This is a genomic window from Subtercola boreus, from assembly GCF_003399625.1.
GTDB lineage: Bacteria > Actinomycetota > Actinomycetes > Actinomycetales > Microbacteriaceae > Subtercola > Subtercola boreus_C.
Genome location: NZ_NBXA01000006.1, coordinates 1 through 56,021, shown reverse-complemented (window position 1 = coordinate 56,021; position 56,021 = coordinate 1). Strand labels below are relative to the sequence as shown.

Sequence of the window (56,021 nt, the reverse complement as noted above, 5' to 3'; positions counted from 1 at the left end):
GCCGAGGTACGGCAGGTCGGCGCGGCCGGACGAACGTCTGCCGAGGCGAGCGTCCGGGTGCCGTTGGCGATGACCTGCACCGAGGCCGTGGGCGCCTTGTCGGCATCGTTCTGCTTCAGGTGCAGCGAGAAGTCTGCGGCGTCCCCCGCCGAGAGGTGCGTGTTCGTGTAGGTCAGGGTGTGTGCCACGTCGTCCTTCGCGCGCTTCCACCCGGTCGGCACGCTGGCCTCGCTGACGAGGTCGAGGTGGTCGAATCCGAGAACGACGACCGCGCTGCCGGCTGACTTCGCTGTGACGCTCAGTCCGTAGACCACGCCGGAAGCCCCGCTGCCCAGAGCGGAGGGCGCCAGGAAGCTGCTGGCCGAGGTGAGCGCCGGCTGCTCGCTCAGGATCGGGAGCGCCGAGTGACGCGTCTCGTAGTCGACACGGTCGGTGGGGTGCTGGCTGAGAGCCGCGCGGGTGGCCGGCGGCACGGCGAGCCGGATGTCGAAGGCGTTCGTGTTGCTGAGGAACATGCGCACGCGCGGCTCCGAGCTTCCCGGGTAGCCTCCGTCGAGGTAGTGGGGCACCGTGAGGAGGGAGGCGTTGTGCGCCTCGGTCTCGTGGGGATCAGGCGCCTTCTGGGGCAGGAAACCCATGTCGCCAGCGATCACCCATCGCGTGGAGTCCCAACCGCGGAGGTTGTCGGCGAGCGAACCGTAGACGACGATGCGTCCGTCCGCCGTCATCGGCGTTGTGCCGTCGGCGATGGAGTCACCCTCCCCCGTGTTCGACAGCACGACGGTCTGCATGTTGCGGGCATCCGTCGTGCCGTCCTGGGTGTTTCGACGCACTGAGACCGGCTGCATGTCGTCGGGGTGGCCGTCGTCTGACAGCGACACCCGGTAGAGGTCGAGCGCGTCATTGTCGTCGACGAACTTCTGGCAGCTGTAGCACTCGCCCGAGATCCAGACGAGGGGACTGATCGAGGTGAGCAGCGCGCTGTGGCCGTCAGCCGAGACGGCGATCCCGGATGCCCCGCCGACCGCCTCGCGCCAGTACCGCGTCCGCATGGTGGAGGGCATGACGCCCGTCGAGTCCTTGTGGTCGGGTGCGGCCACGTCGTTCAGCATCAGCGACACGCGATGGGTCTGCCCTGTGGAGAAGTCGCGCACGTACGCATCCGGCAGGTGAGTGGTCTTCGGCACATCTCCGCTCGGCACCAGGTTTGTGGCGTCGGAGATGAAGCCCACGACGGTGCCGTCAGCCGAGATGGACGGGGAGTGGGAGTGGCCGTCGGTCTTCGTGAGATCGGCAACGGTGTCTGAGGCCGAGACGCTGACCAGCTTCTTCGTACCGGTGGTGCGGTCGAGCCGGTAGACGTGGTTCAGGCGCGCGCCCGGCGTCGCCGCCGGTGCGGGCGTCGTCGCCGCGACACCGAGGTTGTCGGCGTCGGAGGTGAAGACGACGAAGCGGCCATCGGCCGACAGGGCCGGCTGTCCGCTCGATCCGTGGGCCGCCACGACAGCACCGGCGTCTGTGACCCCGGATGTCACGTTGGTGACGTCTCCGGTCGCGGCATCGAAGATCTCCACGTTGCCGACCCCGGTCGTCGGTCCGCCCACGGTGTTCACCCCGGGCATGCTCGAGACGAACGCGACGTGCTGCCCGTCGGCCGAGATGACGGGGGACGAGTTTCCGGCATCCCGCACGGCGAGGGCGTCGGCAGCGGCCGTGCTGCGATGCGACGACACCCAGGTGATCTTTCCCGTGTCCATGTCCTTCAGCACGATCTGCCTCGCGCCGCCCGGGTCGGTGGGGAGCACCTTGCGATCAGTGGTGGTGAAGACGACGAAGCGGCCGTCGGCCGAGATCGAGGCCCCGAACGACGCCCCGTCGTCCCCGTCGGTGCGCGAATGCGTCGAGACCAACTGCAGCGAGCCGTCGGAGGTACTGCGGCGGTACACGTGCTTCTGGTCACCGACCGCATCGGTCGTCAGTCTGTCGACGGAGTCGAAGACCGTGTAGCGGCCATCCCCCGAGATCGACACAGACGTGCCCGCTCCGGCCAGAGTCGGCCCGGCGTACTCGAGCACATCGTGATAGGTGCGGTCCGGCGGCAGCGGCAGGGCAGCGGAGGCCTGGAACACGGCCGGTGCGGCGAGAAGCAGGGTGGCGCAGGCCGCAGTGGCGAGCCAGGGAATTCGATTACGAAGCACGAGCATCCTCATTCATGGTGGGCGACATGCCCTCGAGAAGAAGAGAGTCAGAAGCCCCGGAATCATTACGCCGGTCGGCACCCCCCAGAACGGGTGACGACCGGCACAGCCTGACCGCCCTCCGAGCGGTGAGGCTCAGTATGTCCGGAGCGCCTGCTTCAGGCACACGTCGAAGGTTTCGGCGCCAGCAGGCGTTGAGCCGCTCCCCGGACTCCCGGGCATCCGGCGACTATTGGGGTGCTGCCGCGGCATCGACGCCCACCTTCGTGCATGCGTCGGCCCCGTTGTTGACTGCTGGTGGCTGATCTCCGCTCCACCGTCCCCGGTTCAGGTCATCGGGGGTGGGACCCACCGCCGACATCACTTGGAGGTCCCGGGACGGTCCGAGATGCCCGAAACCATACACGTGGAGAATCTCATGTATCACAGTCCACGACGAGAGGGATCCTGGCTTGTCCCTGAACTCGACATTCCCGTTGACCCAGCGGGACAACCCGTCCCGGCCGTTGTCGTTCCGAACCGCCAACGCCTGGGCCACGCGATCGGGGTCATCGAACCCACCTGGGGCATTGGTGAACGTGATCACCGGCGGGTTGAGATCGCCACTCTCCCACTCGACCAGCCGGGGCTGCCTGCTCCCGTCGATCATGTTTGCGAAGTCAACCAGTCCCCTTGCGATGACAGCGCGCTGCTCAGCTGTCAGGGTCGTGGAGAGGCTGTAGGTGTACGTGCCCGTCCTGCCGTCCGGACGGGGGCTCGGAGGGAGCATGGCGTAGCTGTTCCAGTCTTTGATCTCGTTGTCTGACCACAGCATCGGGACGACCTGGCAGATGTCACCGGTCGTCACCCCCCGCCGCTGTTCGAGCGCGCGAGCCTTCGGAGTCAGGGACATCTGCGCATACTCCATCGCGACACGGGCGTGCGCGTCGTCGGAAGTGTCGGGGAACAGTTCGTTCGCTTTGCGGAAGCTGTAGCCGACGCCCGTGAAGGGGTTCAGCTGGCTGAAAGCCGAGTAGTCGAACTGCTGGGTCCTCGGCTCGAAAATGACCGTCTTCTCTTTGTCCCAGTAGTACGACGCCTCCGCCGGCCACTCCGGGTGCAGCGCACAGTCCTCCAGCGGAGCCCGCGGTGAACCCGGCGTCGTCGGCTGGACATCGAAGTCGTACCAGATGCACTTCCCCGTTGCGGTCGCAGATGCAGAAAGCGGAAGGGGGCAGAGGCCGACGACCGACGCCGCGATCAGGCCGCCCACGAGCATCCGGCGGCGGAGGGTTCTACGTGACATCGATCGTCACTGTTCCTGTCGTCGAGACGCCCACATCGTGGGACTGGCCGTCTACCCCGGAAATGGAGGAGACAACGACCACCTGCTGACCGTCGTCGGAGGTGCGATCCGTCGGCAGCGCCTGAACGAGCGACGTGGAGAAGGCGACAGGCGCGACGACGAGCAGTGTTGCGCACACGGCGGTCGCGATCAGGGGAATCCGGGAAGGGAGCAAGACGGTCCTCGTTCGTGGCGGGCACAGTATTCGTGGCGGGCACGGTGCCCTCGATGTGAAGAGAGACAGAAGGACCCGATTCATTACGCCGGTCGGCACCCCCCAGAACGGGTGCCGACTACGAGACGTGCGGAAGATTCGCTCTTCTTCTGATCAACGCAAGAAGCACCGATCTTGCGGGGATGGCGGCGCTCCGGCCATACCGCGTGCGCGACAGGATGAACGCATGCTCGATTCCCTGATCGTCGGCCGCCGCATCCGCCAGCTCCGCACCGACCGCGGACTCACCCTCGACGCGCTCGGCACGGCCATCGGCCGGGCTGCCTCGCAGGTCTCCGTCGTCGAGAACGGCAAGCGTGAACTCAAGCTCGGCGAGATGCAGCGTTTCGCCACAGCGCTCGACGTGACGGTCGACGAGCTGCTCAGCGAGGAGGCCCCGAGCCAGCGCGCCGCCCTCGAGATCGCGCTGGAGCGCATCCAGCGCGGAAAGCTCTACGCCTCCCTCGGCCTGCCCACTGTCGCCGTGCGGAAGGCGCTCAGCGACGAGGCGATCGAGACCATCCTCGGCCTGCACGGCGAACTCGAGCGTCTGCACCGCGAGCGGGCCGCCACTCCCGAGGAGGCCCGGCGGGCGAACGCCGAGCTCCGCCGGGAGATGCGGGCCCGCCACAACTACTTCAGCGGCCTCGAGGCCACAGCCCAGGGGCTCCTCGAGGCGGTGGGCCGCGAGGGCGGTCCGCTCTCCCAGCGCGTCGCGGCCGACCTCGCGTCGCACCTCGGGTTCTCCCTGCACCACGTGCCCGACCTGCCCGGATCCACCCGATCCATCACCGACCTCGAGAATGGCCGCATCTACATCCCCCGCGGCCAGAACCCCGATGCCGATCCCCGCACCGTGTTGTTGCAGGCGCTGGCCAGCCATGTGCTCGGCCACGAGGAGCCCGCGGACTACAGCGACTTCCTCCGCCAACGGGTCGAGACGAACTACCTCACGGGCGCGCTTCTCGTTCCCGAGTCGGTGGCCGTCGACTTCCTGCAGCGGGCAAAGGCCCAGCGCGAACTCTCGGTCGAGGATCTGCGCGACCAGTTCGGTGTGACCTACGAGACGGCGGCCCACCGGTTCACAAACCTGGCCACGGAGCACCTCGGCCTGCCGGTGCACTTCCTGAAGGTGCACGAGAGCGGAACCGTCGTGAAGGCGTATGCGAACGACGACGTCGTGCTGCCGACCGATGTGCTCGGAGCCGTGGAGGGCCAGACCGTCTGTCGTTTCTGGAGCGCGCGCCAGGTCTTCGACGCCGAGGACAGGTTCAGCCCGTACCACCAGTACACCGACAAGGCGACGGGTACGTTCTGGTGCACCTCGCGCATCCAGTCGACCTCCCGCGGGCACTTCTCGGTGAGCGTCGGCACCCCGTTCGCCGACGCGCGCTGGTTCCGCGGCAGAGACACGGTGAACCGCCACGCCTCCAGCTGCCCGGATCCCTCGTGCTGCCGGAGACCCCCGGCCGGCCTCACCGCGAAGTGGGCCCAGAAGTCCTGGCCGAGCGCGCGCCTGAACACCTCGTTGCTCGCCGTGATGCCGACAGGAGCGTTCCCGGGCGTCGACAGCACCGAGGTGTACGAGTTCCTCGAACGTCACGCACCCGCCGGGTTTGTTAGCACCGAGGTGACACCCTCGTAACATCTCTGTATCAATCGGACGCCACACTGGGACAGGGGCCCCGAGCTGGGGGCTGAACGGCCTTTCGATACCTCGCGATCACCAGCGAAGGTGATTCTCACCGCAAAGGAGAGCTTCCGATGACGCAGCACATGACCGGAGTGAGTGACTTGTCCAATCCGCGAGCCGACGTGCAGCTGCCCGAGAACAGACCGACGAGTATGCGCGCTGCCGTGATCGAGGAGACCGGATGCCCGGACGTGCTGCACGTCAGCGAGGTCGACCTGCCGATCCGCATCAACGCGGAGGTGCTCGTGCGGGTTGCAGGCGCGGGCGTCAATCCGCTCGACGTCAAGACGCGTGCGGGCCGGGGCGTGTCGGCAGCGATCGCCTCGTACCCGTACATCCTCGGCCAGGACTTCAGCGGAATCGTGGCCGAGTCGCCCTACGAGGGGCATCCGTTGAAGGTCGGCGACGAGGTCTACGGCATGCTGAGCGCCCCGCGCGGCCAGGGCTCCTACGCCGAGTACGCCGCCGTTCCCGCGATGCAGCTCTGCAAGAAGCCCGGCAGGCTCTCGTTGATCGAGGCCGCGGGGGTTCCTGTCGCCGCGCTGACGGCGTGGGGCATGGTCGTGGATGTCGCCAAGGCGCATCAGGGACAGCGCATCCTGATCCATGCCGGTGCCGGCGGGGTCGGCCATTTCGCGGTGCAGTTCGCGGCCTACTTCGGCGCCTCTGTGATCGCCACCTCGTCGGCCCGGAACGCCAGCTGGTTGCGCGAACTCGGCGCCGCAGAGGTCATCGACTACACGACGACCCGCTTCGAGGATGCCGTCTCCGGGGTGGATGTGGTCATCGATCTGATCGGCAACGTGCACGACGACACGGGAACCCGCTCCCTGCAGACCCTCCGCCCCGGCGGGCTGATCATCAACGCTCCCACCGGCAGCTGGCCGAGTGTGATCGAGGACGCCCATGCGCTGGGCCTTCGCGCGACGACCTACAAGGTCTCCCCCGACGCTGCCACGCTCACCATCATCACGCGCCTCATCAACTCGGGGGACGTGCACGTACACATCGACGAGGTCTTCGAGCTGTCGGATGCCGCGGAAGCACATCGCCGCCTCGAGGAGGGCCACACCCGGGGCAAGCTCGTGATCAACGTGGCCGAGCACCTGTAGCGCTCAACGGGAGTCAGAGAGTGCGCTCCCGCACGAAGTCGTCCTCCTGCTCGCCGCCCACGAAGAACGACTTCGTGCCGACGACCGCGAAGCCGCTCTTCTCGTAGAACCGGTTGGCCCGTACGTTCTCGTTGTTGACTCCGAGCCACATTCCGGATGCCCCCCGGGCCCGTGCCGCCTCGACGGAGAGTCGCATCAGTTCGGCTGCGATGCCCTGGCCGTGGTGGCCTGCCACGACGTAGCACTTGCTGAGTTCCGCGGTCGGGCTGAGCGTGAGGGCGGCCCGCACGTCGGAGTCGGTCGCCGGACCCAGAATGACCATGGTGTAGCCGACCGGGAGCCCCTCCGATTCGGCGAGGAAGAGCATCCGGCCCTCGTCTGCCAGGTGCTCGGCGAACCGTTCCTCCGTGAGGGTGGCTGCGAGGTGCTGTTGGATGCCGCCGGCTGTCGTGTGCGGCGGGCAGGCCAGAACAAAGGTGGCGGTGGCGACGAGGGAGAGGCGGGCGGCGTCTGCCGGGCCGGCCTGGCGGTAGGTGACGGGCATCCCTCCACCTTAAACGACGAAAGGGCCCGCCGAAGCGGACCCTTTCTTTTGTACTAACGGCTACGCCAGAGCGTTCACGTCGACGGGGATGCCCGGACCGAAGGTGGTCGAGACGGTGCCCTTGGTGATGTAGCGGCCCTTCGAGGAGGACGGCTTCTGGCGCACGATCTCGTCGAGCGCAGCGCCGACGTTCTCGCGCAGCTGGTCGGGCGTGAAGCTGACCTTGCCGGCGACGAAGTGCACGTTGGAGTGCTTGTCGACACGGAACTCGATCTTTCCACCCTTGATCTCGGTGACAGCCTTCGCCACGTCGGGGGTGACCGTGCCGGTCTTTGGGTTCGGCATGAGGCCACGCGGGCCGAGCACCTTTCCGAGACGGCCGACCTTGCCCATGAGCTCCGGGGTCGAGACGGCGGAGTCGAACGAGGTGTAGCCGGCGGCCACCTTCTCGATCAGCTCGTCGCCACCGACCTCGTCGGCGCCGGCAGCGATTGCTGCGTCGGCCGCGGGGCCCGTTGCGAAGACGATGACGCGGGCGGTCTTGCCCGTGCCGTGCGGCAGGATGACGGTGCCGCGCACCATCTGGTCTGCCTTGCGGGGGTCAACGCCGAGCTTGAGGGCGACCTCAACGGTGCTGTCGAACTTGGCCGAGCCGGTCTCTTTTGCAAGAACGACGGCCTCGGCGGCGGTGTAGAGCTTGCCTTCTTCGACTTTCGCGGCAGATGCGCGGTAGGCCTTTGATTTCTGTGCCATGAGAGCCCCCTTATGCCTCTACCGTGATGCCCATGGAACGGGCGGTGCCGGCGATGATCTTTGCAGCCTGGTCGATGTCGTTCGCGTTGAGGTCGACGAACTTCGCCTGGGCGATCTCGCGGACCTGCTCCTTGGTGAGCTTCGCGACCTTGACGGTGTGCGGGGTGCCGGAGCCCTTGGCCACGCCAGCGGCCTTCTTGATGAGCTCTGCTGCCGGCGGGGTCTTCAGGATGAACGTGAACGAACGGTCTTCGTACACGGTGATCTCGACCGGGATGACGTTGCCGCGCTGGTCTTCCGTCGCCGCGTTGTACGCCTTGCAGAACTCCATGATGTTCACGCCGTGCTGTCCGAGCGCCGGCCCGATGGGCGGTGCGGGGTTGGCGGCGCCGGCCTTGATCTGAAGCTTGATCAGACCTGTGACCTTCTTTTTCGGTGCCATTATCTTCTCTTCTCATTCGTGCCGCTCGGATGAACGGCGCTCCCGAAACCCGGATCTCTCCGGAATCGGTGGTTTGTGGGGGTAGGAAGAACCTACAGCTTGGTGACCTGGTCGAAGCTGAGCTCGACCGGGGTCTCACGCTCGAAGAGCGAGACGAGAACCGTGAGCTTGCCGCTCTCGGGCTTGATCTCGCTGATCGACCCGGGCAGGCCCGCGAACGAGCCCTCCTTGATCGTGATGGTCTCGCCGATCTCGAAGTCGATCTCAGCGGGGATGGAACGCGAGACGGCCTTGCCGCCCTTGGCTCCGCCGGTCTTGGCCGCGGGGGCCTCGACGATCTCGACGAGGCTCTTCAGCATGTTGAAGGCCTCCTCGAAACGGAGCGGCGTCGGGTTGTGGGAGTTGCCCACGAAGCCCGTCACACCGGGGGTGTGGCGAACGACCGACCAGCTGTCCTCGTTGAGGTCCATGCGCACCAGGACGTAGCCGGGGATGCGCACGCGGGTGACCAGCTTGCGCTGGCCGTTCTTGATCTCGACGACGTCTTCCATCGGAACCTCGACCTGGTAGACGTAGTCCTCCATGCCCATCGACGACTTGCGGCTCTCGATGTTCTGCTTGACGCGCTTCTCGAAGCCGGCATAGGAGTGGATGACGTACCACTTGCCGGGCAGGAATCGGAGTTCCGCGCGGAAGGCGTCGTAAGGGTCGACCTCTTCGGGCTCGGCTTTTTCGGCGTCGGCGTCGTCAGTCGCGTCGGCGCCGGGAGCAACCTCGGCGTCAGCATCCAACTCGGCGTCGAGCTCGCGGTCGCCCTCGCTGTCGGCAGAGACCACGGAGTCGGACACGAAGTCGTCGTCCTCGGCGTCGGTGAGGGCCCCGTCGATCTCTTCTTCGTCTTCGATGGCCTCGAGGGCCGCCTCGGTGTCGTCGGCGTCGTCGGAGGCGAGCGCCTCATTCACTTCGGCGTCTGCCTCAGCGTCATCCACGTCGACCGTCTCGCCGTCACCGTTCGTGTCGATCACGTGCTCATCTTCTGATCCACCGTCGATGGCGCGCAGCAGTGCATCGAGGTCGCTGGGCGACTCGAGCTCGATGTGGTCGCCCTCTTGAGCCTCTTCGACCTCACTCGACTGCTCTTCAGCAGCTCCGAGGTCGAGGTCGTCGCGGTGTGACTTTGGCACTGGAATACGTTCCGTTTCTTTTGCGTGATCGGTGCGAAGGGGCGAACTGCAGACCCAGGGGAACTACAGACTCAGGGGAACTACAGACTCAGGGGAACTACAGACCCAGGGGGCTGGTTCCCGCGTCGCCGAACACAAAGACAGCCGCCCAGCTGAACAGGAAGTCGAGGCCCGAGACGAGCGCCATCATGATGACGACGAAGACGAGCACGACGAGTGTGTAGCTGATCAGTTCTTTGCGGGTCGGGGTGACGACCTTCTTCAGTTCTGCAATGACCTGCCTGATGAAAAGCACGATCCGGGAGAACGGGTTGCGCTTGGCAGCCCTGTCGCTCTTGGCGCGCTCGACGACGGCCTCGCTGGGTTCGTCGACTATCTTTCGTGCCACCGTCAGTACCTTTCACAAGCGATCGGAGCAGGCAACCGCCGACTCCGATTTGCAGGGCGGACAGGACTCGAACCTGCAACCTGCGGTTTTGGAGACCGCTGCTCTACCAATTGAGCCACCACCCTATGAGCGAAATCTTCGCACTTTCTTTCCCAGCTCCGCTTCGTGGAGACAGCAAAAATGGGCATGAAAAAGTATGGCAGATTTCAACTACCTCAACCCAGTGTAGGTCAGATCCAGAAGGACCGCAAAGAGCGGTCTAGGTTGGTGAGCATGATGGGTTCGAAAGCATGAAGGCCGTGATCATCCGTGAGCCGGGAGGGGCATCCGTGCTGGAGCTCGCCGACGTCGACGAGCCTGTCGCGCAGGCCGGCGAGGTTCTGGTGGGAGTCGTGGCGGCGGGGGTGAACCGGGCAGACGTGAGCCAGCGCGAGGGCCACTACACTCCTCCCGCAGGCGCACCCGAATGGCCGGGCCTGGAAGTCTCCGGCCTCGTTCTGCAGCTCGGCGAGGGAGTGACGGGCTTCCGGGTCGGGGATCGCGTCGCCGCTCTGCTCTCCGGCGGCGGCTATGCCGAACGGGTGAGCGTGCCGGTCGGGCAGGTTCTGGCCCTGCCTCCGAACATCGACCTGGTCGACGGTGCGGCGCTCGTCGAAGTCGCCGCGACGGTCTGGTCGAACGTCTTCCTCCTCGGCGACCTCCGGGCGGGCGAGACCCTCCTCGTGCACGGCGGTTCCAGCGGAATCGGCACGATGGCCATCCAACTCGCGAAGGCGCGAGGCGCCCGCGTCGTGGTGACGGCAGGGTCGGCAGACAAACTCGCCGCCTGCGAGGCGCTCGGCGCAGACATCCTCATCAACTACCGGGAGGAGGACTTCGCCGAGCGGATGAAGGCGGAGGGCATCACCGCGCACGTGATCCTCGACTCGATCGGCGGTTCCTACCTCGGGAAGAACATCAGCGTGCTGGCGATGGACGGCCACATCGTGAACATCGGAAACCTCAGCCAGGAGACCGGATCGCTCGACTTCGGCCGGCTGATGATGAAGCGCGGCGCCATCCATGCCACCAGCCTCCGTGGTCGATCGGCCGCCGGAAAGGCAGCCATCGTCGACAGCGTGCGGGAGAACGTCTGGCCCCTGGTCGCCGACGGCCGGGTGAAGCCCGTGGTGGCCGAGCGGTTCCCGCTCTCCGAAGCCGGAGCGGCGCATCGACTGATGGAGGGCTCCACCCACATCGGCAAGATCCTGCTCGTCGTCTGACGGGGATGACCTTCTGTGACGCCCGGGGCGTTCGTGCCTCAGGGGCGGACGTAGGCTTTCTCTGTGACCGATCCGCAAGAACCGACTGACTCGCAGGAAACCTCCGAACACGCGGTACTGCACGAGAACAACATCGTGGCGCACCCGAGCTCGGGCACGGTCACGCCCGACCAGTTCAAGGCCGCTTTCCGCAACCACCCGGCCGGCGTCGCAGTGATCACCGCCGATGCAGGCGACGGCCCGGTCGCCCTGACCGCGACCTCGGTGTTCTCGGTGAGCGTCGCGCCTCCCCTGCTGGTGTTCTCGATCTCCGAGCTCTCATCGAGCACCCCGACCATCCGCCGTGCCGACACCGTCGTGGTGCACCTCCTCGGAGCCGACCAGCTCGACATCGCCAAGCTCGGCGCCACCAGCGGCATCGACCGGTTCGCCGACACCAGCATCTGGAAACGGCTGCCGACCGGCGAGCCGTATTTTCCGGCGGCGCACGCCTGGATCCGCGGGCGGATCGTCAACAGGATGGAGGCCGGTGGTTCGACCGTCGTCGCCGTGCAGGCTCTCGAGACGTTCGCACCCGATCCCGGCGCCGCCGAAGCCGATGCCGCCCAGGCGCATCCGCTGGTGTACCACAACCGCACGTGGCACCGGCTGGACGAAGGCTCCAAGATCCAGTGACGCGAGGCTCAGATCGGTAGGCTTGTCGGGTGACCGAACGTACCCGCATCTCGCACCGCATCTCGTCCATCGCCGAATCTGCGACCCTCAAGGTCGACGCCAAGGCCAAGGCCCTGCAGGCAGCGGGCCGGCCGGTCATCAGCTTCGCGGCTGGCGAGCCCGACTTCGCGACGCCGGACTTCATTGTGGAAGCGGCGGTCGCCGCCGCCCGCGACCCGAAGAACCACCGCTACACGCCCGCGGTCGGCCTGCCGGAACTCCGTGAGGCCATCGCCGCCAAGACGCTCCGCGACAGCGGTCTCGAGGTCTCGCCGTCGCAGATCATCGTGACCAACGGCGGCAAGCAGGCGGTCTACCAGTCGTTCGCCACCCTGCTCGACCCGGGCGACGAGGTACTGGTGCCGACCCCCTACTGGACCACGTACCCCGAGGCCATCGCGCTCGCCGGCGGCGTGACCGTCGAGGTCTTCGCGGGCAGCGACCAGGGCTACCTCGTCACCGTCGACCAGCTCGAAGCCGCCCGCACCGAGCGCACGAAGGTGCTGCTCTTCGTCTCGCCGTCGAACCCGACCGGAGCGGTGTACTCCCCCGCCCAGACCCGCGAGATCGGCGAATGGGCCGAGGCGAACGGCCTCTGGGTGATCTCCGACGAGATCTACCAGAACCTCACCTACGACGGCGTCGTCGCCCAGTCGATCGTCGAAGCGGTTCCCGCTCTCGCAGACCGCACCATCCTGGTGAACGGTGTGGCAAAGACATACGCGATGACCGGATGGCGGGTCGGCTGGATGGTCGGGCCGGCCGATGCCATCAAGGCCGCCGCGAACCTGCAGTCGCACCTCTCGTCGAACGTGTCGAACATCTCGCAGCGGGCGGCGATCGCGGCCCTCACCGGCCCGCAGGACGCGGTTGCCGCGATGCGCGAGGCCTTCGACCGCCGACGGAAGGCCATCGTCAGCGGGCTGAACCAGATCCCGGGCCTCCACGCACCCACACCCGAGGGCGCCTTCTACGTCTATCCCGATGTGAGCGGGCTGCTGAACCGCACGTGGGGCGGCGTCACGCCGACGACCTCGCTCGAGCTGGCCGACCTCATCCTCGAGCAGGCCGAAGTGGCCGTCATCCCGGGCGAGGCCTTCGGTCCGAGTGGCTACATCCGCATGTCGTACGCGCTCGGCGACGACGCACTGGCGGAGGGCGTGGCGCGCATGCAGCGCCTCTTCTCGGCCTAGCCGGGCGGCAGGGTCCGCGCCGTCTGGGCCTGCGGGAGCCCCCCGTCCATCAGGTGGAACATCACGTCGTTGTCATTCGTGGCCTGGAAGTGGAACGCCGCGTGCATGGCGACGGAGTGAGCTCGGGTCTCCTTCAGGAAACCTGCCGTGTCGATCGGATACCCGGCCTGCTCCTCCAACTGTGCGGCGTACTGCCAGAGGGCCCTCAGGTTGCCGTCCCGAAAGGGGTGGACGACGTTGAGTTCGCCCCCGTGCTCGGCGACGAGGTCGAAGAACCGATTGCGCCCGAGGTCTGAGCGGGACGCGAGATGGCTGAGCTGAGCGCACTGAACCGACGCGGCCTCGGCGATCTCGGGGCCACTGAAGTAGCTGTACTTCGTCATCGGCGCGGCAGGATCGCCCGGCGCGTGGTTGGCGGCATCGGGCGCGAACCTGATCATCGCAGTCTCCGGGCCGACACGCTCCTCACCGGCCCAGAAGAAGATGTCGCCGAACATACGGCGGTGCACCTGCTTGAGATGCTCGTAGTCGAAGTGCCCGCGCACCGGCCGGATCTCGAGCTCGACGATACGCAACCGGGAGATCTGCCGTTCGAGCAGGGACAGCAGCTCCGCATCGTCGATTCCGTCGGGGTGAAGCTCATCGACCAATCGATTGCGAAGAACGAACGTGCCGGGGATCAGGTAGTCATCGAAGGAGCGGACGGCGGGAGCCCGGCGGGAGTCGATGCGCAGACCGTGCTGGTCGACCGTGTACAGCACGGCCTGCTCCGTCGACAGTCTCTCGGCGGCGACGCCTTCGACAAGGGATCGATGTCGCGCGTCGCCCGGGCCGACGTTGACGAACGCCAGCGCGGCATCGGCCGCATCCAGCCGGCGCTTCAGTTCTGATCGCATCGGATCCCTTCGCTCAGCGGGTCGTGACGCGGGCCGGCTGGTGGCCGTCACCCTGGCTCAGCGCGTCGTCGAGGGTGCCCTCGTAGCCGTCGAGCAGCGTCGTGGCCTGGTTCTGGTAGCGAGCGTGCACGATGCGGTCGCGAAGCGGGTTGCCGACGAGGAAGTTGGCGGGATCGGTCGGGTAGCCGACGGTGTCGAAGAATCTCATCGCGTAGACCCACAGCGTGCGGCTGTGGCCGTCGCGGAACGCGTGGATCGTGTTCATCTCACCGCCGTGCTCGCCCATGCGACTGATCATCTCCTCGCGGGGCATGTCACGGCGTTCGGCGAGGTCGACCAGCAGTGTGAACTGCATCTCGATCGCCTCGGCGATGTCGGGGCCGGCGAAGTACTGGTACTTCACAGCAGGAGCGGCAGGATCGCCCGGAGCGAAGTTCACGGCATCCGGAGCGAAGCGAACCATCGCCGTCTCGGGGCCGACGCGCTGCTCGCCCGCCCAGGTGTAGACGTCCTGGAACAGCCGGCGGTGCACCGCCTTGAAGAACGTGTAGTCGAGCGGACCCGGCACGGGGTCGATGGTCGTCGCGACGAGCCGGAACCGCGAGATCTGCTGCTCGACGGTGCGGAAGAGTTCGGGATCCTCGATGCCGAGCGGGTGATCGTCGTCGACGATGCGACTGCGGAGCGCTGTCGAACCGGGGATGAGGTAGTCCTCCCACTTCTGGATCACGGGCCCGGCATCGTCGCTGAGCCCCACCCCGTGGCGCTCGCAGGTCAGCGCCACCGCCTCGGCCGGTGACAGGTGCTCGGACGCGACGGCCTGCACCAGGTCCTGGTGTTCGTCGTCGCCCGGATCGCCGTGGGCGAGCGCCAGGCCGGCATTCGCGAAATTCATGCGGTAGCGGACAATTTCCTCAGGGACTGGCAGCAGCATCTCTCCACCTCAGTTCGTTCGTCATCCGATTACTGACAAATTCTTACAGAATGAAGTCAGTGTAGGCCAGAGACACAAAGAGCTCCCGCTTTCGTGCCCGGCATCCTCCATTTGGGGGATACCCGGGTCGGCAGGGTGGAGACTGTCGCTCGGCGTGCGGGCACGCCACGATGGGTACATGACTTCAGCAGACACCGCCGTGAGCGTCGAAGGGCTCACGAAGAGCTACGGCGCCTTTCGAGCCCTCAAAGGCGTCACCTTCGACATCGCGCGCGGCGAGACGTTCGCCCTGCTCGGCCCGAACGGCGCCGGCAAGAGCACCACGATCGAGATCCTCGAGGGCTACCGCGACCGCACAGGCGGCGAGGCGAGGGTGCTCGGCGTCGATCCGCAGCACGGCGGGCTGGAGTGGAAGGCGAAGCTCGGGATCGTGCTGCAGTCCTCCGGCGAGAGCGGAAACGTCACCGTGCGGGAGCAGCTCACCCAGTTCGCGAACCTCTACCCCGACCCGCGGAGTGTCGACGAGGTGATCGCCGCCGTCGGCCTCGAGCAGAAGGCCGGCACCCGCATCAAGAACCTCTCCGGCGGGCAACGGAGGCGGGTGGATGTCGCGCTCGGGGTCGTGGGCCGGCCCGAGTTGCTCTTCCTGGACGAACCGACCACCGGCTTCGACCCGGAGGCCCGCCGGGCGTTCTGGGAGCTCATCCGCGGCCTGAAGCGCGACGGAACGACCATCCTGCTCACCACCCACTACCTCGATGAGGCAGCCCAGCTCAGCGACAGGGCTGCGGTGGTGGCCGGCGGTGAGCTCGTGGACATCGGCCCGGTGCACACCCTGGGGCCGGATGAAGCGCGGGTACCCATCGTGCGCTGGAGTGAGAACGGCGTGGTGCGGGAGCACCGCACACCTGACCCCGGACGCGTCGTCGCCGACCTGTTCGCCCGCCTCGGCGAACCCCGAGCGCTCGAAATCGTGAGGCCGAGCCTCGAGGACATCTACCTCGAACTCGTCAGCAGCTATGAGTCAGAACAGGAACAGGTGCCCGCATGACCGCCCTCAACCGCACAAGCCCCGGCCCCGGCAACCCCGGCAGCCCCTCCGCCGGATTCGGCGTCGGTCGCACCCTCCGGCTCGGCGCCAGCCGCATCGCCTACGAGACGCGCGTCTACTTCCGCCAGACCGACACGCTCTTCTTCACCTTCCTCTTTCCCGTCATCATGCTCACGATCTTCTCCGTCGCCTTCCAGGGCATGGGGAACGTCGGCGCCAATCCCGACGGCACCGGGGGCATCAGCCAGGCTGCGGCGTACCTGCCGGGGATGATCGCCGCGGGCATCCTGCTCTCCGGCGTGCAGAACCTCGGCGTGGACATCGCGAACGAACGCAGCGACGGCACCCTCAAACGCCTCGGCGGCACCCCCCTGCCCGTGCTCTCCTACTTCTTCGGCAAGATGGGGCAGGTCTTCGTGACCAGCGTGCTGCAGATCGGTCTGCTGCTTCTGGTGGCGAGTGTGGTCTTCGGCGTGGCCCTGCCCACCGACGGCGGAAGCTGGATGACGTTCGCCTGGGTCTACGTTCTCGGCATCGCCACCTCGGCAGTGCTCGGCATCGCGATCTCACGCCTGCCCCGCAGCGGCAAGAGCGCCACCGCGGTGATCATTCCGCCGATCCTGATCCTGCAGTTCATCTCCGGGGTGTACCTGCAGTTCTCGCTGCTGCCCGACTGGCTGCAGAACGTGGCCGGTATCTTCCCGCTGAAGTGGATGGGCCAGGGGATGCGGGCGGTGTTCCTGCCCGAGTCGTTCGCCGCGGTCGAACCCGGCGGCGTCTGGGATCTGGGTTCGGTCGCGATCGCCCTTCTCGTGTGGCTGGTGGCCGGCCTGGTGGTGTGCCGGCTGACGTTCCGCTGGATCCGAAAGGACAGCTGACGTGACGCGGTTCAGCTGGTGGCACCTCGCGGTGGGGGTGACGGTGCTCATGCTGGCCCTGATCGTGCTCGCGGACGCCGCGGAGTCACCGGGGGGCGCGGTCGGGGCCTGGATCTGTCTCGCGGTGCTGGCCATCGGCTACGCCGCGTTCGGGTGGCGGAGCCTCGACGTGCGCACCGACCGGGCGAGCTCGACCTCGCGCGCGGCACTGGTCTTCCCACTGCTCGCCATCGCCTACACCGCCGTCGGCACGGCTTTCGACCCGTCGATGGCCACCCTCCAGGCCATCACCTTTCCCGTCATCTGGTTCTCGATCGACCCGACGCGGCGGGCGATCCTGCTCAACATCGTGCTCGCTGTCGGGGTGACACTCGGCTTCCTGGTCTCCACCGGTACCTCCGCGCCGGCCGTCGGCCAAGCTGTGGCCGTCGAGGCCATCTCGCTGGTCTTCAGCCTCGCCCTCGGCATCTGGTTCACCTTCGCGCTCCACCAGGGGCAGGAGAACACCCGCCTGCTCGACGAGCTTCGGGCGACCCAGGCGGAGCTTGCCATCCTGAACCGAGACAGCGGAATCGTCAGCGAGCGGGAACGACTGGCCGGCGAGATCCACGACACCATCGCGCAGAGCCTGACCGGCCTGGTGATGGTCGCCGAGCGCACCCGCCGGTCGCTTCCGGATGATCTGCCGGTCATCAGCGATGATCTCCAGCTGATCGAGGACATCGCCCGCGAAGCTCTCGTCGAGACGCGGGCACTGGTGGCCGCGAGTGCACCCGTCGACGTGAACGGAGGCCTCCTTCCCGCACTCGACAGGGTCATCGCCCGGTTCAGCCGGGAGACCGGCGTGAGCATCACGCTCGACACGTCGGGATACGTACCCGAGCCGAACGAGGTCGAGGTGGTGCTGCTCCGCTCGGCGCAGGAAGCGCTGGCGAACGTGCGGAAGCACTCGGGAGCCTCGGAGGTGACGGTGCGGCTGACGTCGGGCGCATCCGGCGTCGTCTGCCTGACGATCGGCGACAACGGCACCGGCATCGCACCGGACCGGTCCCCGGGCGAGGGATTCGGCCTGGCCGGCATGCAACAGCGCCTGTCGCTCGTCGGCGGCACCCTCGCACTCGGAACGGCTCCCTCTGGCGGCGTGCACCTGCAGGTGACGCTGCCGTCGAGGCTGAGCGCGGAGGTACAGCGGTGATCCGCGTTGTGGTGGCCGACGATCATCCGATCGTGCGCGCCGGAATCGCCCAACTGCTCGACTCGGCCGATGACATTGCTGTGGTCGGGCAGGCTGTCGACGGGCTCGAAGCGGTGCGGCTGGCTCGGGAGCTCATCCCCGACCTGGTGCTCATGGACCTGCGGATGCCCGGGATCGGCGGTGCCGAGGCGACGGCCGAGATCGTGGCGGAGGGAACGGGCATCCGCGTGCTCGTTCTGACGACGTACGACACCGACGACGACATCCTCGCGGCCGTCGAGGCCGGGGCGAGCGGCTACCTCGTGAAGGCCGCGCCTCAGGACGAGATCCTGGCCGGAGTGCGTTCGGTCGCAGGGGGCCAGACCGTGCTCGCCCCGAGCATCGCGTCGATGCTCGTCGAGCGTGTGCGGGGTGAGCGGCTCCGCGACGTCGCCCCGCCACCGCCGCGGCTCAGCGCGCGCGAATCCGAGGTGCTGCGGCTCGTCGCGCTGGGGCAGAGCAATCCGCAGATCGCGAAGGAGCTGTTCATCGGCGACGCCACGGTGAAGACGCACCTCGGTCACGTGTTCGAGAAGCTCGGCGTGACCGATCGCACCCGGGCCGTGACGCGGGCGATGGAGCTCGGGCTGCTCTGACCCGGTCCGGGCCGCGCGGGGCGGGCGCGCCGGGCCTGGCTAGTCGAACGACCCGATGAACACCGGTTCGGGTGCGAGGTTCACACCGAACTCGGACTGCACCCGCCACTGCACGAAACGCGCCAGCTCGGCGATCTCGGCGGCCGTCGCTCCCCCGCGGTTCACGAGCGCGAGCGTGTGCTTGCCCGAGATGGCGGCATCGGAGCCGGGCAGCGAATAGCCCCGGCCGAGCCCGGCGTGTTCGATCAGCCACGCCGCACTGAGCTTCACCTCGTAGACCTCGGGCGAGTCATCCGTGGCCTGCCTCTCGGTGATCCAGCGGGGTGCCTCCGGCGGGATCGTCCGCGCGAACTGCTCGGTCACGATCGGGTTGGTGAAGAACGAGCCTGCGCTCACCGAATCGGGATCGGCGGGGTCGAGCACCATCCCCTTCGAGGCGCGGAGCCGCAGCACCGCCTCGCGAACCGCCCCGAGGGCCACCCGATCACCGAGCTTCACGCCGAGGGCGTTCGCGAGCTGGTCGTACTCGATCGGGGCGCCGAGGGCCAGGGCGTCTGATCCGGCCCGGCTGAGACGCAGCTCGAGCGACACCACCACGCCCGGCCGCGCGCGCTTCAGAACCGAGGTGCGGTACCCGAATCCCAGCTGCTCCGTTGTGAGCCACAGCAGCTCGCCGGTCTCGCCATCGAGGAACTCCACACCGACCAGCACCGACGAGACCTCCTGGCCGTATGCACCGATGTTCTGCACCGGCGAGGCGCCCGTCGACCCGGGGATGCCCGACAGTGCCTCGATACCCCTCAACCCGTTCGCCACGGTGTAGGCCACGAGGTCGTCCCAGGGTTCGCCCGCCTGCACGCGCACCCGCACGGTGCCGGGCGCATCGTGCGGGCCGGAGTCGACCTGCTCCACGCCTCGCGACGCGATGTGGATGACCGTGCCCTCGAACCCGTCATCGGAGACCACCACGTTCGAGCCTCCGCCGAGCACCATCCACGGCTCCTCGTCGGCCCAGACCGACAGGCACACCTCGATGAGCTCGCGCGCGTCGACGACGGTCACGAGGCGGGAGGCGGGCCCGCCGACGCGGAGGGTCGTGAGCGGGGCGAGCAGGGCGGGGCCCGGCCGTTCGATCATGCGGAGGCGCTCGGGGTGGCCGCGGCGGGGCTGTGCACGCGCACCTGCGCCTTGCCGAGCACCGTCTGAGCGTTGCCGGTCGCGGTGAGGTCGATCCGCGCTGTTCCGGCGGCAGCGTCGAGCTGGCCGACCCTGGCGGTCACCTCCACGAGCGCCCCGGTTTCGGCGTCGACGAACACCGGGCGGGTGAACCGCACCTGGTAGTCGTCGACGAGGGAGGGGTCGCCGAGCCAGTCGAGCACCGGCTGCACGGCGAGTCCCATGGTGAGCATCCCGTGCGCGAGCACTCCGTCGAGCCCGACGGAGAGCGCGACGTCATCCCGGTAGTGGATCGGATTGAAGTCGCCGGAAGCACCCGCGTAGCGCACGAGCGAGTCGCGGGTGAGGGTGAAGGAGCGTTCGGCGACGACATCGCCGACGGCCAGCCCGGCGAAGTCGGGGACGCTGGCGGCAGCGGTGCCGTGCGCGGGCGTGCTGCTGTCGGCGCTCATTCGTCGCCCCGCACCACGAGGGTCGAGATGGCGGTGACCACGTGGGCCCCTGTCGCATCCACGATCGACGACTCGCTCGTCACCATCGAGTGTCCGCCCAGCTGCTTGACGCTCGCCACGGTGAGAGTGGCGGTGAGCTCGTCGCCCGCGACGATCGGCCGCGTGGAGGTGAAGCGCTGGTCACCGTGCACGACACGCGAGAAGTCGATGCCGGCGGCGGGGTCCGCCAGCAGCTGCGCGAGGGTGCGCTCCTGGATGACCACGCCGAAGGTCGGCGGGGCGACGAGGTCGGGATAGCCGGCGGCGACGGCTGCCTCCACATCGAAGTTGAGCGGGCTCTGGGAGAAGACGGCCGCCGAGAACTCGCGGATCTTCTCCCGCCCGACGAGGTAGGGGGCGGTCTTCTCGAAGACGCGCCCCTGAAGGTCTGGGTTCACTGGCACAGCCCAAGTCTACGGATGCTGGCCGACAGCCTAGGGAGCAGTGGGCGACGGCGTGGGGGTCTGGGCGTTCGTGGCCGGCCGGAGCGAGGGCGTCGACGTCACCCCGAACGAGCCGTCGGCGTTCCAGAACACCACATCCGCGGCCGGGGCCGACGTCGACGCCGTCGCACCCGCCGGGGGGATGTGCAGGCTGGTGATGCGTAGTTCGATGCCCATCGCGGCGAACTCCTGCTTCGTGACGCAGGTGGCGCTCTGCGTGCCGTCGACGTACACCGCGAGAAGACACGGCTGGTCGGTGCGGTTCTCGACGGCATAGACCGTCAGCTCGGAGTCGGCCACGCCGAGCAGTCGCAACGACTCCGGCTTGTAGTAGGGGTCGATGTTCTGCGGCAGGATGCTCGGGGCGAGTGTCGGATCCTCGAAGATGGTCAGGCCCTCCGGAAGCGACCCTGCCACCCCGGGGGGTGCGGAGGCCTGCCCGGTGCCTGCCGATCCCGGCCCGACGCCTGCCGCCGTCTGCAGGAACGGCCCCGACCCGAGCTGTGCCGCCACGACCAGGCCGACGGCCACGAGCAGCAGGAGCCCGGCGGCGAGGGAGGTGATCATCCAACCGAGCGACCGGCGGCGCCAGGTCTCAGCGGAGACGGGGGATTGGGCGGGGGCAGCGGGCGCGGCTTCGTCCGCAGGGCGTTCGGAGGAGACGCGCGCGCCGTCTCCAGCAGACAGGCCACCGGGGCTGCCCGTTCTGCTGGCACCGTCGTCCGAGCCGCTCCCGGTTTCGTCGCACAGCTGCCTGAGCGCCGAGGCGCGACGCTCCCGGGCCGCCTCGAGGGCGGGGCGGGCATCCAGGATCGCCTGCGCGAGCCTCTCCGCCTCGACCCGGAGGCCCGACTCGAATGCCTCGAGCTCGTCCAGGGCACTCTCGTCGGCCGTGCGCGAGTAGGCGCGCGCCTTCAACCGCGTCAGGCCGGCGGCCGGATCGGGTCGCCCGCCGGGTGTCGGCAGCAGCGGATGCTCACTCCACCACACGGCGTCGAGAACCTCGTGCACACCGTCATAGGCCGCGGCGAGCGCCGCCGCCGCCACGGGATCACCGAGGAGAAGCGCGTACAGGCCGGGCGGGTCCTCCGCGTCCGGGTGCGCATCGTGCGTCCGCGTCGACGTCATGCTGCTCCTTCGCTCTCCACCGCCATTCTGCTCCCCGGCAGGCCGAGCGCCGAGGGGCTTGCACGGGCATCCGCTATTCGTCACCGACGGTGGTAAAGGTGGGTGGGCTGCCTCCCCGATGGGCCCGCATCGCCGGAAAAGCGCGCCGGGTGCCTGCGGATCGGGCCCGGTCATGCCAGAGTTAGGAGGGTTCACGCCACGAGGAGTCCCATGTCGACCGTTCCCCCGCCACCACCGCCCCCGCCCGCCGGAGACGTACCGCCGTACGCCGCCCCGGGTGCCGGATCCGCTCCGCAGCCCGGGTATCCCGCGGCCAAGGGCCCCGACAACTACAACGTGCTGGCGATCGTCTCGCTCGTCACGGCGTTCTTCGTCTCGCTCGCCGCGGTCGTCACCGGGCATATCGCCCTCCGCCAGATCAAGCGCACCCAGCAGAAGGGCCGAGGCCTCGCCATCGCAGGGCTCATCCTGGGGTACCTCGGGATCCTGGCCGGCATCATCACCATCATCGCTCTGGTCGTGGTCTTCGCCGTCGCCGGCAACAAGATCGCCACCGACCCCGACTTCGGTTCGGGCGCCGGCAGCACGATCGAGCCCTTCCCGTCCGCGACCACCGACCCCGGCGCATCCGGAGCCCAGACCACCGCCGAGGCGTGCGGGCTGCTCTACTCGGCCGTGCAGGCCGATGCGGCGAACCTCAGCGAGAACCTCTCCGAATTGCAGAGCGACCCTGCCGCGGCCGTCACGGCCCTGCAGAAACTGTCGACCGACTTCGACGCGGGTCTCACCCAGATCACCGACCCCGATGTCTACAGCGCTGGGAACCAGGCGAACACCTCGCTGAAGACCATGATCGCCGACATCCAGGCCCTCACCGCGGACCCGACCGCCGGCAACAGCACGATCCTCGACGACGCCCAGGCCGTGCAGCAGGACTTCGCGGCGATCGACACCGTCTGCAGCTGACCCGCGACCCACACGCCGCAGAACGAAAGAAGGCCCCGAGACGGCGAGATCTCGGGGCCTTCGTAGCGGGAGCGGGAATTGAACCCGCGACACCACGATTATGAGCCGTGTGCTCTAACCAACTGAGCTACCCCGCCCTGGGCTCCGGGCAGGCGACGCTTTCTCGCCCAGACCGGATCCGGAGCCCCCTGTGGGAATCGGACCCACTACCTCTTCCTTACCAAGGAAGTGCTCTACCAATGAGCTAAGGGGGCGCACTCGGCCACCCTTCAGAAGGGCGGCTTTTGGCACCGTAAGAGAATAGCATCACACGGGGCATCAGAAAGACCCGGCCTGTCCCATTAGGGTTTTATCATGACAACCGAGTTGAATCCCGAAATCGGCGAGCCCACAGAAACAGTGACCCTGGGGTCGGTCGACCCCCTCACACTGGTGGGGACCGGTTCCGAATGGTGGCGGTCCGCCGTCATCTACCAGATCTACCCGCGGTCGTTCGCCGACTCCGACGGTGACGGTCTGGGCGACCTGGCCGGCATCACGAGCCGCCTCGACTCGCTGAAGGAACTGGGCGTCGACGCCATCTGGCTGTCCCCCTTCTTCACCTCTCCCCAGCACGACGCCGGGTACGACGTGGCCGACTACTGCGACGTCGATCCGCGGTTCGGCACCCTCGCCGACTTCGACACACTGCTGGCCGCGAGCCACGCCGAGGGCATTCGGGTGATCGTGGATCTCGTCCCGAACCACACGTCGTGGGACCACGAGTGGTTCCAGGCGGCGCTCGCCGCGCCCGAGGGCAGCCCTGAGCGCGAGCGTTACATGTTCCGCGATGGCCTCGGCGAGAACGGCGACACTCCGCCGAACAACTGGGAGTCGGTGTTCGGCGGCCCGATGTGGAGCCGCATCACGAACCCCGACGGCACACCCGGCCAGTGGTACCTGCACATCTTCGACATCTCGCAGCCCGACCTGAACTGGGAGAACGAGTGGGTGCGGGAACAGTTCCGCGACATCCTGCGCTTCTGGCTCGACCGCGGTGTCGACGGATTCCGGGTGGATGTCGCGCACGGCCTCATCAAAGAAGACGGCCTGCCCGACTACACGCCTCCGGCCGAGGCGGGCAGCATGGGCGGTGGGGCGATCCCGCTCGAGGTGCCGCCGGAAGATCTCGACGACATCCCCACCCCGCCCTACTGGGCGCAGGATGGCGTGCACGAGATCTACCGCGACTGGAACGCCGTGCTGAACGAGTACGACGGCGAGCGGGTGCTCTGCGCCGAGGCCTGGGTCGAACCGCTGAACAAGCTGGCCCGCTGGGTGCGCCCCGATGAAATGCACCAGGCGTTCAACTTCACCTACCTGTCGGCGAACTGGTCGGCCGAGGAGCTCCGGCTCGTCATCGACACGTCGATCGCCTCGTTCGCGACCGTCGGCGCGCCGAGCACGTGGGTGCTCTCGAACCACGATGTGATCCGGCACGCCACCCGCCTCTCGCTCGGCCCCGGCCACCTGCAGGGCGACGGCATCGGCCCGCGCGACGAGGATCGGCCGGATCCTGTCTCGGGCGTGCGCCGTGCGCGTGCCGCCTCAGCCGTCATGCTGGCCCTCCCCGGCAGCGCCTACATCTACCAGGGCGAAGAGCTCGGTCTCCCCGAGTCGATCGACCTCCCCGATGCGGCCCGGCAGGATCCGACCTGGTTCCGCACGCACGGAGAACGCTACGGACGCGATGGATGTCGCGTGCCGATCCCGTGGGAGGCAGGCGCCCCCAGCTACGGTTTCGGCCCTGCCGATGCGGCCTGGCTGCCGCAGCCCGAGGGCTGGGACGAGTACGCCCGAGACTCGCAGAGCGGCGTGCCCGGCTCCACGCTGGAGCTCTACAAGCTGGCGCTCGCGCTCCGCGGCGAGAACGACCTCGGGTTCGGCCGCGTCGAGTGGCTCGACGACCTCGGATTCGGCAGCGACGTGCTGGCCTTCAGGAACGGTGACGTCACTGTGGTCGCGAACACCGGCACCACGCCGGTCGAGCTGCCCCTCGAGGGTCTCGGTGAGCTGCTGCTCTCGAGCGCGCCCGTCGACGAGGCCGTGCTGCCGGCCGACACGACGGTCTGGCTGCGCTCCGCGTAGCCGCCCGCCTGCCCCGTCCCGTTCCGCCCCGTCCCACCCTGTCCCGCCGCCACCGAACCTGATCGAGTGGGCAGTTCGGGCCCTCGGGCCCGGCTTTTCGGGCCCGAACCGCCCACTCGATTGCAGCACAGAGGGGTCAGAGGCCGGCCTCGGCGAAGAGGGCCGCGATGAGAGGCTCGAGGCGGGCTGCGAGGGCCGGCTCGGCGGCGAGGGTGAAGTCGGCCGAAGCCGGCGCTCCGCCGAATCCGGCGACGTGCGCCCCGGCCTCGCGGGCGACCAGGGCGCCCGCGGCATGATCCCACGGCTTCAGCCCGCGTTCGAAGTAGCCGTCGTACCGTCCGGCCGCCACCGAACAGAGATCGAGCGCTGCCGAACCCATCCGCCGGATGTCGCGCACCTGCGGCAGCAGCTCCGCCAGCACCAGCCCCTGCTTCGCGCGGGTCTCGGAGCTGTAGGAGAACCCCGTCGCGACGAGGGCCTGGGAGAGGTCGGTCGGCGGATTCACGTGCAGCTGGGCATCGCCGAGAAAGGCGCCCCCGGCATCCGACGCCGTGAAGACCTCGCCCACCAGCGGATTCACGACGCAGCCGGCCAGAGCACGCCACGTCAGGGGGTCGGCATCGCCCTCGACGACGGCGATGCTGACGTTCCACGCGGGGATGCCGTAGAGGTAGTTGACGGTTCCGTCGATCGGATCGACGACCCAGGTGAGGCCCGAGCTGCCGGTCGAGGCACTGTCGGTCGACTCCTCGCCGAGAAAGCCGTCATCCGGACGCACGGCGAGGAGGGAGCTGCGGATGAACGCCTCGACCTCCCGGTCGGCGAAAGTGACGATGTCTTCGGCCGTCGTCTTGCTCGCCGCCACCTGCACACCCTCTCTTCGACGCCGGGCGGCGAGGGCGGCCGCGTCGACGGCGATGGATCGGGCGATCTCGAGAAGGGAGCCAAGGGAGTCAGATGTCATTTGCTTCGACGGTAGCGCATCGCCCCTTATCGCAGTTTTCCGGCCCCGCCGCAAGGCTCGAGAATACTGTTGACGGGCTTGTCGGCTCACTCCTAAGCTGACGGTGTCTTCCGACCCGGCCCCTGTCGAGGATCACGAGCCACCAGCGTGCCCTCCAGTCCTGCGACGACGAAGGGCACGTTGGTCCTCGGACTCTACGCCGCTCAGCCCGCGCTGACCGTGACGCCGACGGATCCGCAGCGAGTGCTCAGGTCGGTGAAGAGCTGCTGGCCCGTCTCCATGCCCGCGCTGCTCGTGTCGCCGGCCAGCGCGACGAGCTGGGCCATGTCCGAGGCCAGCGGCTGCCAGGCGGCATCTCCCGCCGCGGCGACGGCGGCCTGCTGGGCGGCACCGGCCTGCGTCACGGGGAAGGTCGCGGCATCCTCGGACAGGCTCGACTGCCACGAGGTGCAGGCGCCGACGATCGTGGCGAGCGGGGTGGCGGTCGTCGGCTGGGGTTCGGGCACAGACGTCGGCGAGACGCTGGGCGCGGGCGTCGCCGGAGCCGTGGCCGGAGCCGTGGGGGTCGCCGAGGGCGTGAAGGTCGGCATCGGCGTGGCCGTCGATCCTGTCGCCGACGGTGTCGCAGAACTGCCCCCAGGGGCCTTGTCGCCCGCGCATCCCGCGAGCAGCAACACTCCGACCAGTGCTACCGGAACCATCCACCGCATAATTCTCCCTGCGCCATATGCTGTACGACGTTCATGCTCCAAGAGACATATTGCGCGCCGCATGTCAGTATGAAGCTATCGCATCTTGACCCCCATCTGGGTGGGGACACCCGTGAGACCGAAAGCTCCACATATGACAGACGCACGACGAAGGCGCCACTGGGTTGCTGTGGCGACGGTTCTCGCCGTGTTCGGGGCGAGTATCCTCGGCCTTGCACCGCTTTCGGCGACCGCCGCCGTGAGCCAGCCGGCGGTCTCCAGCAACCCCATCGAGCTCGCCCAGGCGCTGGTCAGGGCTCAGCAGAACGGTGACTTCAGAACGAATCCGAGCGCCATCTTCGACCGTGAGATCGCGCCTCTCGCAATCGGCCAGGCCATTGCAGGCTGCGCCCTCGACGTCCGGATCCTGCAGGTTCTCGTTCTGACCGTTCAGAACTTCGGCTCCCTCACCGTCTCCGACCTGCAGCGGCCCTGCATCGGGTCGAACCTGAACTGCGGGGCTCCCACCTACTCGGTGCACTGCCTGAACCCCGGCGAGGCCATCGACTTCACCAGTATCGGAGGCCGGGGCCTGAACGGCTCCAACGCGGCCACGTTCGAGCTGCTGCGCTTTCTCGACTCCTTCGTTCCGCGGGGCACCAACGCTGGGCAGGCGAACTGCCGGAGCGGCCTGTCACTGGCCAACATCAACCAGTTCTCCGACTCGTGCAACCATCAGCACGTCGATTTCCGCAATACGAACGCACCCCTGAACGTGACGGAAGCGGTGGGCACACTCCCCTCGCTCGACGCCAGTGGGGCCTACACCGCGGCGCTCTACAAGGACTACCTGAGCCGCGACGCCTCGAGCGACGACCGCGTCTGGTGGGGCCGGCAGCTGGCGACGGGATCACCGCGTACCATCGTCTCCGACGCCTTCGTGAACAGCGACGAGTACCGTCTGATCCGCATCGATGCCGCCTACCGGAACATCCTCGGCCGGGCCGCGGAGGACGGCGGCCGCATGTTCTGGCTGGCGCTGATGCAGTCCGGTTCGATCACAACCGACGACATCGAGACCCAGCTCTACGCCTCCGACGAGTTCTACGCCCTGCACACGCGCACGGACACCGGCTTCGTCGCCTCGCTCTACTCACTGCTGCTTCACCGCAACGGCTCGGCGGGCGAATACGCGTTCTGGGCGAACCTCGTCGCCCAGAACGGCCGCAGCTGGGTCATCGACCGGTTCTGGGACTCCGCGGAGACGATCAGCGAGCGCGTGAGCCTGATGTACACGCGCTACCTCGGCCGGTCGCCCGATTCGGGCGGATTGGCCAGCTGGGTGGAGTCCGCGCTGCGGCTCGGCGACTCCGGGCTCCGCTCGGGGCTGACGTCGAGCGACGAGTACTACGCGCGGGCGCAGAAGCGGTTCGGCTGAGCAGAGCGCCAGAGCGCAGGGGGTGCTCCGGGATGACCGAAGAGCGCCCCCGCGGGGCTCACCTCCGGATGCGCAGCTCCTGCATGCCCCCATCGATGGCGATGCTCGTGCCCGTGGTCGATCGGCTGCGAGGGCTCGCCAGGTAGGCGATCGCGTCCGCGATCTCCTCGGGCGCCACGAGGCGACCGTGCGGCTGGCGGGCGGCCAGAGCCGCACGCTCGGCGCCGGGGTCGGCTGCCGCACCGAGGAGCCGGCCGACCCAGGGAGTGTCGGCGGTTCCCGGGTTGACGCAGTTCACCCGGATCCCTTCCGCGAGATGGTCGGCGGCCATGGCGCGGGTCAGAGAGAGCACCGCACCCTTCGAAGCGCTGTAGAGCGCCCGCTGCGGGAGGCCCGCCGTCGCGGCGATCGAGCAGGTGTTGACGACGGCGGCGGCGGAGGATGCGCGCAGGTGCGGCAGGGCGGCGCGGGTCACGCGCACCATCCCGATCACGTTGATGTTCAGTACGCGCATCCATTCGTCGTCTGCGTTGTCGTCGACGGCGCCGACCGCACCGATACCGGCGTTGTTCACGACAATGTCGATGCCGCCGAATTCTGCCGCGACGGCCTCGACGGCGGCGCGAACCGAAGCGTCGTCTGCGACGTCGGCCGTGACCGCGAACGCCCGCGGATCGGCCGACTCTGTGTTCAGGTCGAGAACACCGACGCGGGCACCGCGATCGAGGAGCACCGCGACGACAGAGGCGCCGATACCGGAGGCGCCGCCGGTCACGATCGCCGTGAGTCCGTCGAATTCCATCTGTCTCTCCTAAGCCTGGCGGTAGAGCTGGCGTTGGCGGCCGAGCCCGTCGATCTCGATCTCGACCACGTCACCCGCGGCGAGGTAGGGGAACCGCCCGGAGAGGGCGACCCCGGCCGGGGTGCCGGTCATGATCACGTCGCCGGGATCCAGCGCCATGAACTGGCTCAGGTGCCAGATGATGTAGTCGACGTCGAAGATCAGGTCGGCGGTCGTCGAATCCTGCCGTGGTTCGCCGTTCACCCAGCTGCGGAGCCGCACATCGCCCGGATCGAACTCGTCGGCGGTGACCAGCCAGGGGCCGAGGGGGCTGAAGCCCGGCGCCGACTTGCCCTTGCTCCACTGGCCACCCGAGATCTCGAGCTGGAACTCCCGCTCGGAGAGGTCGTTGGCCGCGAGGTAACCGGCTACGTGGGCCGCCGAGTCCCCCGGCGAGTCAAGGTACAGTGCCCGTCGGCCGATCAGCACGGCGAGCTCGACCTCCCAGTCGGTCTTGAGGCTCTTGCGCGGGATGTCGACGTCGTCGTTCGGGCCGCCGACGGTGTTCGGTGTCTTCAGGAACAGGATCGGCAGCGCGGGCGGGGCCGATCCCGATTCGGCGGCATGCGCCGCATAGTTCATGCCGATGCAGAGAATCGCCCCCGGCTTCACCACCGGCGCCCCGATGCGGAGGGCCGCCGCCCCATCGAGTTCGGGGAGGCTCCCGGATGTCCGGGCCGAACGAATGGCCTCGATGGCGTCGAGGTCTCCGAAGTCGGCCGCAACACCGCGGAGATCGAAGTACGTCTCCCCCTCGATGAGCACGGGGATCTCCTGGCCGGGTTCGCCGAGTCGAGCGAGCTTCATGGTGCTTCTCCTTTGAAATGGTACCGCCTTACATCATACATGTGACGTGTGCCAGATCATCAAAGGCCGAGTGGCAGGCGGCGGGCCTCCCAGGAACCCTGGATGTGGTCGAACATCAGGCGCTTCGCCAGCGCGGCGTCCCCGGCGGCCATCGCCCCGAGGATCCCCTCGTGGAAGGCGAGAGAGCGAACGAGAGAGTCGTCAGGGTCCCTTCCGTGGAACCGGCTGCTCTCCGACGCCCGCTGCAGCAGTGTGCGGGCGATGCTCGGCGCGAGCCGGTTCTGGGAGACATCCATCAACAGGGCATGGAATCGCCGGTCGGCTTCGATGAACGTGTCGTGGTCATCCAGCGCAGCGCGCATCTCACCCACGATCGCCCGGAGATTTTCTCGGTCGGCGGATGTCGCCTTCTCGGCAGCCTCGCCGGTCATCTCCGACTCGAGCACAGCCCTCACCTTGCTGAGCTCGTCGAGGATTCCGAGGGCGTCGTCGTGCTCGATCATGGCGCTCAGCACGACCGGGTCGAGGAGATTCCACCTCGTGGGCTCCGTCACCCGGGTTCCGAACCCCTGCACGACGGTCACCAGACCCTTCTCCTCGAGCCGCTTGACGGATTCGCGGATGACAGTTCTGCTGACACCGAACTGCGAGGTGAGCTGCGGCTCGGGGGGCAGGAGGTCGCCCGGCCGGAGCGTTCCGGTCACGATCGCGTCGGTGAGCTGCTGCACGACGATCACCCCCAGGCGGGCCGCGGGCGGGCGCACGGCGATGCTCGGGATGCCCGGAATCACAGGGGACGCGGGGCGATCGGAGGGTTCTTCCTTCATGATTCCCACCTTAATGCGGGCACCGTTGCCGCGGCCATCACAGGGAAGTCGAGACATATGATGTATGCTGTCTTTTGCGTGGACCACTGTCGATTTGCGAGGGCACAAATGAAGATCACACATTACTCCAGCCTCATGACGGTGCATGATTGGGGACGCCCGATCGGAGACGTCAACGGATTCGTCGCAGGCGGAGTGACCGAGGTGCCCATCCTGCTCGTGCACACCGACGGCGGCCTGACAGGCGTCGGAGTGGGCCCGCACTCGGACATCGAACGGATCTTCCCCGCCGTTGTCGGCGAGGATCCCCGCGCCGTGACCGCCCTCTACGACCGGATGCTCGCCCACGTCTTCAAGACCGGCCACGCCGGTGCCACCTTCGGAACCGTCGGCGCCCTCGACATGGCCCTGTGGGACCTGAAGGCGAAGATGGCCGACGAGCCCCTGTGGCGCACGCTCGGAGCCCGCGACCGGTTCGTTCCGGGTTATGCGTCCGGTCTCGACATCGCGCTCAGCGACGACGAGCTCGTCGCCCTGCACCAGCGCTACGCCGACCGCGGCTTCTCGAGCGGCAAGGTGAAGGGCGGGCTCGACCCCGCCACGGACATCCGGCGGCTGAAGGCCGTTCAGAACGTGCTCCGCCAGAACTCCGCGCGGCCCGCCCTGATGCTCGACGCCAACGAGTCCTGGCACCGCAAGCAGGCGGTGCAGTACGTCACCGAGGTGGAGTCCGAGGTGCCGCTGACCTGGATCGAGGAGCCGGTCAGGCGGTGGGATGCCCACGGGAACCGCGCCGTGACGGCCGCCGTGAAGGCATCGCTTGCGACCGGGGAGAACCTCGTCGGGTTGGAGCAGTATCGTCCGCTGCTCGACGCCGGAGCCGTCGACATCGTGCAGACGGGCATGGTCTGGGGAATCACGCACTTCCTCCGGGTCTCCGCGCTGGCCCTTGCGCACGATCTGCCGGTCAGCCCGGTCGGCTACAACTGCAATCCGGTCGCGCACGCCGCCGCAGCCGTGCCGAACCATCTCACCACCGAGGTGCAGGACCTCGAGACCCCGTTCGGCCTGAGGGTCGACCAGACCATCAGCGACGGCGGCATCGTGCTCGGCGACGAGCCGGGCCTCGGCATCACGGTCGACGTGGACGCGCTCGCGACCATCCGCACCACCGCCGGCTGGCGGATCGCCGAGGGCCCCCACGTGCGCCCCGAGCGGGCCGGGCTCCGGATGGTCGCGGAGCAGTAGCCCGCCCGGCGCCGGGCCGGGCACCGCTAGACGCCGAGCGCGCTCCAGAGCGCAGCGGTCGGCCGGCGTTCGAGCAGCTCGACGTTCGCGGCGACCTGCTCCGCCGTGCGCATGCCGACCGCCACGCTCGCGACCTGGGGGTTGAGGAGCGGAAAGGCGATGGCCGCCTGGGGCAGCGTCGTGTCGTGCGCCTCGGCGAGGTCGGCCAGCTCGTTCGCCCGCGCGAGGATCTCGGCGGAGGCCGGCTCGTAGTTGTACTTCGCGCCCGGAAGCGGGCGCGAAGTCGAGAGCAGCCCCGAGTTGAAGACACCGACGGCGACGATCGAGCGCTCCCCCGCCGCCTCGAAGACCCGGTCGGCACCGTGCTGTTCGAGAAGGGTGTAGCGGCCGGCGAGCATCGCCAGGTCGATGTCCGACTCGCGGAAGAGCTGCGCAACAGCCCCGGCCGAATTCGATCCGATGCCGACGGCGCGAACGACGCCCTGCTCCCGCAACTCGATCAGCGCCGCAGCGCCCGTCGTCATGGCATCGTCGATACCGCTCGTGTCGGGGTCGTGCAGGTACAGGATGTCGATGTAGTCGGTGCCGAGACGCTCGAGTGACGCCTCCACCGAGCGCAACACGCCGTCGCGGGAGAAGTCCCACTCGCGACGGAGGTCCCCGGGAACGGCGAACCCCTCGGTGTCGGATTCCGTGGGGTTCTCGTTCGGCACGACCAGCCGCCCGACCTTCGTCGAGAGCACATAGTCCGCGCGCGGGTGGGCGCCGAGCGCTGCCCCGAGCCGCCTCTCGGAGAGCCCGAGGCCGTAGTGGGGCGCCGTGTCGAAGTACCGGATGCCCAGGCGCCAGGCTTCGGCGACACTCGAGTGCGCATCCGACTCGCTGGTGACCGTGTAGAGGTTGCCGAGGGAGGCCCCGCCGAAGGCGAGCTCGGTGAGCCGGATGCCGGTTCCGTGTAGGGCGCGATCACGCATGGTGCTCCTCCAGGTAGACGCGTTCTGCGGTGCCGCCGAAGACGTTGTCGTGCAGGGCGGTCGGCACCAGTTCCCGCACGATGTCGACCCAGGATGGCGCATCCGATGCCAGCGTCACGAGTGGCCAGTCGCTGCCGAACATGACGCGTGACGGCCCGAAGTGGTCGAGGGCCACGTCGACGGGCTCCCGCAGATCATCGACCGACCAGTTCGACCAGTCGGTCTGCAGAGTGAGCCCGGAGAGCTTGACGACGACATTCTCATGACGGGCCAGGGAGCCGAGATCGTGGCGCCACCCTGCCAGGTCGCCCGAGGTGAGGGGCGGATTGCCGAGGTGGTCGAGCACGAACCGGGTTCGGGGATGCGCCGCGACGGCGTGCTCCGCGATGCCGAGCTGGTCTGCCCGCACCACCAGGTCGAAGGGCAGCCCGGCATCGCCGAGAGCCGCGAGGTCGACGGTGGGCCGGAGCAGCCACTCGGGGTCGAGGTCGAGGTGCGCCAGGTGACGGATGCCCAGCAGGCGGTGCCCGCCCGGCTGCTCCCGGAGCGCGGCCAGCTGGGCCGCGACATCCTGCTCCAGGTCGATCCAGCCGATCACGCCGAGAACGGCACGCCCGTCGACGAGCGAGAGGAGGTCGACACTCTCCTGCGTGTCGTTGACCGACTGCACGAGCACAGCGCCGTCGATGCCCGACTGCCGCTGCATGAGAGCCAGGTCCTCGAACCAGAAGTCGCGGTCGATGACGGCCATCGAGGCCGGGTCGATCCACGGCTGGGGCGTGCGGGAACGCCTCCAGAGGTGAGCGTGCGTGTCGATGACCCTCACGGCCGGTGCACCCTCCCACCGGGCGCCGGTGCTCCGGCAGGCGAAGTGGCGCCGCCGGTCATCCCTTCGTTCCACCGGCTGTCATGCCCGTCACGAGGAATCGCTGCGAGAACAGGAAGATGATGAGCACCGGAGCCACCGAGACGATCGTTGCGAGAGCGAGCACGGGCAGGCCGATCGTGACCGAGCCGGCCGACGTGGGATTGAACAGCGGCACGTTCGAGAGCAACTCGGCGAGCCCCACCTGCACGGGCGACTTCCGCCCGGGCTCCGTGACGAACGGCAGGAAGTAGTTGTTCCAGTTGCCCACCAGGTTGAAGAACCCGACCAGGGCGATCACCGGGGTCGCCAGCGGCATCGCCACCTGCCAGAACACCCGGAGCTCCCCCGCACCGTCGATGCGCGCGGCGTCGAGGAGGTCGCGCGAGATGCTCGTCGAGAAGTAGATGTAGGTGAGGTAGACCCCGAACGGGAAGAACGAGAACGGCAGGATCACCGCGAGCGGGGATCCGATCAGTTTCACCGCACTCAATTCGAGGAAGATCGGCAGTACCAGCGCGGTGTTCGGAATCAGCATCACGACAAGCGTGGTGATGAGCAGGGTGCGGCGCAGCTTGAAGTCGGTCATCGCCAGCGCGTAACCGGCGGGGATCGAGACCACTAGGGTGAGCACGAGCGCCGAGACGGTGTAGAGCGCCGAGTTGCCGAGCCACACCCAGATGATGCCGTTCTGGAACTGCGCCAGCTGGGTGAAGTTGTCGCCGAGCGCCTGGAGCGACCCGAAGCTGAACGGAGGGTCGAGCAGCAGCTGGCGGGACGTCTTCGTGGGCGCCAGCAGCAACCAGGCGATCGGCAGAACGAAGAAGATCAGGAAGAAGCCGGCGACCACGAACGCGAGCGCGCGTTTGACCCAGCGCCCGGGGGCGAACCCGGTGACGCTTGGCGCCGGAGCTGCTGCCGGCGCCCTTTTCGCAGGCCGGGTGGCGGTCAGACTATTCGCGCTCAAAGAGGCCTCCACGGAAGACGAAGAATGCGGCGAGGCCCACGGCCACGACGAGAAGGATGAGCGAGATGGCCGCCGAGCCGTTGAAGTCCTTCTGGCTGAACGCGTAGAGGTAGGCGAGCTGGTTCAGCGAGTAGTCCGGCGGCACCACGCCCTTCGAGGCCTGGGAGAGCACGCGCGGTTCGACGAAGAGCTGCGTTCCCGCCGCGAGCGCCATGATGCCCATGTAGGAGATCCACTTGCGGAGCATCGGGATCTGGATGTACCAGGCCGTGCCGATCGGGCCGGCACCGTCGATTCGGGCGGCCTCCATCACTTCTTCGCTGATGTTGTTCAGGGCGCCGTACATGATGACGATCCAGCCGCCGGCACCCGTCCAGAACGCGATGATCGTGAAGATCACCGGCAGGTTGTCGATCGAGACCGTCTGCACGAAGGAGTCGAGCCCCATCCCCCGCAGCACGAAGGCGACGGGGCTGACGGTCGGGTCGAGCAGGAACAGCCAGAGCAGCACGCTCGACGCACCGGCCAGCGCCCCCGGGATGTAGTAGAGGAACCGCACGCTGGTCGAGAGCCACCGGGAACGCACCGCGTGCACGATGAGCGCGAGCAGAACGACGAACAGGATCAGGCAGACGAGGTAGACCACGAGGTACAGGGCGACGTGCTGCACGGCGGGGAAGAAGCGGTAGTCGCCGAAGACCTTCGAGAAGTTGTCGAGACCGACGAACGAGCCGTTCTTGGTGAAGGCCAGGAAGATGGCGTAGAGCGTCGGCAGCACACCGAAAGCGAGGAGCAGGATGCCGTAGCCGCTGGAGAACGCGTAGCCCATGACGGTCTGGGAACGATCGGGGCGTCGTCGCCCCTGCGCGGCCTGCTGCCGACCCTGTGGGGAGTCGACAGCAGGCGCGATCAGTGTGCTGGAAGAGATGAGCTTTTCCTTACTTCACCGTGTAGCCCTGGACCTGGGCTTCGTTCTTGATCTCCGCTTCCCAGGCCGGCACGAGATCGGCGACGGACTTGCCTGCCGCGAGTCCCGGGATCACGATGCTGGAGTACGCGGTCTCCGGGCTGAAGCTCGGGAATCCCCAGCCGTCCCAGACACTGCTTGCCGCGGTGTTCACGGCCCCGGCGAAGTCTCCCACGAAGTAGCCACTGCCCGACTGGGTTTTCAGCCACGCGTCGGACGTCGCGGTGTAGGCCGGGAGCCCGGAGGCGAGTTCGGCGGCCTTGTCGGAGCTGACCGCGTACTTCAGGAAGTCCGCGACAGCCTTGAGGTTCTTCGAATGGCTCGAGGCGTACCAGACACCGCCACCGACGTTGCCGGTCACCTTGTCTTCACCGTTCCAGTAGAGAGGAGCAGCAGCACCGATCTCACCGGCGGGCACGTTCAGGCCGGCCGTGTTCTGGAAGACAGCTCCCGAATACCAGGCCGGGCCGGGGATCGCGACGAGCTTGTCGGAGTAGCTGGCGAAGTTCGCCCCGAACACGCTGTCCTGCACGAGCGTCTTGTTGGCGATCATGTGGTCGAGCAGGGCCGTCATGCGCTTCGAGTGGTCGTCGGCGAAGTTCGTCGAGAACGCGTCGCCGTCGACCTGGAAGATCGGCGCCTGCGCACCCCAGTAGTAGACGTACGTCCCCGTGAAGCCGTCACCGACGGAGCCGAGGATGTAGCCGGGGTGGTCGGCGGCGAGCTTGTCACTGAGCGCCTCGTACTCCTCCCACGTGGTGGGCACGGTGTAGCCGAACTGGTCGAGCAGCTTCTGGTTGTACCAGAGCACCACGGGGGCGAGGTCGTTCCGGAGACCGTAGACGGTTCCGTCGACGGTCATCGGCGCATTCGCTCCGGCGGTGAACCCGCTGAGGAACGAGTCATCCAGCACTCCCTTGTTCAGGGGCGCCGCGAAGGCCTGCACACCGTTCGACTCCTGCGCAGCCCAGGAGGCATCGTTGGTCTGGGTCGAGAACACCACGTCGGGCCAGCCCTCCCCGGACTGGTCGAAGAGCGCCATCTTCGTCTTGAACGAGTCGCTGCCGCCAGCGTTGCCGTCGTAGGTCTCGATGGTGATCGGGATGTCGGGATTGGCCGCCTTGAACGCCGTGGCGATCGGCTCCCTGGCCGCGTCGACCCAGACGGTGATCGGGCTGTCCGCGACCTGTTCGACGCTCTGGAAACCCAGACCGCTGTCCGAGGCGCCCGTGTCGCCGCCCGAACAGGCTGAGAGGAGCCCGACCGTGGCCACCGCAGCGGTGACTGCGAGGAGGCGAGCGAAACGACGATGCTGTGATGCCATATCGTGTCCTTTTCAGGTCGACGTCATTGACGACTGCGCGCCATCTTTGGCGGCTGACGCAATTAGATCATACATGTGATGTTTACGCAATCGATCGGTTCGACGCCCGTTCTACGGGGCTAGGACGGCGGATGATCGCTCCCTAGACTGAGCGCATGTCCCAGCCTGACACGTCTCGAACAGACACCCTCCGCCCCCTCGGCATCCGGCAGGCGCCCGCCGCCCGGTTCGGCGTGCAGGTCGTGCACGACCTCGTCGCAGCGATCGTCACCGGTTCCGTGGCCGAGGGCCAGGTGCTGCCACCGGAGGCCGACCTGGCTGCGCAGTTCGGGGTCAGTCGCACGGTCATCCGCGAGTCGGTGAAGCGGCTCGAGGAGAAAGGGCTGGTGATCGTGTCGCAGGGGCGGGGCACGGAGGTCGCCGCCCGGGAGCAGTGGAACGTGCTCGACCGCGTCGTCATCTCCACCATGATCGAGAACGACAGCACCCTCGGCATCCTCGACGAACTCGCCGTGGTGCGGAGCGAACTCGAGTCGTCGATGGCCGGCCGGGCCGCCCTCCGGCGCACCCGGGCACAACTCGAGGAGCTTCGAGCGGCGTTCGACGCGATGAGCGCAGCCGTCGACGATCCCGACCTCTTCTCGCAGACAGACCAGGCCTTCCACGCCCTCCTGATGGAGATCTCGGGCAATGATCTCGCCCGGTCCATCGCCCGCACGCTGCTCCGGCGCGCCAGCGAGAACTTCCGCTTCCACGGCGCTCCGGGCGCAGACGCCTTCGCCCTGACGCTCGACGAGCACCGAGCCGTGCTCGACGGTGTCGAGGATGGGGACCCCGGTGCGTCATCCGAAGCGATGCGTTCCCACATCACGCGCTCCTGGGAGCGCCGCCGCCTCCCCCGCCCGGAGTGACCGCCCGGGCCCCCGTCTGTCGATGTCTCACCCCGCTGCGAGCCTCCGCTGAGTCACGGACGTGGCCTCATCGCCAGAGTACGACGCACTCGATCGAGCGCCTCAAGCTCATCCGCAGCGCCAGAACTGATGCTCCGAACAAGAAGCGTCACATCTCTGAGCCGTCGTGCGTGGTCCACCCGAAACGTTTGCTCGTGATGACCGATTCGGTTTCGAAGTCGCCGGAGGCGTTCAAGTGCGTGCCCCGCGGCATAGGCGTTCTGCACGGAGACTGGAACACCCGGCGAAAGCTGCCCCTGCCATCCTCTCGTGAAGTCCGCACTTAGCAACGGGAACGCCGAACGCGTCGCATGGAGCCAGAGATTCTCGCGGCCAGTGAAGCCGGATCCGTTGGTTGCGCGGCGCGCGGGAGCGTCCTGCGGCAGCAAAAAGCAGATGCTCCCGAAATCAAGCTGCGCCACTCGATCGTCGAGAGAGACGATCACTCCATGACGAGAGTGCCACGCCGAACGCTTGAGTACCGCCTGCGTCGCTCGCTGGCGGGAGCGTTTCGCGGATTGCGCGACCAAGCCAGCCAGCGGGGCGCTGCTGTCCTCGAGCCAGTCCTCAGATCGACCCTCGCGAATGTTCCACGCGCGAAGAGAGAGATCAAGAGCATTGCGAACTATCGCTTCCGTGAAGGCGAGCGTCTCGTACCAAGCCGAACCGAGCGAGACCTGCCAGACATAGAGAGCAGCCACCGCGGGTCGGCTCACACTGGTCGGGGATACGCCCGCGAGGCGCGCCCACTCCGATTCGTAGGACGACAGACGGGCCGGGTGGAGTGCTGCAACGAGTTTCTCAGGCATAACGAGGATTACTCTACAACCGCAAGAACCCCGCACGTGGCGGGGTTCTCGCACGAGTAACGAACAGATCCTGTCTGTCGTTGTTCGGGAATAAGCATAGTCGCAACAGTAGAGCCGAGCAAATATAAATGACTAGTGCTCGGAAATGAGTGTGTGCGAGCTCAGACCGCAGCCGCCAGCCGCCTCCCCGCGGCGTCGGCCTGCGCCTTCGCGAGGCGGCGGTAGTGGTGCAGGATCGGTTCGGTGTAGCCGCTCGGCTGCCGGATGCCCTCGAAGATGAGCGCCCGCGAGGCGAGGAACGCACCGCCGTCGAAGCCCGGAGCCATCGGCCGGTGGAGCGGGTCATCCGCGTTCTGCGAGTCGACGATCGCCGCCATCCGCCGGAGCGACTCGTCCACCTGCTCCGCCGTGATGACGCCGTGCAGCAACCAGTTCGCCACGTGCTGCGACGAGATGCGACACGTCGCCCGGTCCTCCATCAGCGCCACGTCGTGGATGTCGGGCACCTTCGAGCATCCGATGCCCTGGTCGACCCAGCGCACGACATAGCCGAGGATGCCCTGCACATTGTTGTCGAGCTCGGCCTGCCGCTCTGCCGCACTGTACGGCCGGGTGGCCAGCGGAATGCGGAGGATCTCCGCCCGCGGTGCCGGAGTGCGCGAGGCGAGCTGCCGCTGCACGGTGGGCACATCCACGCGGTGATAGTGCAGCGCGTGGAGGGTCGCGGCGGTCGGCGAGGGCACCCAGGCGGTGGTCGCACCCTGCAGTGGATGCTGCACCTTCTGTTCGAGCATGTCGGCCATGAGATCGGGCATGGCCCACATCCCCTTGCCGATCTGCGCGCGCCCCGGGAGGCCGGCGGCGATACCGATGTCGACGTTCGACGCCTCGTACGCTGCGATCCACGGCTGGGTCTTCAGCTCGGCCTTCCGAACGAAGGGCCCGGCGAGCATCGAGGTGTGGATCTCGTCGCCGGTGCGATCGAGGAATCCGGTGTTGATGAAGACCACCCGGTCGGCGGCGGCCCTGATGCAGGCCGCCAGATTCACCGACGTGCGCCGTTCCTCGTCCATGATGCCGAGTTTGATCGACCGTTCTGGCAGGCCGAGCAGCTGTTCGACGCGGGCGAAGAGCTCCACGGCGAAGGCCACCTCGGCCGGCCCGTGCATCTTCGGTTTCACGATGTACATCGACCCGGTGAGCGAGTTCGGCAGGGCGCTTCGACCCCGGATGTCGGAGGCGGAACCGAGCGCGGTCATCACCGCATCCAGCATTCCCTCGAACACCTCCTCGCCGTTCCCGTCGAGGATCGCGTCGGTGCGCATCAGGTGCCCGACGTTCCGCACGAAGAGCAGCGACCGGCCTCGGAGGGTGACTGTGCCCCCATCCGGAGCCGTGTACTCCCGATCGGGATTCATGCCGCGAACGAAGGATCGGCCGCCCTTCACCACCTCTTCTGACAGGGTTCCCGACATCAATTCGAGCCAGTTGCGGTAACCGACCACCTTGTCGTCGGCGTCGACAGCAGCGACCGAGTCTTCGAGATCCATGATGGTGGTGACGGCGGATTCCAGCAGCACGTCGGAGATGCTCGCACTGTCGGTGCGGCCGATCGGATGCCCGGGGTCGATCACCATCTCGAGGTGCAGCCCGTGGTGCACGAAGACGAGGGCCTCGGGCGTGGCCGGGGCTCCGCGGTAGCCGAGGAAGGCCGCGGGATCGACGAGGGTGGCCGTTCCCCGCTGCGTGCGAACCTCGACGGCACCACCGACGACGGAATACCCGAGCGCGTCGGCGTGGCTGGCGCTGCCGCCGTCGACGCCGCCATACTCGAGCGGGATCGCCCCGTCGAGCACCTGGCGCGCAGCCGCAACGACCGCCGCTCCGCGCACCGGGTTGTAGGCCGCTCCGACCGCCAGCTCGCCCGAGCGGTCGATCGCATCGGTGCCGTAGAGGGCATCGTAGAGCGACCCCCAGCGCGCGTTCACGGCATTGGCCGCGAACCGGCGGTTGAGCAGCGGAACGACGAGTTGCGGGCCGGACTGCGCCCGGATCTCGACGTCCACGCCCTCGGTGATGACGAAGGCGGCAGCGGATTCCGCATCGCCCCCGTCGGCTTTGAGATAGCCGATGCCCTCCAGGAAGGCGGTGTACTCCACCGGATCCACCGCTCCGGGGTGAGCCCGGTGGAAGTCGTCGATCTGGCTCTGCAGTGTGTCCCGGATCTGCAGCAGCTCTGCGTTCCGCGGGGTGAGGTCCCGCAGCAGATCGGCGACCCCCGCCCAGAACGTGTCGGCGTCGAGGCCCGCCTGCGGCAGAGCTTCGGCGACGAAACGGTGGAGCGGGGCTACGACGGAGAGGCCCGCCGCCGGTATTCGATCGGTCATCGTTCCATTCCTCTCAACAACGTCAGGGGATCTACAGCGCAGAGCGGTTCACGGCGTCAGGCCGCGATCGCCAGGCTCTCGGCGATGTCGACCAGGTAGTGCGCGTACGCCGGAATCGTCAGGTAGGTCGGGAACTCCTCCTCGAGCGCGACGAGGCGCACGAGATCGGCCGCGGTGTCGAACTGGTCGCCGTCGAAACGATCGGCTGCGCGCACCTGGGCAGCGAGTTCGGCGATCACGGACTCGGTGGTGATGCGCGTGCCCTCGACCGTGACGACCGAGTAGTGGATCCACTGCCACAGCTGGGCGCGCGAGATCTCGGCGGCCGAAGCGTCGGCGACGATGTTCTCGAGCTCCACCGCCCCGATCCCCCGCAGCCAGCTCTCGATGTAGCGGAGCGCCACCGAGATGTTCGAGGTGACCCCGGCATCCGTGACTCGCTTGTCGAGCGATCGCACGTCGAGCAGCTGTTCGGCCGTGACCTGCACCTCGGGTCGCAGCCGGTCGATCTGGTTCGGCTGGGTACCGAGCACCGTGTCGAACTCGGCTCGAGCCGTCAGGATGAGAGCCGGATGGGCGACCCATGTACCGTCGAAGCCGTCCTGCACCTCCCGCCGCTTGTCTTCGGAAACCTGCCCGAGTTCCATCTCGGTGAGCTCAGGCCGGGAGGCATCCGGGATGAATGCACTCATGCCCCCGACGGCATACGCCCCGCGCCTGTGGCAGGTCGAGACCAGGAGCTCGGTGTAGGCCCGCAGGAAGGGAGCCGTTATGGGGATGTTCTCCCGGTCGGGGAAGACGAACTGCGACCCACGATGACGGTAGCTCTTGATGAAACTGAAGAGGTAGTCCCAGCGCCCCGCGTTGAGCCCCGCGCAGTGGTCGCGGAGTTCGTAGAGGATCTCCTCCATCTCGAATGCGGCCGAGATCGTCTCGATGAGCACCGTCGCCCGAATGGTTCCGGGGTGCAGGCCCAGCGCGTTCTCGCTGAACGTGAAGATATCGTCCCACAGCCGAGCCTCGAGGTGGTCCTCGATCTTCGGCAGGTAGAAGTACGGCCCCGTTCCGGAGTCGATCAGCTTCTGCGCGTTGTGGAACAGGTAGAGCCCGAAGTCGACGAGGGATGCGGATGCCGCCTGCCTCTGGCCGGCGCGGTCGGTATACAGGAGGTGCTTCTCGACCAGGTGCCAGCCGCGCGGGCGCATCACGATCGTCGGCAGTTCCCCGGTGCGGAGTCGCTCTGTACGGCCGTCGTCGTCGGTGTACTCGAGCTGGCGCCGCACCGCGTCGAAGAGCGTGAGCTGGCCTTCGACGATGTTCGGCCAGGTCGGACTGGTGGCGTCTTCGAGGTCGGCGCCCCAGACCCTGGCCCCGGAGTTCAGCGCCCTCACGGCGCTTTCGCGGTCGACGGGTCCGGTGATCTCGATCCGTCGGTCTTCGAGGCCCGGCCCGGCGCCGGCGACGCGCCAGGTGTCGTCGGCGCGGATCGAGGCGGTTGCCGCGAGAAAGCGCAGGTCACGGCCGTTCTCGACGGTGACGCGGCGTTCCATGCGGGCGTGCAGTCGCTCCTGGCGGCGGTGCGCGAACGCGTCATGCAGGCGCGTCACGAAGGTGAGGGCATCCGGAGTCAGAATCTCGTCGAACCGTGCGGCGTCGGCGCCACGGATCTCGATACGGTCGGCTGTTGACATGGTCTTGTCCTTTCGAGGGGTGGATCGGGTTCAGTGGAACTGTTCGGATTCGGTCGAGCCCACGAGCGCGAGCGTCGCGCTGTCGGGGTTCAGGGCCGTGGAGATGCGGTCGAAGTAGCCGGTGCCGACCTCGCGCTGGTGCTTCGTGGCGGTGTACCCGTCGGCCTCGGAGGCGAACTCGGCCTCCTGCAGCTCGACGTAGGCACTCATGTGGCGCTCGGAGTAGTCCTTCGCGAGCGTGTACATCGAGTGGTTCAGGGCGTGGAAACCGGCGAGGGTGATGAACTGGAACGCGTACCCCATCGACGCGAGTTCGCGCTGGAACTTCGCGATCTGGTCGTCGTCGAGTTTCGACTTCCAGTTGAACGACGGCGAGCAGTTGTAGGCCAGCTTCTTGCCCGGGAACTCCCGGTGGATGCTCTCGGCGAAGGTGCGCGCCAGCTCGATGTCGGGCTCGCTCGACTCGACCCAGAGCAGGTCGGCGTAGGGCGCATAGGCGTGGCCGCGGGCCAGCACGGTCTCGATGCCGGGCTTCGTCGAGTAGAAGCCCTCCGCCGTGCGCTCCCCGGTGAGGAACGGCTTGTCGCGGTCATCCACGTCGCTCAGCACCAGGTTCGCGGCGAGGGAGTCGGTGCGGGCGATGATGATCGTCGACACCCCGGCGACATCCGCTGCCAGCCGCGCCGCGTTCAGGGTGCGGATGTGCTGCGAGGTCGGCACGAGCACCTTGCCGCCCATGTGGCCGCACTTCTTCTCGCTGGCGAGCTGGTCCTCCCAGTGCACGCCGGCCGCGCCCGCCTCGATCATGGAGGTCATCAGCTCGTAGGCGTTGAGTGGGCCGCCGAAACCGGCCTCAGCGTCGGCGACGATCGGCGCCATCCACTCGCGTGCGGGCAGGCCTTCGCTGGTCTCGATCTGGTCGGCGCGGAGCAGCGCATTGTTGATGCGGCGAACGACCGCCGGCACCGAGTTCGCCGGGTAGAGCGACTGGTCGGGGTAGGTCTGGCCGGAGAGGTTCGCGTCAGCAGCGACCTGCCAGCCCGACAGGTAGATGGCCTTGAGGCCGGCGCGCACCTGCTGCACGGCCTGGTTGCCGGTCAGTGCTCCGAGCGCCGCGACCCATTCGCCGTCGTCGGCGTTGATGAGCTCCCACAGCCGCTCGGAGCCGCGCCGGGCCAGGGTGCGCTCCTCGGCGACCGACCCGCGGAGGCTCACCACATCTTCGGCCGAGTAGCTCCGCTCGACGCCGTTCCAGCGGGCGTCGGTCTTCCAGCTGGTCTCGAGTTCGGCTGCGGTCTGGGTCTGGTCTCCGGGACGGGGATTCATGATGCGCTCCATTGCTTCTGCTTCGCGGCTGGCGGTCGATGTGTTGTTCGACCTGCATCCACTCTGCGGGCGCCGGGTCGCCGATGATCCGCGCCCGCCGCCAGAAGATTCCCGATTCTTCTGCAAACCGAAAAAGAGCCGCCCGCGATCCCGCGCCGCCAGTATTCCCCCCGATTGCCCTGATGGAACTGCCGAGCGAATCAGTCCGAGTCATGTTCGGCGGCGGCCCGATCACGACGGTGACACACGAGCTGATCGAGGCTGGAATTGCGGATGCGCCGGGCCCTCGTTGCGGATCCGCCGGGCCTTCGTTGCGGATCCGCCGGGGTCAGGCTGCGGATCCGCCGGGTGCCGTCGTTGGCTCCCGGAACACGTGCACGCCACTCAGGCAGCTGCGGCTGAGCGCGACTGCTGCGGCTGAGCGCGATTGCCCTGCGCGTCGCACTCAGCCGTGCGAGTCGCGCTCACGCGCGTCCGGGCAGAGCGGGGCGGCTCTGGATGATCAGGCCTTCGTGGACGGAACGGGGCCTGCAGGGCGGGAAGCCTGCAGCACCTCGAGGCGGGCGCGGTACTCGACCTCGTCGATCACAAAAGAAGACTTCGCCGGAATGACCGAGGGGATGACGCGCGCTCACCTCGCCGCCAAGGCTGCCATCGAGGCCCGGCGCCCTTCCCTGCCCGTAGGTCTCTCGATCGCCATCGTCGACGACGTCGCCCTCCCGGGCGGCGAGCCCCTCCGCGACCGCAAATGCGCCGAGGTCTACGGTCACTGGCTCGACCTCGCGCGAGCCGGCGACGTCGTCGGCGTGCAGAACTACGAACGGCTGACCTACGACGCCTCCGGCGAGGTCGAGCTGCCGCCCGGCACCCCCGTCAACGAGCAGGGCACCGCAGTCGAACCCGACCCCCTGAGATGGGCCGTCTCCTACGCGTTCGAGCGGAGCGGCGTGCCCGTCTTCGTCACCGAGTACGGCGTCAGCGCCTCAGACGACACCCTGCGCGCCGGCTTCATCGAACCCTCGCTGGTCGGCCTGGCCACCGCCATGGCAGGCGGCATCCCGGTGCTCGGCTACCGCCACTGGTCACCGATGGACAACTTCGAGTGGATCTTCGGCTACTCCCGACACCTCGGCCTGCACTCCGTCGACTTCACCACCTTCGAGCGCTTCCCCAAACCGAGCGCCGCCGCCTACGCAGCGGCTGTCGCCGCCCGCCGCACACCAGCGGACGCCCCGCCGACGGTGTGATGTCGGTCGTCCTCCGACCAGCCAGAGCCCTGCTCGTCGACGTTACGATTGCAGCCATCGACCACATCTTCGTTACTCGAACCGCCCTGACCGGACGACCGTCTTGACGCTACGCCCGCAGAACCGACACGCCAGGACCTTGCGCGAAACTGGCGCATCTACTGTTAGCGGGCTCGCCGGTTCCTGCCACGGCCAGTCGGGGCATCCTGTGCGGGCGCGTTCGAAGAGGTTTTCCCGAACCTCTTCTTGAGGTGCTTCGCTGCGAAGGTCAGAAGCGCGGGGAGGATCAGCCGAACGAACATTGGACTCCAAAGAAGTAGTGCGACGCACCGGCGGCCAGAAAGACCGCCGGTCAGGCAGAGATCGGGCGAACCCGTCACTGTTAGGACGATCCCCGCGGGTCTTTCGTCACGAACCCGATCCACTCCACGCCTGACCGCCGCCTCAGCGAGCAGCTCTGTCTGAACCGAGTGCGGGATCGGTTTCGGCAGAGGGTGCCTTCTTGGTCTGCCAGGGCCAGCGGCCCGTGATCTCGAGCTCGATCGAGAAACTCAGGAAGGTGCGGATCACGATGATCGCAGCCAGCACAGCGACGCTCTCCAGGGTGGGCGTCACGGCGACCGTGCGGATGACGTCGGCCGCGACCAGAAACTCGAGGCCGAGCAGGTAGGCGCGGGGAGGCGCAGCACCTCAGCGACCTTCGCGCACCAACCCGATGAGGTGGTCGAGCACATCCCCGCCCGAACTGCGGAGCCCGTTGTGCAGATGTTCGCCGGTGACCCATCGCCGCAGCGACGGGATGAGGTCGGCGGTCTGCTCCGAGAGTGCCCGGTCGACGAATGGGTCGTCGACGTAGATCGCGGCCGCGCAGGGCACGTCGACAGACGAGAGAACATCGGCGTCGAACAACCGCGGCCAGTGGTGCTCGGCGAGGATCTCCGCCACCGGCCGGTAGGGTCGCAGGCCCGGCACCTCGTCGAAATGCCATGAGAACAGGTGCTCGCCGGTGAAGAGCAGGCTGTCGCTCCGAAAATCTTCCGGCTCGGCCCGCTCGGCCGACCACCGGGTGCGCCCGCCGTCGGTGTAGCTCGACTCATGCAGCACGGCATAAAGAGGGTCTCGGGCTCCGAAGGGAAACGCCGCGGCGAGGTCGTAGGCGAAGACGGATGAGGCGGGGTCGCGCTCGAGCAGGTAGTGCAGTTGCTCCGCTCCCCCGTCCATCCCGAGCTGGTGCCCGATCGTGCGGAGCATCCGCTCCGAGATCGCCTCACCCCCGGGGGTACGAACAATGCCCTCGGCACTCGACTCGAGCAGGTTCGCGAATCGCTCACGGTCGCCGGGAAAACGGTCGTAGTAGCGCTCGGTGAGGATGCGCATCCGGTCGTAGGTCGCAGAGTAGATGTCGTCGACCGGGAGCCCTACCGGCGGCAGACCGCCCGTGAAGAACACCTCGCGAAGGCTGTCGGGCGCGACGCTCAGGTAGTGCAGGGAGCAGAAGCCTCCGAACGACTGACCGAGAAGGCTCCACGTCGAGGCTCCGAGGTGCTCCCGCAGGAGTTCGGCGTCCTGCACGATCGCGTCGGCGCGAAAGTGGGTGAGCCGCTCGGCGTCGGTTGCAGGATCCGGTCCCGGAGCGCCGTAGGGCGTCGACAGCCCCGTTCCTCGCTGGTCGAGCATGACCACCCGGTAGTCCTGGAGCGCACTCTCCAACCATCCCGGTGAGCTGGGCATCGCGACGGGCCGCGGCGCTTCGTGCCCCGGCCCGCCCTGCAGGAAGAGCAGGAAAGGTCGGTTCCGACCGTCGGGTGCCCTGATCACCCGGGCGAAGATCTCGACGGCGCGACCGTCGTCGTTGCTGTGGTCGAGCGGCACGACAAGCCGGTGCTCGGTGAGCTCGAATGGGTGCCTCGCCGACATGGCGGTGTCCTTCCGTTGGTGTTCTGGCCGTGCAGGATGATCGGCCTGCTCCTCGCGCTCCTCCCAGTCTGTCGAAGAGTCGCGTGCAGCGGGCGTCTGGACCTAGGTCTATGGCCCTGCCTCTGCGGATTCGACATCGTGGGAGGAGCCGCAGATGGCTCCACCCGACGGCGGGAGGGCAAGGACGAGGAGCATGAAGAACACCGACAGATCTTCCCGGCGGGCCCGGATGCTCGCGACGACACTGGGGATCGTCGCGGTGAGCGGCCTGCTGCTCACCGCGTGCTCCTCGGCTGCGCCCGCGGGCGGGCCGGCCGGCGCTGGTTCCGCGAGCGCGAGTGCGGCGGCGACCACGCCCGCGATCACCCGCCCCGCGGCCCCTGCGGGCGACCTCCCCGCGGCGCTGCAGACCGACCTCCAGGCAGCCCTCGCAGGCGTCATGGCCGAGTACAACGTGCCGGGTGCCGCCGCCGGCGTCTGGATTCCGGGGCAGGGTTCGTGGACAACCGCGGCGGGCCTCGCCGACGTCGCCGGCAACGTTCCGGTGACGACCGACATGGTGTGGCCGATCCGCAGCCTCACGAAGTCTTACACCGTCAGCCTCATCCTGATGCTCGCCGACGAAGGCAAGCTGAGCCTCGACGACACCCTCGACAGGTACGTGGATGGCGTCACCGACGGTGACAGGATCACCCTGCTGCAACTGGCGAACATGTCGAGCGGCAACGCCGAGTACTTCACCCAGCCGTTCGCGGAAGCCTTTGAGGCCGACCCCGCCCGGATCTTCACGCTCGACGATCTCAACGGCTTCGCGCTGGGGCAGCCGGCCCAGTTCGAACCCGGCACGCAGTATGTCTACACGAACTCCAACATCAACTTCCTCGGCGCGGTCATCGAGAAGGTGACCGGCGAGCCCTACGCCGAGGTGCTGCAGAAGCGCATCCTCGACCCGCTCGGCCAGACCGGCACGACCTACATGGTGGATGCCTCGAAGTGGGCAGCGCCGCATCCGGTGGGCTACCAGCCCGAGAACGGCGTGATGCAGGGCCAGACGGAGAACTCGTCTGTTCTCGGCCCCGCCGGGTCGATGTTCTCGACGCTCGACGACGGCCGGGTGTGGGCCGACACACTCGGCTCCGGTGCGCTTCTGCAGCCCGCCACGCAGACGCTCCGGCAGGTGGGCCACGAGATCGCCAAACCGCCCTACGACCTCTACGCCGTGGGCATGGGCACGACAGACGGCTGGTGGGGCCACAACGGCGAAGGCGTGGGCTTCACCGCGGCGACCTTCCATGACAACAAGACAGGGGCAAGCATCGTGGTGTACATGAACGAATCCGACACGGCCGACAAGTCACATCCGGCAGACCAGGCGTTCCGCGCTCTCGCCGCTGTTCTGGCGAAGGAGGGCGGCAAGTGAGCGCGTCGAGGAGCATCAGACGGACCTGTTGGATGCGCGGCGTGTCCGTTCTGGCCGTCGTGGCAGCGGCCTCGCTGACCGCGGGCTGCGTGGGCGGCACTCCCACCGTCACGAAGACGCCGGGCTCCGGGCTGAGCTCTGTTCCCGGGCTTCCGGATGCGGCGCTCGAGGTGATGAACCAGCCCCAGTTCGCGAGTGGCCGGTGGGTCATCTCGGTCGCCGACCTCGACACCGGCGAGATCCTCGTCGACCTCGACGGAGACAAGCTCGCCGAGCCCGGTTCGTTCGTGAAGACCTACAGCGCCGGTGCCGCCTGGGTGAAGTGGGGACCGGATCACACGATCACCACCCCGGTGAAGCAGTCCGGAACCGTGGCAGGCGGCACCCTCACCGGCGACCTCATCCTCGTGGGCCAGGGCGACCTCACGATGGGCGGGCGCACGAAGGCCGACGGCACAGTCGACTTCGCGAACCTCGACCACAATGACGCCAACCCTCTGCCGGGCGCAACACTCACCCCCGAAGATCCGCTCGCCGGGCTCAACAAACTCGCTGCACAGGTCAAGGCCTCCGGTATCGATGCCGTGAACGGGGATGTGGTCGTCGACGACCGGCTGTTCACCGGCACGCTGGCCGAGAAGCCCGTCACGCCGACCATCATCAACCAGAACCTGCTCGACATCATGGTGACGCCGGGTGCCGCGGGCGAGCCGGCGACGGCGGCCCTCACCCCAGCGGTCGGCCCCTGGAAGCTGGTCAACGAGGTGAAGACCGTCGCCGCGGGAGAGAAAGCCGTGCTCGAAAACCCTGCGATCTCGCCCGACGACCCGAACACCATCGTGATCGCGGGCACCGTCGCCGCCGGCAGCAACCCCGCCCTCAAGGTGTGGGAACTCGACGACACGGCCACGTTCGCCCGCACCGCTCTCATCGAGGCGCTTCAGCGGGCCGGAGTGTCGGTGACGGCGAATCCGACGGCTGTCAACCCCGGCGCATCCCTGCCCGACACTGCGGCGGTCACCGCCCTGCCCGCCGCGGCCGAACTCGTGTCGCTGCCGCTCGCGGAAGAGGTGAAGTACGTCATGAAGATCAGCTACAACCGCGGTGCGCAGGCGCTCGTCTGCCGCATCGCCGCGGATGCCGGCCTCACCGACTGCGACGACGGCATGGCTCTGATCCAGAAGATCTGGTCGGATGCCGGACTCGACACGCTCGGGGCGTCACTCATCGACGGCTCCGGTCTCGAGGGCAACTTCATCACACCTCAGAATGCAGTCGACATCCAGACGCTCATGGCCAAGCGCCCCGATGCGGGACGGTGGAAGGAGACCCTGCCGATCCTCGGCGTCGACGGCTCCCTCGCCGACGTCCAGAAGGGCAGCGAGGCCGCCGGCAAGGTGTTCGCGAAGACAGGCACCCTCGTCGGCGGCGATGCGCTGAACGACCGAGTCCGGCTGACCACCAAGACGCTGGGCGGGGTGATGGACACGGAGAAGGGTCGCCATCTCGCCTTCACCATCATCGTCAACCAGGGTTTCTATCCCGACAACAGCGGGGTGTTCGAAGCGAATGACGACGTGGGCAAAGTGGCCGCGCTGATCCAGGAGGCGTATTGAAAATGAGAGCTCTACGAACGACAACAGCCGCCGCGGCCCTGGTCACCGCATTCGTACTGACCGCCTGCACGGGGCAGACCACGACCACTCCGGTGGCGACATCGACAGAAGCTCCGGCCGCGACATCCGCGGCCAAGACCCTGAAGCCTCTCGACCAGGCCGGCCTGACCGCCCTCTTCGAGGCGACGGCCAAAGAGTACGGGCAGCCGGGCGCCGCCATGCTGCTCCGCACCCCGGAGGGCGACTTCACGGCCACCTACGGCGTGACCGCGCCCGGTGGCAGCACGCCGGTCTCCATCGATGATCACATCCGTATCGGGTCGAACACGAAGACCTGGACGGGCACCGTCATCCTCCAACTCGTACAGGAGGGGAAGATCGCTCTCGCCGACCCGGTGTCGAAGTACCGGCCCGACGTGCCGAACGGCGACAACATCACGATCGAGCAGATGCTCATGATGCGGAGCGGTCTCGCCAACTACACAGAGACCTACGCGTTGAACGCTGCTCTCGACGCTGAGCCACAGCGCGTGTGGCAGCCCGAGGAACTCGTGGCCATGGGCCTGGCGCTACCGGTCGACTTCGCACCGGGAACGAAATACCACTACTCGAACACCAACACCATCCTGCTCGGGCTCATTGCCGAGAAGCTCGACGGCAAGCCGCTGCGCACGATCTTCGCGGATCGCCTGTTCACGCCTCTCGGCCTCACCGAGACCTCCTTTCCGGAGCTCGGTGACAGCAGCCTCCCGAGCCCGCACTCCGACGGCTACTTCTGGTGGACGAACGTGAACACCATCGCCTCCTCGAAGCTTCCACCCGACCTCCTGCAGCAGGCGGATGCCGGAACCTTCCTGCCGAACGATGGCACCCTCGAGAACCCGTCCTGGGCCTGGTCGGCCGGATCGGGGATCTCGACCATCGGTGACCTCGCGACCTGGGTCGAGGCGCTGGGCGGCAAGACGCCGGGCCTGCTCGACCCCGAGATGCAGAAGGCGCGCATGGCTAGCCCGCTGGCCACCTCGGATGCCCCGGATGCCACCAAGTACGGGTGGAACCTCGGCCAGTTCGGGCAGTTCTACGGTCATACCGGCGAGCTCCCCGGCTTCAACTCCTTCATGGGTTACGACCCGGTGAGCGATGTCACCCTCGTGGTGTGGGCGAACCTCGCGCCGGCCGCGAACGGACAGGGCCCGGCTGCGATGATCTCGCGGAAGCTGATCGACGCGATGTACACCCCGTAGCGGTGCTCCTCCGATGTGCCGGCCACCCTCCAGAAGGGGCCCACCAGGGTTCGGGCCCCCTACAAAACCTGGGGCAGCTACAGCGAAAAGGGTGGCACCGGCACAGAGTCCAAGGTCGTCCACCGTGTTTCGATGAAAAGCGAGCTGCTGACGAAAGGCGGCCTGGGCGGCGAGGAACCGGATCCGTCAGGCGGCACCCCCGCTGTGCTGTTGCCCGGCTCTCCGACGGGAGGGATTCCGACCGCCTCGCTGCATGGCGCGAACTCCCCGGCCAGACTGGCCGCACTGGCGAACACCGGAGCATCGTCCATCGATGCCGGACTGCTGGGCGGCATCGCAGCGCTCTCGATCGGCGGGCTGATCCTCGCGTTCGCACGTCGCCGCAGCAGCTGCCGCCGCCGAACCAGCTGATGAGCCCGGTTCTCGAGCTGCCGCACCCGCGAACACCGTCAATCGGTCGGGGGGACGGCAGCTCGAGTGCGCCGCAGTGCCATAGTGGAAAGGCGGTCAGAATGACGGTCGCGCCTGCGAAATGGGGATGCAGCGTGACGACCGACATGAAGCCTTCAAAACGGCCCACTCCGACGCTCGTGCGACCCATCCGAACGCCGTCGCGCGCGGCAGGCCTCGTTCTGCTGTCACTGTTCGCCCTTCTGCTCGGCGGCATCCAGCTCTCCGTCGGCTGGAACGGGCCGACGGAGTTCTGGATCCCCGCGGCCTTCACCCTCGAGTTCTGGGCCTGGTCGAGCACCGGACTCCTCGCCTGGTGGCGGCGCCCCTCGAACGGCACAGGGGCGCTGCTGCTCTTCGGGGCGGTGGCAATGTTCCTCGCAGGCATCGGCAATCTCGGTCTGCCTGTTCTCACCGAGGTGAGCACCATCTCCGCGACGCTGATCCTCGCCGTGACGGTGCACCTCCTGCACGCGTTCCCCTCAGGCCAACTGCGCGGCCGCCTCTCCGTCACCACGGTGATCGCCGGTTACGTCGTGTGCCTCATCCTGCAGGTGCCGAACTATCTCCTCCCCCCCGCGGAAGCCCGGGTGCTGCTCGCAGCGCAGGCGAGCGCAGGACTCGCCGTGTTCCTCGTCACGGCGGCGCTGCTCGTCGATCGGTTGCGCTCTGCCGACCCGAAGAACCTCCGGGTGCTGCTGCCGCTGTACCTCTACGGCATCCTCGCGGTGCTGATCATTCCGTTCGCGAGCAACGTACTGCCCCTGTTCGGAGCTGACAGCGTCGCGGTCGGGGCAGTTCAACTGGTGGCCATGGCGGGCATCCCCCTCGCCTTCCTGGTGGGGGTACTGGCCGGCGGGTTCGCCCGCACCGCCGAGGCCGACGCGCTCAGCACCTGGCTCAGCCTCCCCGGATCCACGCGATCCGCCGTCGCGCAGGCACTGGCCGGAGCCCTCGGCGACGACTCCCTGCGCGTTGTCTACTGGTCTGAGGAACGGGAGACCTTCATCGACAGCAGGGGCGCCCCGGCAGAGAGCCCGACAGCACAGTCGCCCCGGGTCAGGCACGACGTGCACGTCGAATCCCGCCTGGCCGGTGCGATCGAATACGACAGCCGGATGATCGCCGATCCGGGCTCGGTCGAGAGAGCAGGGCGGGTGCTTGCCGTCGCCCTGGACCGCGAACGCCTGACGGCAGCCCTCGTGGCGAGCAACGAAGCACTGGGACTGTCGCGGATGCGTCTGGTCGAGGCCGCCGACAGGGAGCGCAGCCGCATCGCCCGCGACCTGCACGACGGCCTTCAGGTGCAATTCGTGCTCCTCGCCCTCGAGGCCCAGCAGATCGCCAACGCCGACACCACCCCGTTCGTCACGGCACGGGCCGCGACCGCGCTCCGCACGCGGATCGACCAGGCGGCAGCTGAACTCCGCCACCTGGTGCATGCGGTGTTGCCCGCCGCACTGATCGAACGCGGGCTCTTCGCCGCAGCAGAAGACCTGGTCGACAGACTCGACATCCCCGCGCGACTCGAAGGCGACATCGATGACCGCGAGCTCGATCAGCAGACAGCCCAGACCGCCTACCTCGTGGTGGCAGAGGCCCTGACCAATGCTGTGAAGCACTCCGGGGCCTCCGTCGTCATCGTGAGCCTGAACAGTGAAGACGAATACCTGACGGTTGTCATAGAAGACGACGGGCGAGGCGGCGCCAGCGTCGATGCAGGCACCGGGCTGAAGGGTCTCAGGGACCGGGTCGAAGCTTTCGGCGGCACCTTCGTCGTCTCGTCCGAGCTCGACAAGGGGACCCGGCTGAGAGTGGAGTTGCCATGCGCGTCGTGATCGGTGAAGACGAAGTCCTGCTCCGCGAAGGGCTCGCGAACCTGCTCGCGCACGACGGCTTCGACGTCGTTGCCGCGGTGGGAACCGCCGTCGAACTCGAGAACGAGGTCGACGCGTTCCTGCCCGACCTCGTGATCACCGACATCCGGATGCCGCCGACCCACACCGACGAGGGTCTGCTTGCGGCCCTCCGCATCCGTCACTCCCATCCGGGCATCGCCGTCGTGGTGCTGTCACAGTATGTGCAACGCCGCTATGCCACCGAACTGCTGAACCAGCTCGACGGCGGTTTCGGCTACATGCTCAAACAACGCATCGCCGACGTGCGCACCTTCACCGCCGACCTCCGCCGGGTGCAGGCGGGCGGTACAGCGCTCGACCCTGAGGTGGTGGCCGTGCTCATGTCGCGCGCCACGAAAGCCAAAGGCCCGGTCACAACGCTGACAGCCCGCCAGCTCGAGGTGCTCGGACTGATGGCTGAAGGCCGCAGTAACGCCCACATTGCTGCGCGGCTCGGCACCTCAGAGAAAGCGGTGGTGCAGCACACCTCGAACATCTACAGCGAGTTCGGCCTGCCCGTCGACGCCGACGATCACCGTCGAGTGCTCGCGGTCATCCGCTACCTCTCCGAGGCGGGAACCCCGCACACCGACGAGATCTGACGGCGTCAGCGACGGACGGCGCCGCGACCGGCGAAACGGGTCCAGATGAACAGCACGATGACCGCGCCGATGATGGAACCGATGATCCCCGCGGGCTGGAAGAAGCCGTCCATCGGGTCGTGCTGGAAGATCAGGAAGCCGAGGAACCCGCCGACGAAGGAGCCGATGATTCCGAGCAGGATCGTGAGCGGAATGGACAGGTTCTGCCTGCCCGGGATGATCAGGCGGGCGAGAGCACCGGCGATCAGGCCGACGACGATGAGGCTGATGATGAGACCGAGCATGATGTGTCCTTCGATGGGGTCCACCGCGACGAACAGGGGATCCTGCGCCGCTGGGTGGCTCTGTTGTTACAGCGAACCAGCCATCGGGGCGTACCGCGACACCCCTAGGGGTGATTTCGGCCGAGACATCCTGTTGTACTTTGGGTTCATGGAACGCGTTCGGAAGCCTCTGCTCGTCGCGTTGGTCGACGATTACGACGTGGTGCTGACAGGGTTGGCGCACATGTTCGATGAGTACCGCGACCGGGTCCTGGTGGCTGAGATCGATGCGAACGCGACTCTCGACGACCATGTCGACATCGTGATGTACGACTCGTTCGCGCAGCCCGAGTCCGACCAGACGGAGCTCGCCGCCCTGGTGAAGAACACCCGGGCCGACCGCGTCGTCGTCTACACCTGGAACTTCCAGCCCGAGCTCATCCAGAACGCTCTGGACCTCGGCATCCACGGCTACCTCTCCAAGACGCTGCCCGCCCGGGACCTGGTTGCGGCCCTCGAGGCGGTGCAGGCCGGCGAGATCGTGGTCAGCACACCGCCTCGGAGAGCGGGCAGTGCTCTCGGCCTGGACTGGCCGGGGCGCAGGGAAGGCTTCACCGACCGCGAATCCGAGATCCTCGCCCTCATCACGCAGGGCAAGAACAACGCGGATGTCGCGACGCTGACCTACCTCAGCCCGAACACGGTGAAGTCGTACATCCGCAGCATCTACCGCAAGATCGGCGTCGGCAGCCGCACCCAGGCGGTGCTGTGGGGCGTGGGGCACGGCTTCACCCCCGACCACCACCGCATCGACCACTGGCTGGGCGGCCCCTGACCGGCGTCCGGGCGCGGGGGTGTCGCAGGGGAGAAAGACGTCCGGCCCTCGCTCATGGGGGGCGGGGGCCGGACGGTTCTGGGGGTGGTTCTACTTCTTGAAGACGTCTTTCACGTCTTCGACTTTGTTGCGGGTCTGGCCTTTGGCCTGGTCGGCTTTGCCTTCGGCGACGAGTTTGTCGTTGTCGGTGACGTTACCGACGGCCTCTTTGGCTTTACCGGCGACGTTCTCGGCTGCGGCCTTGATCTTGTCTGCTGCACTCATGCGTTCTGCTCCTTCTGTGGTGGTTGTGTTGGTTGTGGTGTGGTGGTGTGGTGTGGTGTGGGTCAGGCGACCCGGGTGGTGCTGTGGGCGATCGTTGTGCGGAGTCCGCTGACGATCTGGATCACGACCGGGACGCTGTGTCCGAGGACGTCGTCCCATTCCGTGACCGCATTGTCGATGACGGTGCGGATCCGGACCGGGGACGCGCCCCGGCGGGCGTGCGCGGTGATCCGTAGCACGTTCTCGTGAC

At 67.6% G+C, this 56,021-nt stretch carries 53 protein-coding genes, 3 tRNA genes and 2 pseudogenes (1 of these 58 running past the window's edge); 22 read left to right on the top strand and 36 right to left on the bottom strand.

Annotated elements, in window-relative coordinates; all coding sequences use genetic code 11:
- The 3 genes from B7R21_RS03345 to B7R21_RS03335 all read right to left on the bottom strand — a co-directional run.
- Window positions 1-2,198, bottom strand: the 5' portion of a protein-coding gene (locus tag B7R21_RS03345; protein ID WP_172592032.1) for an Ig-like domain-containing protein. 529 nt of this gene lie to the left of the window's left edge; 2,198 of the gene's 2,727 nt are visible here — the first part of the coding sequence; the start codon lies at window positions 2,196-2,198; the stop codon falls past the left edge of the window.
- Window positions 2,199-2,427: 229 nt separating this feature from the next.
- Window positions 2,428-3,456, bottom strand: a complete 1,029-nt coding sequence (locus B7R21_RS03340) for a hypothetical protein (RefSeq protein WP_116281839.1) — start codon at window positions 3,454-3,456, stop codon at window positions 2,428-2,430.
- A 16-nt stretch (window positions 3,457-3,472) separates the two neighbouring features.
- Window positions 3,473-3,697 carry a hypothetical protein gene (locus tag B7R21_RS03335; RefSeq protein ID WP_116281838.1) on the bottom strand — a complete coding sequence of 75 codons (225 nt, stop codon included), beginning with the start codon at window positions 3,695-3,697 and terminating at the stop codon, window positions 3,473-3,475.
- Window positions 3,698-3,923: 226 nt separating this feature from the next.
- Between B7R21_RS03335 and B7R21_RS03330 the strand changes: the two genes are divergently transcribed.
- Together B7R21_RS03330 and B7R21_RS03325 are read left to right on the top strand one after the other, a co-directional pair.
- Window positions 3,924-5,381: a helix-turn-helix transcriptional regulator gene (locus B7R21_RS03330; RefSeq protein WP_116281837.1), complete on the top strand. Its 1,458-nt coding sequence runs from the start codon at window positions 3,924-3,926 to the stop codon at window positions 5,379-5,381.
- Window positions 5,382-5,500: 119 nt separating this feature from the next.
- Window positions 5,501-6,541, top strand: coding sequence for an NADP-dependent oxidoreductase (locus B7R21_RS03325; protein WP_367379381.1), 1,041 nt, complete (start codon window positions 5,501-5,503; stop codon window positions 6,539-6,541).
- A 13-nt stretch (window positions 6,542-6,554) separates the two neighbouring features.
- On the opposite strand, the gene B7R21_RS03320 is transcribed toward B7R21_RS03325, so the two are convergent.
- From B7R21_RS03320 to B7R21_RS03295, 6 genes are all read right to left on the bottom strand, one after another.
- Window positions 6,555-7,085, bottom strand: coding sequence for a GNAT family N-acetyltransferase (locus B7R21_RS03320; RefSeq protein ID WP_116281836.1), 531 nt, complete (start codon window positions 7,083-7,085; stop codon window positions 6,555-6,557).
- Window positions 7,086-7,145: 60 nt separating this feature from the next.
- Window positions 7,146-7,838 (bottom strand): 50S ribosomal protein L1, encoded by a 693-nt coding sequence (rplA, locus tag B7R21_RS03315; protein WP_116281835.1) that lies wholly within the window; start codon window positions 7,836-7,838, stop codon window positions 7,146-7,148.
- 10 nt (window positions 7,839-7,848) lie between these two features.
- Entirely contained in the window at window positions 7,849-8,280 is a 432-nt protein-coding gene (rplK, locus tag B7R21_RS03310) for a 50S ribosomal protein L11 (protein ID WP_116281834.1), read from the bottom strand.
- 92 nt (window positions 8,281-8,372) lie between these two features.
- Window positions 8,373-9,464 (bottom strand): transcription termination/antitermination protein NusG, encoded by a 1,092-nt coding sequence (gene nusG / locus B7R21_RS03305; protein ID WP_116281833.1) that lies wholly within the window; start codon window positions 9,462-9,464, stop codon window positions 8,373-8,375.
- Between the two features lie 97 nt (window positions 9,465-9,561).
- Window positions 9,562-9,852 (bottom strand): preprotein translocase subunit SecE, encoded by a 291-nt coding sequence (secE, locus tag B7R21_RS03300; RefSeq protein WP_116281832.1) that lies wholly within the window; start codon window positions 9,850-9,852, stop codon window positions 9,562-9,564.
- Window positions 9,853-9,904: 52 nt separating this feature from the next.
- Window positions 9,905-9,977 (bottom strand) — tRNA-Trp (locus B7R21_RS03295).
- 165 nt (window positions 9,978-10,142) lie between these two features.
- Between B7R21_RS03295 and B7R21_RS03290 the strand changes: the two genes are divergently transcribed.
- The 3 genes from B7R21_RS03290 to B7R21_RS03280 all read left to right on the top strand — a co-directional run bounded on the left by B7R21_RS03290 (window position 10,143) and on the right by B7R21_RS03280 (window position 13,021).
- A complete protein-coding gene (locus B7R21_RS03290) occupies window positions 10,143-11,114 on the top strand; it encodes an NAD(P)H-quinone oxidoreductase (protein WP_116281831.1) in 972 nt (323 codons plus the stop codon).
- A 117-nt stretch (window positions 11,115-11,231) separates the two neighbouring features.
- Window positions 11,232-11,789 (top strand): flavin reductase family protein, encoded by a 558-nt coding sequence (locus tag B7R21_RS03285; RefSeq protein WP_116281898.1) that lies wholly within the window; start codon window positions 11,232-11,234, stop codon window positions 11,787-11,789.
- 29 nt (window positions 11,790-11,818) lie between these two features.
- The gene (locus tag B7R21_RS03280; RefSeq protein WP_116281830.1) at window positions 11,819-13,021 is read left to right on the top strand and encodes a pyridoxal phosphate-dependent aminotransferase; all 1,203 of its coding nucleotides are present in this window, start codon (window positions 11,819-11,821) and stop codon (window positions 13,019-13,021) included.
- Here the strand turns inward: B7R21_RS03280 and B7R21_RS03275 are convergent.
- On the bottom strand, window positions 13,018-13,917 hold the full coding sequence (locus tag B7R21_RS03275) for a Fic/DOC family protein (protein ID WP_116281829.1): 900 nt from the start codon (window positions 13,915-13,917) through the stop codon (window positions 13,018-13,020). The genes B7R21_RS03280 and B7R21_RS03275 overlap by 4 nt on opposite strands.
- Before the next feature lie 13 nt (window positions 13,918-13,930).
- Window positions 13,931-14,851 (bottom strand): Fic family protein, encoded by a 921-nt coding sequence (locus B7R21_RS03270; RefSeq protein ID WP_116281828.1) that lies wholly within the window; start codon window positions 14,849-14,851, stop codon window positions 13,931-13,933.
- Window positions 14,852-15,029: 178 nt separating this feature from the next.
- Between B7R21_RS03270 and B7R21_RS03265 the strand changes: the two genes are divergently transcribed.
- Genes B7R21_RS03265 through B7R21_RS03250 form a run of 4 tightly spaced genes read left to right on the top strand, consistent with a single transcriptional unit; the run spans window position 15,030 to window position 18,610 of the window.
- A complete protein-coding gene (locus B7R21_RS03265) occupies window positions 15,030-15,902 on the top strand; it encodes an ABC transporter ATP-binding protein (RefSeq protein WP_116281827.1) in 873 nt (290 codons plus the stop codon).
- Window positions 15,899-16,780, top strand: a complete 882-nt coding sequence (locus B7R21_RS03260; protein ID WP_116281826.1) for an ABC transporter permease — start codon at window positions 15,899-15,901, stop codon at window positions 16,778-16,780. Before B7R21_RS03265 ends, B7R21_RS03260 begins: the two co-directional genes overlap by 4 nt.
- A gap of 1 nt (window position 16,781) precedes the next feature.
- Window positions 16,782-17,975, top strand: a complete 1,194-nt coding sequence (locus tag B7R21_RS03255) for a sensor histidine kinase (protein ID WP_116281825.1) — start codon at window positions 16,782-16,784, stop codon at window positions 17,973-17,975.
- Window positions 17,972-18,610 (top strand): response regulator, encoded by a 639-nt coding sequence (locus B7R21_RS03250; protein WP_116281824.1) that lies wholly within the window; start codon window positions 17,972-17,974, stop codon window positions 18,608-18,610. The genes B7R21_RS03255 and B7R21_RS03250 overlap by 4 nt, the downstream gene beginning before the upstream one ends.
- A gap of 39 nt (window positions 18,611-18,649) precedes the next feature.
- Here B7R21_RS03250 and B7R21_RS03245 read toward each other — a convergent pair whose 3' ends face one another.
- From B7R21_RS03245 to B7R21_RS03230, 4 genes are read right to left on the bottom strand one after another with little or no spacing between them, the layout of a single operon-like run.
- Complete coding sequence (locus B7R21_RS03245; RefSeq protein ID WP_116281823.1) at window positions 18,650-19,747, bottom strand: UDP-N-acetylmuramate dehydrogenase; 1,098 nt, start codon at window positions 19,745-19,747, stop codon at window positions 18,650-18,652.
- Complete coding sequence (locus B7R21_RS03240) at window positions 19,744-20,238, bottom strand: MaoC family dehydratase (protein WP_116281822.1); 495 nt, start codon at window positions 20,236-20,238, stop codon at window positions 19,744-19,746. Before B7R21_RS03240 ends, B7R21_RS03245 begins: the two co-directional genes overlap by 4 nt.
- On the bottom strand, window positions 20,235-20,681 hold the full coding sequence (locus tag B7R21_RS03235; protein WP_116281821.1) for an FAS1-like dehydratase domain-containing protein: 447 nt from the start codon (window positions 20,679-20,681) through the stop codon (window positions 20,235-20,237). Before B7R21_RS03235 ends, B7R21_RS03240 begins: the two co-directional genes overlap by 4 nt.
- Before the next feature lie 30 nt (window positions 20,682-20,711).
- Entirely contained in the window at window positions 20,712-21,848 is a 1,137-nt protein-coding gene (locus tag B7R21_RS03230; RefSeq protein ID WP_116281820.1) for a hypothetical protein, read from the bottom strand.
- Between the two features lie 210 nt (window positions 21,849-22,058).
- On the opposite strand from B7R21_RS03230, the gene B7R21_RS03225 reads away from it, so the two are divergent.
- Complete coding sequence (locus tag B7R21_RS03225; protein WP_116281819.1) at window positions 22,059-22,814, top strand: DUF4190 domain-containing protein; 756 nt, start codon at window positions 22,059-22,061, stop codon at window positions 22,812-22,814.
- Between the two features lie 63 nt (window positions 22,815-22,877).
- Here the strand turns inward: B7R21_RS03225 and B7R21_RS03220 are convergent.
- Window positions 22,878-22,951, bottom strand: a tRNA-Met gene (locus B7R21_RS03220).
- Between the two features lie 45 nt (window positions 22,952-22,996).
- Window positions 22,997-23,068, bottom strand: a tRNA-Thr gene (locus tag B7R21_RS03215).
- Window positions 23,069-23,168: 100 nt separating this feature from the next.
- Between B7R21_RS03215 and B7R21_RS03210 the strand changes: the two genes are divergently transcribed.
- The gene (locus B7R21_RS03210) at window positions 23,169-24,941 is read left to right on the top strand and encodes a glycoside hydrolase family 13 protein (protein ID WP_116281818.1); all 1,773 of its coding nucleotides are present in this window, start codon (window positions 23,169-23,171) and stop codon (window positions 24,939-24,941) included.
- Between the two features lie 136 nt (window positions 24,942-25,077).
- Here the strand turns inward: B7R21_RS03210 and B7R21_RS03205 are convergent, their stop codons facing one another.
- Window positions 25,078-25,905, bottom strand: a complete 828-nt coding sequence (locus B7R21_RS03205; RefSeq protein WP_116281817.1) for an inositol monophosphatase family protein — start codon at window positions 25,903-25,905, stop codon at window positions 25,078-25,080.
- 203 nt (window positions 25,906-26,108) lie between these two features.
- Complete coding sequence (locus B7R21_RS19950) at window positions 26,109-26,606, bottom strand: hypothetical protein (RefSeq protein WP_172592031.1); 498 nt, start codon at window positions 26,604-26,606, stop codon at window positions 26,109-26,111.
- A 142-nt stretch (window positions 26,607-26,748) separates the two neighbouring features.
- Between B7R21_RS19950 and B7R21_RS03195 the strand changes: the two genes are divergently transcribed.
- Window positions 26,749-28,032: a DUF4214 domain-containing protein gene (locus tag B7R21_RS03195; RefSeq protein WP_116281816.1), complete on the top strand. Its 1,284-nt coding sequence runs from the start codon at window positions 26,749-26,751 to the stop codon at window positions 28,030-28,032.
- Between the two features lie 58 nt (window positions 28,033-28,090).
- Here B7R21_RS03195 and B7R21_RS03190 read toward each other — a convergent pair whose 3' ends face one another.
- From B7R21_RS03190 to B7R21_RS03180, 3 genes are read right to left on the bottom strand one after another with little or no spacing between them, the layout of a single operon-like run.
- On the bottom strand, window positions 28,091-28,834 hold the full coding sequence (locus tag B7R21_RS03190; protein WP_116281815.1) for an SDR family NAD(P)-dependent oxidoreductase: 744 nt from the start codon (window positions 28,832-28,834) through the stop codon (window positions 28,091-28,093).
- 9 nt (window positions 28,835-28,843) lie between these two features.
- Window positions 28,844-29,680, bottom strand: coding sequence for a fumarylacetoacetate hydrolase family protein (locus tag B7R21_RS03185; RefSeq protein ID WP_116281814.1), 837 nt, complete (start codon window positions 29,678-29,680; stop codon window positions 28,844-28,846).
- A gap of 59 nt (window positions 29,681-29,739) precedes the next feature.
- Window positions 29,740-30,507, bottom strand: a complete 768-nt coding sequence (locus tag B7R21_RS03180) for a FadR/GntR family transcriptional regulator (protein WP_116281813.1) — start codon at window positions 30,505-30,507, stop codon at window positions 29,740-29,742.
- A gap of 135 nt (window positions 30,508-30,642) precedes the next feature.
- Here B7R21_RS03180 and B7R21_RS03175 point away from each other — a divergent pair, with 135 nt between their 5' ends.
- The gene (locus B7R21_RS03175; RefSeq protein ID WP_253259612.1) at window positions 30,643-31,755 is read left to right on the top strand and encodes a mandelate racemase/muconate lactonizing enzyme family protein; all 1,113 of its coding nucleotides are present in this window, start codon (window positions 30,643-30,645) and stop codon (window positions 31,753-31,755) included.
- A gap of 26 nt (window positions 31,756-31,781) precedes the next feature.
- Here the strand turns inward: B7R21_RS03175 and B7R21_RS03170 are convergent, their stop codons facing one another.
- From B7R21_RS03170 to B7R21_RS03150, 5 genes are all read right to left on the bottom strand, one after another.
- Complete coding sequence (locus tag B7R21_RS03170; RefSeq protein WP_172592030.1) at window positions 31,782-32,729, bottom strand: aldo/keto reductase; 948 nt, start codon at window positions 32,727-32,729, stop codon at window positions 31,782-31,784.
- Window positions 32,722-33,555, bottom strand: coding sequence for an amidohydrolase family protein (locus tag B7R21_RS03165; protein WP_172592029.1), 834 nt, complete (start codon window positions 33,553-33,555; stop codon window positions 32,722-32,724). Before B7R21_RS03165 ends, B7R21_RS03170 begins: the two co-directional genes overlap by 8 nt.
- Before the next feature lie 58 nt (window positions 33,556-33,613).
- Window positions 33,614-34,561, bottom strand: a complete 948-nt coding sequence (locus B7R21_RS03160) for a carbohydrate ABC transporter permease (RefSeq protein ID WP_116281809.1) — start codon at window positions 34,559-34,561, stop codon at window positions 33,614-33,616.
- Window positions 34,548-35,390: a carbohydrate ABC transporter permease gene (locus B7R21_RS03155; protein WP_253259611.1), complete on the bottom strand. Its 843-nt coding sequence runs from the start codon at window positions 35,388-35,390 to the stop codon at window positions 34,548-34,550. The genes B7R21_RS03160 and B7R21_RS03155 overlap by 14 nt, the downstream gene beginning before the upstream one ends.
- A gap of 109 nt (window positions 35,391-35,499) precedes the next feature.
- Window positions 35,500-36,852, bottom strand: a complete 1,353-nt coding sequence (locus tag B7R21_RS03150) for an ABC transporter substrate-binding protein (protein ID WP_116281807.1) — start codon at window positions 36,850-36,852, stop codon at window positions 35,500-35,502.
- Between the two features lie 155 nt (window positions 36,853-37,007).
- Between B7R21_RS03150 and B7R21_RS03145 the strand changes: the two genes are divergently transcribed.
- Window positions 37,008-37,763: a FadR/GntR family transcriptional regulator gene (locus tag B7R21_RS03145; protein WP_116281806.1), complete on the top strand. Its 756-nt coding sequence runs from the start codon at window positions 37,008-37,010 to the stop codon at window positions 37,761-37,763.
- Between the two features lie 53 nt (window positions 37,764-37,816).
- Here the strand turns inward: B7R21_RS03145 and B7R21_RS19660 are convergent, their stop codons facing one another.
- The 4 genes from B7R21_RS19660 to aceA form a co-directional block, all read right to left on the bottom strand.
- Window positions 37,817-38,611, bottom strand: coding sequence for a hypothetical protein (locus tag B7R21_RS19660; RefSeq protein WP_147305788.1), 795 nt, complete (start codon window positions 38,609-38,611; stop codon window positions 37,817-37,819).
- A 161-nt stretch (window positions 38,612-38,772) separates the two neighbouring features.
- The gene (locus B7R21_RS03140) at window positions 38,773-40,998 is read right to left on the bottom strand and encodes a malate synthase G (RefSeq protein ID WP_116281805.1); all 2,226 of its coding nucleotides are present in this window, start codon (window positions 40,996-40,998) and stop codon (window positions 38,773-38,775) included.
- Between the two features lie 56 nt (window positions 40,999-41,054).
- A complete protein-coding gene (aceB, locus tag B7R21_RS03135; RefSeq protein WP_116281804.1) occupies window positions 41,055-42,689 on the bottom strand; it encodes a malate synthase A in 1,635 nt (544 codons plus the stop codon).
- A gap of 30 nt (window positions 42,690-42,719) precedes the next feature.
- Window positions 42,720-44,015: an isocitrate lyase gene (gene aceA, locus B7R21_RS03130; protein WP_437184173.1), complete on the bottom strand. Its 1,296-nt coding sequence runs from the start codon at window positions 44,013-44,015 to the stop codon at window positions 42,720-42,722.
- A 608-nt stretch (window positions 44,016-44,623) separates the two neighbouring features.
- On the opposite strand from aceA, the gene B7R21_RS20575 reads away from it, so the two are divergent.
- On the top strand, window positions 44,624-45,262 hold the full coding sequence (locus tag B7R21_RS20575) for a family 1 glycosylhydrolase (RefSeq protein ID WP_253259610.1): 639 nt from the start codon (window positions 44,624-44,626) through the stop codon (window positions 45,260-45,262).
- Window positions 45,263-45,706: 444 nt separating this feature from the next.
- Here B7R21_RS20575 and B7R21_RS03120 read toward each other — a convergent pair.
- Window positions 45,707-45,937, bottom strand: a pseudogene (locus tag B7R21_RS03120) (DUF1622 domain-containing protein); the annotation flags it as partial.
- Window positions 45,938-45,952: 15 nt separating this feature from the next.
- Window positions 45,953-47,179, bottom strand: a complete 1,227-nt coding sequence (locus B7R21_RS03115; RefSeq protein ID WP_116281800.1) for an alpha/beta fold hydrolase — start codon at window positions 47,177-47,179, stop codon at window positions 45,953-45,955.
- Window positions 47,180-47,372: 193 nt separating this feature from the next.
- Between B7R21_RS03115 and B7R21_RS03110 the strand changes: the two genes are divergently transcribed.
- From B7R21_RS03110 to B7R21_RS03085, 6 genes are all read left to right on the top strand, one after another.
- Window positions 47,373-48,599, top strand: coding sequence for a serine hydrolase domain-containing protein (locus B7R21_RS03110; protein WP_147305787.1), 1,227 nt, complete (start codon window positions 47,373-47,375; stop codon window positions 48,597-48,599).
- Window positions 48,600-48,631: 32 nt separating this feature from the next.
- Window positions 48,632-50,215, top strand: a complete 1,584-nt coding sequence (gene dacB / locus B7R21_RS03105; RefSeq protein WP_116281798.1) for a D-alanyl-D-alanine carboxypeptidase/D-alanyl-D-alanine endopeptidase — start codon at window positions 48,632-48,634, stop codon at window positions 50,213-50,215.
- Window positions 50,216-50,217: 2 nt separating this feature from the next.
- Window positions 50,218-51,459, top strand: coding sequence for a serine hydrolase domain-containing protein (locus tag B7R21_RS03100; RefSeq protein WP_116281797.1), 1,242 nt, complete (start codon window positions 50,218-50,220; stop codon window positions 51,457-51,459).
- Between the two features lie 132 nt (window positions 51,460-51,591).
- Window positions 51,592-51,870, top strand: coding sequence for an LPXTG cell wall anchor domain-containing protein (locus tag B7R21_RS03095; RefSeq protein ID WP_147305786.1), 279 nt, complete (start codon window positions 51,592-51,594; stop codon window positions 51,868-51,870).
- 146 nt (window positions 51,871-52,016) lie between these two features.
- Window positions 52,017-53,747 (top strand): sensor histidine kinase, encoded by a 1,731-nt coding sequence (locus B7R21_RS03090; protein WP_172592028.1) that lies wholly within the window; start codon window positions 52,017-52,019, stop codon window positions 53,745-53,747.
- The gene (locus B7R21_RS03085) at window positions 53,735-54,409 is read left to right on the top strand and encodes a response regulator (protein ID WP_116281794.1); all 675 of its coding nucleotides are present in this window, start codon (window positions 53,735-53,737) and stop codon (window positions 54,407-54,409) included. The genes B7R21_RS03090 and B7R21_RS03085 overlap by 13 nt, the downstream gene beginning before the upstream one ends.
- 5 nt (window positions 54,410-54,414) lie before the next feature.
- Here the strand turns inward: B7R21_RS03085 and B7R21_RS03080 are convergent, their stop codons facing one another.
- A complete protein-coding gene (locus B7R21_RS03080) occupies window positions 54,415-54,693 on the bottom strand; it encodes a GlsB/YeaQ/YmgE family stress response membrane protein (RefSeq protein ID WP_116281897.1) in 279 nt (92 codons plus the stop codon).
- A 148-nt stretch (window positions 54,694-54,841) separates the two neighbouring features.
- Here B7R21_RS03080 and B7R21_RS03075 point away from each other — a divergent pair, with 148 nt between their 5' ends.
- Window positions 54,842-55,507 (top strand): response regulator transcription factor, encoded by a 666-nt coding sequence (locus B7R21_RS03075; protein WP_116281793.1) that lies wholly within the window; start codon window positions 54,842-54,844, stop codon window positions 55,505-55,507.
- A 90-nt stretch (window positions 55,508-55,597) separates the two neighbouring features.
- On the opposite strand, the gene B7R21_RS03070 is transcribed toward B7R21_RS03075, so the two are convergent.
- Entirely contained in the window at window positions 55,598-55,771 is a 174-nt protein-coding gene (locus B7R21_RS03070; RefSeq protein WP_116281792.1) for a CsbD family protein, read from the bottom strand.
- A 62-nt stretch (window positions 55,772-55,833) separates the two neighbouring features.
- Window positions 55,834-56,021, bottom strand: a pseudogene (locus B7R21_RS19945) (hypothetical protein); the annotation flags it as partial.

Coding starts and splice junctions, on each gene's coding strand:
- B7R21_RS03340 (WP_116281839.1), bottom strand. CDS start 3,456: ATGCTCGTGGGCGGCCTGATCGCGGCGTCGGTCGTCGGCCTCTGCCCC.
- B7R21_RS03330 (WP_116281837.1), top strand. CDS start 3,924: ATGCTCGATTCCCTGATCGTCGGCCGCCGCATCCGCCAGCTCCGCACC.
- B7R21_RS03325 (WP_367379381.1), top strand. CDS start 5,501: ATGACGCAGCACATGACCGGAGTGAGTGACTTGTCCAATCCGCGAGCC.
- B7R21_RS03320 (WP_116281836.1), bottom strand. CDS start 7,085: ATGCCCGTCACCTACCGCCAGGCCGGCCCGGCAGACGCCGCCCGCCTC.
- rplA (WP_116281835.1), bottom strand. CDS start 7,838: ATGGCACAGAAATCAAAGGCCTACCGCGCATCTGCCGCGAAAGTCGAA.
- rplK (WP_116281834.1), bottom strand. CDS start 8,280: ATGGCACCGAAAAAGAAGGTCACAGGTCTGATCAAGCTTCAGATCAAG.
- B7R21_RS03290 (WP_116281831.1), top strand. CDS start 10,143: ATGAAGGCCGTGATCATCCGTGAGCCGGGAGGGGCATCCGTGCTGGAG.
- B7R21_RS03275 (WP_116281829.1), bottom strand. CDS start 13,917: ATGCGATCAGAACTGAAGCGCCGGCTGGATGCGGCCGATGCCGCGCTG.
- B7R21_RS03270 (WP_116281828.1), bottom strand. CDS start 14,851: ATGCTGCTGCCAGTCCCTGAGGAAATTGTCCGCTACCGCATGAATTTC.
- B7R21_RS03265 (WP_116281827.1), top strand. CDS start 15,030: ATGACTTCAGCAGACACCGCCGTGAGCGTCGAAGGGCTCACGAAGAGC.
- B7R21_RS03260 (WP_116281826.1), top strand. CDS start 15,899: ATGACCGCCCTCAACCGCACAAGCCCCGGCCCCGGCAACCCCGGCAGC.
- B7R21_RS03245 (WP_116281823.1), bottom strand. CDS start 19,747: ATGATCGAACGGCCGGGCCCCGCCCTGCTCGCCCCGCTCACGACCCTC.
- B7R21_RS03240 (WP_116281822.1), bottom strand. CDS start 20,238: ATGAGCGCCGACAGCAGCACGCCCGCGCACGGCACCGCTGCCGCCAGC.
- B7R21_RS03230 (WP_116281820.1), bottom strand. CDS start 21,848: ATGACGTCGACGCGGACGCACGATGCGCACCCGGACGCGGAGGACCCG.
- B7R21_RS03225 (WP_116281819.1), top strand. CDS start 22,059: ATGTCGACCGTTCCCCCGCCACCACCGCCCCCGCCCGCCGGAGACGTA.
- B7R21_RS03210 (WP_116281818.1), top strand. CDS start 23,169: ATGACAACCGAGTTGAATCCCGAAATCGGCGAGCCCACAGAAACAGTG.
- B7R21_RS03205 (WP_116281817.1), bottom strand. CDS start 25,905: ATGACATCTGACTCCCTTGGCTCCCTTCTCGAGATCGCCCGATCCATC.
- B7R21_RS19950 (WP_172592031.1), bottom strand. CDS start 26,606: ATGGTTCCGGTAGCACTGGTCGGAGTGTTGCTGCTCGCGGGATGCGCG.
- B7R21_RS03195 (WP_116281816.1), top strand. CDS start 26,749: ATGACAGACGCACGACGAAGGCGCCACTGGGTTGCTGTGGCGACGGTT.
- B7R21_RS03190 (WP_116281815.1), bottom strand. CDS start 28,834: ATGGAATTCGACGGACTCACGGCGATCGTGACCGGCGGCGCCTCCGGT.
- B7R21_RS03185 (WP_116281814.1), bottom strand. CDS start 29,680: ATGAAGCTCGCTCGACTCGGCGAACCCGGCCAGGAGATCCCCGTGCTC.
- B7R21_RS03180 (WP_116281813.1), bottom strand. CDS start 30,507: ATGAAGGAAGAACCCTCCGATCGCCCCGCGTCCCCTGTGATTCCGGGC.
- B7R21_RS03175 (WP_253259612.1), top strand. CDS start 30,643: ATGACGGTGCATGATTGGGGACGCCCGATCGGAGACGTCAACGGATTC.
- B7R21_RS03170 (WP_172592030.1), bottom strand. CDS start 32,729: ATGCGTGATCGCGCCCTACACGGAACCGGCATCCGGCTCACCGAGCTC.
- B7R21_RS03155 (WP_253259611.1), bottom strand. CDS start 35,390: ATGGGCTACGCGTTCTCCAGCGGCTACGGCATCCTGCTCCTCGCTTTC.
- B7R21_RS03150 (WP_116281807.1), bottom strand. CDS start 36,852: ATGGCATCACAGCATCGTCGTTTCGCTCGCCTCCTCGCAGTCACCGCT.
- B7R21_RS03145 (WP_116281806.1), top strand. CDS start 37,008: ATGTCCCAGCCTGACACGTCTCGAACAGACACCCTCCGCCCCCTCGGC.
- B7R21_RS19660 (WP_147305788.1), bottom strand. CDS start 38,611: ATGCCTGAGAAACTCGTTGCAGCACTCCACCCGGCCCGTCTGTCGTCC.
- B7R21_RS03140 (WP_116281805.1), bottom strand. CDS start 40,998: ATGACCGATCGAATACCGGCGGCGGGCCTCTCCGTCGTAGCCCCGCTC.
- aceB (WP_116281804.1), bottom strand. CDS start 42,689: ATGTCAACAGCCGACCGTATCGAGATCCGTGGCGCCGACGCCGCACGG.
- aceA (WP_437184173.1), bottom strand. CDS start 44,015: ATGAATCCCCGTCCCGGAGACCAGACCCAGACCGCAGCCGAACTCGAG.
- B7R21_RS20575 (WP_253259610.1), top strand. CDS start 44,624: ATGACCGAGGGGATGACGCGCGCTCACCTCGCCGCCAAGGCTGCCATC.
- B7R21_RS03115 (WP_116281800.1), bottom strand. CDS start 47,179: ATGTCGGCGAGGCACCCATTCGAGCTCACCGAGCACCGGCTTGTCGTG.
- B7R21_RS03110 (WP_147305787.1), top strand. CDS start 47,373: ATGAAGAACACCGACAGATCTTCCCGGCGGGCCCGGATGCTCGCGACG.
- dacB (WP_116281798.1), top strand. CDS start 48,632: ATGCGCGGCGTGTCCGTTCTGGCCGTCGTGGCAGCGGCCTCGCTGACC.
- B7R21_RS03100 (WP_116281797.1), top strand. CDS start 50,218: ATGAGAGCTCTACGAACGACAACAGCCGCCGCGGCCCTGGTCACCGCA.
- B7R21_RS03095 (WP_147305786.1), top strand. CDS start 51,592: ATGAAAAGCGAGCTGCTGACGAAAGGCGGCCTGGGCGGCGAGGAACCG.
- B7R21_RS03090 (WP_172592028.1), top strand. CDS start 52,017: ATGAAGCCTTCAAAACGGCCCACTCCGACGCTCGTGCGACCCATCCGA.
- B7R21_RS03085 (WP_116281794.1), top strand. CDS start 53,735: ATGCGCGTCGTGATCGGTGAAGACGAAGTCCTGCTCCGCGAAGGGCTC.
- B7R21_RS03080 (WP_116281897.1), bottom strand. CDS start 54,693: ATGCTCGGTCTCATCATCAGCCTCATCGTCGTCGGCCTGATCGCCGGT.
- B7R21_RS03075 (WP_116281793.1), top strand. CDS start 54,842: ATGGAACGCGTTCGGAAGCCTCTGCTCGTCGCGTTGGTCGACGATTAC.
- B7R21_RS03070 (WP_116281792.1), bottom strand. CDS start 55,771: ATGAGTGCAGCAGACAAGATCAAGGCCGCAGCCGAGAACGTCGCCGGT.